This window comes from Micromonospora sp. NPDC004704 (genome assembly GCF_053601675.1).
The window spans coordinates 1-57,671 of record NZ_JBSGCD010000030.1 but is presented as its reverse complement, the minus strand read 5'-3'; the positions used below and the strand labels follow the sequence as shown (position 1 = coordinate 57,671).

35 protein-coding genes, 1 tRNA gene and 2 pseudogenes are annotated in these 57,671 nt (G+C 67.1%); 23 read left to right on the top strand and 15 right to left on the bottom strand.

Going from position 1 to position 57,671, the window contains the following annotated elements; genetic code table 11:
- Positions 1–211 precede the first annotated feature (211 nt).
- Positions 212–328 (top strand): annotated as a pseudogene (locus ACWEFB_RS29740) (IS5 family transposase); the annotation flags it as partial.
- A 109-nt stretch (positions 329–437) separates the two neighbouring features.
- Positions 438–524, top strand: a tRNA-His gene (locus tag ACWEFB_RS29735).
- 1 nt (position 525) lies between these two features.
- Here the strand turns inward: ACWEFB_RS29735 and ACWEFB_RS29730 are convergent.
- The 4 genes from ACWEFB_RS29730 to ACWEFB_RS29715 form a co-directional block, all read right to left on the bottom strand.
- The gene (locus tag ACWEFB_RS29730; RefSeq protein WP_452290724.1) at positions 526–1,590 is read right to left on the bottom strand and encodes a 5'-methylthioadenosine/S-adenosylhomocysteine nucleosidase family protein; all 1,065 of its coding nucleotides are present in this window, start codon (positions 1,588–1,590) and stop codon (positions 526–528) included.
- Positions 1,591–1,603: 13 nt separating this feature from the next.
- The gene (locus ACWEFB_RS29725; protein WP_452290722.1) at positions 1,604–4,717 is read right to left on the bottom strand and encodes a hypothetical protein; all 3,114 of its coding nucleotides are present in this window, start codon (positions 4,715–4,717) and stop codon (positions 1,604–1,606) included.
- Between the two features lie 482 nt (positions 4,718–5,199).
- Complete coding sequence (locus ACWEFB_RS29720; RefSeq protein WP_452290720.1) at positions 5,200–5,679, bottom strand: DUF2326 domain-containing protein; 480 nt, start codon at positions 5,677–5,679, stop codon at positions 5,200–5,202.
- Positions 5,680–5,748: 69 nt separating this feature from the next.
- Positions 5,749–6,579, bottom strand: coding sequence for an ABC-three component system protein (locus tag ACWEFB_RS29715; protein ID WP_452290718.1), 831 nt, complete (start codon positions 6,577–6,579; stop codon positions 5,749–5,751).
- Here ACWEFB_RS29715 and ACWEFB_RS29710 point away from each other — a divergent pair.
- Complete coding sequence (locus tag ACWEFB_RS29710) at positions 6,544–7,272, top strand: pentapeptide repeat-containing protein (protein ID WP_452290716.1); 729 nt, start codon at positions 6,544–6,546, stop codon at positions 7,270–7,272. The two genes, ACWEFB_RS29715 and ACWEFB_RS29710, sit on opposite strands and share 36 nt — an antisense overlap.
- Before the next feature lie 140 nt (positions 7,273–7,412).
- On the opposite strand, the gene ACWEFB_RS29705 is transcribed toward ACWEFB_RS29710, so the two are convergent.
- From ACWEFB_RS29705 to ACWEFB_RS29685, 5 genes are read right to left on the bottom strand one after another with little or no spacing between them, the layout of a single operon-like run.
- Positions 7,413–8,396, bottom strand: coding sequence for an S-4TM family putative pore-forming effector (locus ACWEFB_RS29705; RefSeq protein ID WP_452290714.1), 984 nt, complete (start codon positions 8,394–8,396; stop codon positions 7,413–7,415).
- On the bottom strand, positions 8,357–9,217 hold the full coding sequence (locus ACWEFB_RS29700) for a CBASS oligonucleotide cyclase (RefSeq protein ID WP_452290712.1): 861 nt from the start codon (positions 9,215–9,217) through the stop codon (positions 8,357–8,359). The genes ACWEFB_RS29705 and ACWEFB_RS29700 overlap by 40 nt, the downstream gene beginning before the upstream one ends.
- A gap of 12 nt (positions 9,218–9,229) precedes the next feature.
- Positions 9,230–9,730 (bottom strand): hypothetical protein, encoded by a 501-nt coding sequence (locus tag ACWEFB_RS29695; protein WP_452290710.1) that lies wholly within the window; start codon positions 9,728–9,730, stop codon positions 9,230–9,232.
- The gene (locus tag ACWEFB_RS29690) at positions 9,727–10,212 is read right to left on the bottom strand and encodes a hypothetical protein (protein ID WP_452290708.1); all 486 of its coding nucleotides are present in this window, start codon (positions 10,210–10,212) and stop codon (positions 9,727–9,729) included. The genes ACWEFB_RS29695 and ACWEFB_RS29690 overlap by 4 nt, the downstream gene beginning before the upstream one ends.
- The gene (locus ACWEFB_RS29685) at positions 10,199–11,089 is read right to left on the bottom strand and encodes an AAA family ATPase (protein WP_452290706.1); all 891 of its coding nucleotides are present in this window, start codon (positions 11,087–11,089) and stop codon (positions 10,199–10,201) included. The genes ACWEFB_RS29690 and ACWEFB_RS29685 overlap by 14 nt, the downstream gene beginning before the upstream one ends.
- A 225-nt stretch (positions 11,090–11,314) precedes the next feature.
- On the opposite strand from ACWEFB_RS29685, the gene ACWEFB_RS29680 reads away from it, so the two are divergent.
- Positions 11,315–12,436 (top strand): helix-turn-helix domain-containing protein, encoded by a 1,122-nt coding sequence (locus tag ACWEFB_RS29680; protein ID WP_452290704.1) that lies wholly within the window; start codon positions 11,315–11,317, stop codon positions 12,434–12,436.
- A gap of 178 nt (positions 12,437–12,614) precedes the next feature.
- Here ACWEFB_RS29680 and ACWEFB_RS29675 read toward each other — a convergent pair whose 3' ends face one another.
- The gene (locus ACWEFB_RS29675; RefSeq protein WP_452290702.1) at positions 12,615–15,191 is read right to left on the bottom strand and encodes a hypothetical protein; all 2,577 of its coding nucleotides are present in this window, start codon (positions 15,189–15,191) and stop codon (positions 12,615–12,617) included.
- 609 nt (positions 15,192–15,800) lie between these two features.
- Between ACWEFB_RS29675 and ACWEFB_RS29670 the strand changes: the two are divergent.
- From ACWEFB_RS29670 to ACWEFB_RS29630, 9 genes and pseudogenes are all read left to right on the top strand, one after another.
- A pseudogene (locus ACWEFB_RS29670) lies at positions 15,801–16,866 on the top strand (IS701 family transposase).
- 335 nt (positions 16,867–17,201) lie between these two features.
- Entirely contained in the window at positions 17,202–17,519 is a 318-nt protein-coding gene (locus ACWEFB_RS29665) for a hypothetical protein (protein WP_452290700.1), read from the top strand.
- 8 nt (positions 17,520–17,527) lie between these two features.
- The gene (locus ACWEFB_RS29660; RefSeq protein ID WP_452290698.1) at positions 17,528–18,316 is read left to right on the top strand and encodes a hypothetical protein; all 789 of its coding nucleotides are present in this window, start codon (positions 17,528–17,530) and stop codon (positions 18,314–18,316) included.
- Positions 18,313–22,410, top strand: a complete 4,098-nt coding sequence (locus ACWEFB_RS29655) for a hypothetical protein (RefSeq protein WP_452290696.1) — start codon at positions 18,313–18,315, stop codon at positions 22,408–22,410. The genes ACWEFB_RS29660 and ACWEFB_RS29655 overlap by 4 nt, the downstream gene beginning before the upstream one ends.
- The gene (locus ACWEFB_RS29650) at positions 22,407–22,961 is read left to right on the top strand and encodes a hypothetical protein (RefSeq protein ID WP_452290694.1); all 555 of its coding nucleotides are present in this window, start codon (positions 22,407–22,409) and stop codon (positions 22,959–22,961) included. Before ACWEFB_RS29655 ends, ACWEFB_RS29650 begins: the two co-directional genes overlap by 4 nt.
- The gene (locus ACWEFB_RS29645) at positions 22,958–23,440 is read left to right on the top strand and encodes a class I SAM-dependent methyltransferase (protein WP_452290692.1); all 483 of its coding nucleotides are present in this window, start codon (positions 22,958–22,960) and stop codon (positions 23,438–23,440) included. Before ACWEFB_RS29650 ends, ACWEFB_RS29645 begins: the two co-directional genes overlap by 4 nt.
- A 1,014-nt stretch (positions 23,441–24,454) precedes the next feature.
- Positions 24,455–25,849, top strand: coding sequence for a 3'-5' exonuclease (locus ACWEFB_RS29640; RefSeq protein WP_452290690.1), 1,395 nt, complete (start codon positions 24,455–24,457; stop codon positions 25,847–25,849).
- Complete coding sequence (locus ACWEFB_RS29635) at positions 25,846–26,559, top strand: DarT ssDNA thymidine ADP-ribosyltransferase family protein (RefSeq protein WP_452290688.1); 714 nt, start codon at positions 25,846–25,848, stop codon at positions 26,557–26,559. Before ACWEFB_RS29640 ends, ACWEFB_RS29635 begins: the two co-directional genes overlap by 4 nt.
- Positions 26,556–28,355 carry an ADP-ribosylglycohydrolase family protein gene (locus ACWEFB_RS29630; protein WP_452290686.1) on the top strand — a complete coding sequence of 600 codons (1,800 nt, stop codon included), beginning with the start codon at positions 26,556–26,558 and terminating at the stop codon, positions 28,353–28,355. Before ACWEFB_RS29635 ends, ACWEFB_RS29630 begins: the two co-directional genes overlap by 4 nt.
- Positions 28,356–29,898: 1,543 nt before the next feature.
- Here the strand turns inward: ACWEFB_RS29630 and ACWEFB_RS29625 are convergent.
- Complete coding sequence (locus ACWEFB_RS29625) at positions 29,899–30,183, bottom strand: hypothetical protein (protein ID WP_452290684.1); 285 nt, start codon at positions 30,181–30,183, stop codon at positions 29,899–29,901.
- A gap of 602 nt (positions 30,184–30,785) precedes the next feature.
- On the opposite strand from ACWEFB_RS29625, the gene ACWEFB_RS29620 reads away from it, so the two are divergent.
- Positions 30,786–31,652 carry a helix-turn-helix domain-containing protein gene (locus ACWEFB_RS29620; RefSeq protein ID WP_452290682.1) on the top strand — a complete coding sequence of 289 codons (867 nt, stop codon included), beginning with the start codon at positions 30,786–30,788 and terminating at the stop codon, positions 31,650–31,652.
- A 119-nt stretch (positions 31,653–31,771) separates the two neighbouring features.
- Here ACWEFB_RS29620 and ACWEFB_RS29615 read toward each other — a convergent pair whose 3' ends face one another.
- Positions 31,772–31,966 (bottom strand): DUF397 domain-containing protein, encoded by a 195-nt coding sequence (locus ACWEFB_RS29615; RefSeq protein ID WP_452290680.1) that lies wholly within the window; start codon positions 31,964–31,966, stop codon positions 31,772–31,774.
- Between the two features lie 864 nt (positions 31,967–32,830).
- Between ACWEFB_RS29615 and ACWEFB_RS29610 the strand changes: the two genes are divergently transcribed.
- Positions 32,831–33,151 carry a hypothetical protein gene (locus ACWEFB_RS29610; RefSeq protein ID WP_452290678.1) on the top strand — a complete coding sequence of 107 codons (321 nt, stop codon included), beginning with the start codon at positions 32,831–32,833 and terminating at the stop codon, positions 33,149–33,151.
- Positions 33,152–33,400: 249 nt separating this feature from the next.
- On the opposite strand, the gene ACWEFB_RS29605 is transcribed toward ACWEFB_RS29610, so the two are convergent.
- Positions 33,401–33,943, bottom strand: coding sequence for a hypothetical protein (locus ACWEFB_RS29605; RefSeq protein WP_452290676.1), 543 nt, complete (start codon positions 33,941–33,943; stop codon positions 33,401–33,403).
- Between the two features lie 523 nt (positions 33,944–34,466).
- Between ACWEFB_RS29605 and ACWEFB_RS29600 the strand changes: the two genes are divergently transcribed.
- The 4 genes from ACWEFB_RS29600 to ACWEFB_RS29585 all read left to right on the top strand — a co-directional run bounded on the left by ACWEFB_RS29600 (position 34,467) and on the right by ACWEFB_RS29585 (position 41,489).
- Positions 34,467–34,778, top strand: coding sequence for a hypothetical protein (locus tag ACWEFB_RS29600; protein ID WP_452290674.1), 312 nt, complete (start codon positions 34,467–34,469; stop codon positions 34,776–34,778).
- 1,323 nt (positions 34,779–36,101) lie between these two features.
- Positions 36,102–37,412 (top strand): tyrosine-type recombinase/integrase, encoded by a 1,311-nt coding sequence (locus tag ACWEFB_RS29595; RefSeq protein ID WP_452290672.1) that lies wholly within the window; start codon positions 36,102–36,104, stop codon positions 37,410–37,412.
- A gap of 225 nt (positions 37,413–37,637) precedes the next feature.
- Positions 37,638–40,847, top strand: coding sequence for an NACHT domain-containing protein (locus ACWEFB_RS29590; RefSeq protein WP_452290670.1), 3,210 nt, complete (start codon positions 37,638–37,640; stop codon positions 40,845–40,847).
- Positions 40,848–41,351: 504 nt separating this feature from the next.
- Complete coding sequence (locus ACWEFB_RS29585; protein ID WP_452290668.1) at positions 41,352–41,489, top strand: hypothetical protein; 138 nt, start codon at positions 41,352–41,354, stop codon at positions 41,487–41,489.
- 4 nt (positions 41,490–41,493) lie between these two features.
- Here ACWEFB_RS29585 and ACWEFB_RS29580 read toward each other — a convergent pair whose 3' ends face one another.
- Both ACWEFB_RS29580 and ACWEFB_RS29575 read right to left on the bottom strand, forming a co-directional pair.
- Positions 41,494–42,729 (bottom strand): DUF4240 domain-containing protein, encoded by a 1,236-nt coding sequence (locus tag ACWEFB_RS29580; RefSeq protein WP_452290666.1) that lies wholly within the window; start codon positions 42,727–42,729, stop codon positions 41,494–41,496.
- A gap of 92 nt (positions 42,730–42,821) precedes the next feature.
- Positions 42,822–50,831, bottom strand: a complete 8,010-nt coding sequence (locus ACWEFB_RS29575) for a LamG-like jellyroll fold domain-containing protein (protein WP_452290664.1) — start codon at positions 50,829–50,831, stop codon at positions 42,822–42,824.
- Between the two features lie 376 nt (positions 50,832–51,207).
- Between ACWEFB_RS29575 and ACWEFB_RS29570 the strand changes: the two genes are divergently transcribed.
- The 4 genes from ACWEFB_RS29570 to ACWEFB_RS29555 all read left to right on the top strand — a co-directional run bounded on the left by ACWEFB_RS29570 (position 51,208) and on the right by ACWEFB_RS29555 (position 57,555).
- Positions 51,208–52,593 (top strand): serine hydrolase domain-containing protein, encoded by a 1,386-nt coding sequence (locus ACWEFB_RS29570; protein WP_452290662.1) that lies wholly within the window; start codon positions 51,208–51,210, stop codon positions 52,591–52,593.
- Between the two features lie 1,107 nt (positions 52,594–53,700).
- Entirely contained in the window at positions 53,701–54,102 is a 402-nt protein-coding gene (locus tag ACWEFB_RS29565; RefSeq protein WP_452290660.1) for an effector-associated constant component EACC1, read from the top strand.
- Positions 54,089–57,160 carry a caspase, EACC1-associated type gene (locus tag ACWEFB_RS29560; protein WP_452290658.1) on the top strand — a complete coding sequence of 1,024 codons (3,072 nt, stop codon included), beginning with the start codon at positions 54,089–54,091 and terminating at the stop codon, positions 57,158–57,160. The genes ACWEFB_RS29565 and ACWEFB_RS29560 overlap by 14 nt, the downstream gene beginning before the upstream one ends.
- 188 nt (positions 57,161–57,348) lie before the next feature.
- Positions 57,349–57,555, top strand: coding sequence for a hypothetical protein (locus tag ACWEFB_RS29555; RefSeq protein ID WP_452290656.1), 207 nt, complete (start codon positions 57,349–57,351; stop codon positions 57,553–57,555).
- Positions 57,556–57,671: the final 116 nt, after the last annotated feature.

The window sequence follows — 57,671 nt, the reverse complement described above, 5'->3', positions numbered from 1 at the left end:
AGATTTGTCCGACGGCAACCACTTCAGTCCGGCCGCATCCCACCGCGTCCATACAGGTCCAGGGCCTGCGAGCGTCACGCATGGAGTTTGATCGATAGTCGGGATTTCCCCGAAATCCGACCGCGTCCCGGAGCGTTCGTGTCGGTTCCCCGACGTCCGAGCACCCACGGAGCACCCACGAGCCCCAACTGCCTCGCCTCAACCTGGCCGATCGCGCGACTACGAGGCCCGACCCGACAACTCCGCGAGCATGATCACCATCGCGATGATCGACAACCTCGCCGAACGCCTCACCGCCGAAACCACCCCAACCTGGCGATACGGCTAAACCCACATAACCGACGAACTACGTGAATCAGACGTCCTCTTAGATTCGGGGTTCGAGTCCACGGCGGCCCCACCGACTGGCCGTCCTCACGGGGACGGCCAGTCCTCATGCGGGTGCGCCGACGCGGGAGGGTCGGGAGCGGCTGTGAAACGCTTGCTCAGCGCCTATGAGGGTTCGAATCCCTCCACCCGCACCACTCAGCCGTTGAAGGTGTTGTGCTGGACGTTGTGGTCGCCGATCTGCAGACCCCGGACACTTTCCAGCCGTACGTCGCGTGCGGCCGGGTTCGGTGATCGGCCGGCCCGCCGGTCCAGCAGGGCGTAGAGGACCTCGGCCGAGGCACGGGCCGCGAACCGCTTGTAGCGGTCGTCCTTGGCCGGGTCGGCGTGATCCATGACGCCCTTGACCACCAGCCAGTCCGGTACACCCTGGGTCTCGGCCACGGTGGCGATGGTCGCGGCCTCCATGTCCAGGCCGGTGACGGTGCGTACGCCCATCGCCGACAGCCGCGCCCAGGCCTCGCCATCCTTGGCCACGTAGCTCCCACTGGCCATGGGCGCCACCGCCACCGCGAACGGCAGCTTCGCGGGCCCATGCACATCGTCGTAGCGGGCGCGCTCGATGAACGTGCGGCCCTCCTCGGTCAGCACCCACTCCACCCCGGGCCGGACGATGTGCCCCCGGGCCTCGATCGCCTCCGGCCGTTGCAGCCACGTGCCCGGTGGGAAGTAGCGTTCGAACGCCGGGTGCTTCACCGGGTCCTGATCGAGGAGCAGCCGTTCCAGCAGCCAGAGGGCGGCCTCCTCTTCGGTTGCGGGGCCGTAGCTGGGCAGCCCGCTCGGAGGATTCAGCTCCTGCGCGGCGCGGATCCACTTCTGGTCGAGCTGGAACTGCCGGTGGTCGCCGACGAAGCCGTCCCTGGTCTGCTTGCCCTCGTCGTACTCGTACGTCATCTCGGCCACCACCACATCGCCCAGCGCGACCTGGCCCGGATTGCCCGCGCACACACCGGGCATGGCCAGGCAGCCCGGACGCAGCCGGTCGACCAGCGCGGTGGCCGCGACCCCGGTCGGGCGGCCGCTCATCCGGACCGGCCGGGCGAGCGCCACCGACAACCGCCGGCCATCGGAGCATCGGTACTCGCCCCGCAGGTACGGATGCGGGTCGTCCTCATCGCAGAGTGTCCAGTCCTCGATGCCGGCCTTGGCGGCCTCGTGCTCCAGCGGGATCGCCGCGACGATCAGAACGTCCATCGGGTCCATGTCATCTCCATCGTCACCACTCGATCCTGCGTCGCCAGATCTCGGCGTCGTGGTCATGCTTGCGGCTCTCCCGCTCGTACGTGCCGGCCAACTGCCGGAGGATCCGCTGCGATCGAGGCCATCCCTCGGCCTGACGTTCGTACTCCCGAAAACGCTCGACCAGCGTCCGCTCCTGAGCGCCGCCGTCCCGGAGGCCACGCCACGTCACCCCGCGCCGGTTGTAGAGGCCGCCCCAGAGGCCACTGTCCATCGCGTCACTGTCGGCGTCCTCCAGCACCTCGCGTACGGCCAGAGGTGGCACCGAGCCGTCCCCGTCCGGCTCGGCGAAAGCGAGGACGGCGCCGATCTTCCCGTCGGCGAGGCGCAGCCGGCCGGAGGCCGACAACCGTCGTCTTGCCTCCTCGACCCAGACCGCGAGGGCCTTGGCGTCGATGGTCCCGTCCGGGCCGGTGCCCGGGCAGCGGCGCCACGAACGCAGGACCTGGAAGATGGCGCGGGTCCGGGCAATTTGGTCCGGGTCGTCGACGGTCTCGTCGGAGCCCTCGGCGCGGAAGGCGGTCTCGACGAGCTCGGCGAAGAAGGCCGGGGCCTCGGCGAGGCGGGCATGGATCGTCGGCGTACGGGCGTCGTAGCGCAGGAGCGGGACGAGGTTCAGCTCGATCTCGGTCACCCGATGCGGCCCGAGCGCGTCCCGGTGACGTTCGAGCAGTTCGACGACGATCTGCAGGTCGTATCCGGAAAGCCGGCGGTCCTCCTCCGCCGACCGGACGAATCCCTCGCAGGCGGTGGCCGCCTCGACGGCGACCTCGCGCGTGTCGGCCTGTTCGGCGTACATCGCGATCAGATCCAGGGCCGCCGCGAACCGGCCCACGCTGATCAGGCCGGCCGCCGCCTTCGCGACACCGGTGAACTCCGGGCCGAGGCCGTTGACGCCGAACTCGCGCCAGTAGACGGCGGCCGCCTCGGGACCGGGATCGGTGTTCTCCGGATCGCGCCGCGCCAGCAGCAGCCTCGCCCGCGCAGTCGGATCCGAGGTGCGGTCGAGGTAGTCGGCGCCGCGCCGGATCCGCAGCGCGAAGTACTCGAACGCGATGTCCGGCCGGCTCGTCGGGCGGTCCTCGGACAGCCAGGTCAGCAGCACGTCGTCGTGCTCGGTGGACGGCGACTGGGCGAGGGCGGCCCCGATCAGGTCGCCGTTCCCGGTCCGGTCGGCCAGCGCCACCAGCGCGTCGAGACCGCCGGAGGCCAGGATCCGCGCCACCGCCTCGGCCCGCAGCCGGGACAGCTCGGTGAAGTACTCCGCGCTGGACCGTCTCCTCGTGACGCCCTCCGGCTGAGGCCACCGGTCGCCGAACAGCCAGAACGTCTGGTCGGCCGGTTGGGAGGGCGCGAGCGCGTCGGCGGCCCGCCGGAACGGCGCGAGTTCGGCGGCCGACATCGCCCACGGCGCGTCGCCGACGTCGGTGTGCAGGGCGATCAGTTCGCGGAGCGCCTCGGACAGACGCCGCCGCATCTCCTCGTCGTCGACCGAACCGGACAGGGACATCAGCCGCTCCACGAAGCCGGAGCGCTGGTCGTCGGGCAGGTTGTCGGACAGCGGGATGAGGGCGAGGAAGCGTTCCGGATCGTCGTCGAGGTCGTCCAGGGCCAGGCCGGCGACGTCCCGGAAGGCGGCGTAGGTCTCGGCCGGCGGCAGCGTCCCCGGTATCGGCCAGTCCCGTAGGAGCGGCGTCGGGTGGAGCGTACCGATGGTTCCGTGCCGGGCCGACCGGAGCAGGTCGAGCAGCAGCGTCCGGGCGACCTCGGGCTGGTCGCGGAGCATCCGCTTCAGGGCGCGCAGCCGGACCGGCCGGGGTGCGTTGGTCTGGGGCAGTGTGACCTCGAAGATCTCGGCGAGCGAGGCGCCCGGCCGGTCCGGCTGATCGCTGCCCGGATCGGCCGCGGCCATCCGGGCCAGAGCCTCGACCGCACCGCCGAAATGCTCGGTTGACCAGGCGAGGAGTTCCAGGGCCGCTCGGGAAGAGGGGCGGCCGGTCCGCACGGCGTCGAGGAACGCGGTGGGGGATGCCTCGGCCAGATACGTCAGCACGTCCGCGAGGGAGACGTTCGCCTGGGTCATAACCTCGCGCACCACCCGGTGCACGAGGTCGGCCGAACCACCGCGGACCGCGAGGACGACCAGCGACTCCGCGATGCCGCGCCGGATCGCCACTGACCCGCCGTGCGTGGTGAGGACGCGGACCGCCAGGCCGGCGAATGCCGCCCGGTCCTCCTCGGTGAAGCTGGGCACCAGCAGGACGATGGTGTCCTCGGGCGCCTGCACGTACCACCGCTGACCCAGGTGCCCGAGCATCGCCGTGTCCGGGTCCGCGGCCGCCTGAGCGGAGATCTCGGCCATCTCGGCGTTATCCACCCCGGTGAACTCACTGACGATCGCCCGATCGCCGTCGTGATCGCCGTGCCAGCCGCCCAGCAGCGCCAGCCGCCGGAGGCGGACATCGGCAGACCGGGCCCAGGGCGGAATCGCGAGCGAGCGGTGTTTGGCCAGGGCCCGCCACAGCTGGCCCAGCCCACGCCGGGCCAGGACGCCGAGGGACCGGGCCCGGTCCGGCTCGATCGGGGCGGACAGGTGCCTCTCGACCTCCTCCTCGTCGAGCGCGGGCACCTCTACGGCCGGGTTCGGCACGAGCTTGCCGTACACCAGGATGGTGTGCGGGCGCCGGAGTGGGATCTCGTTCAGCGGCAGGCTGGTCGGCACGGCCAGGATCCGCGGCTCCTGCGCCGCCAGGTGGGCGCGGAGGGCCGCCTGATCGTCGATCAGCAGCGTGCGATCACCCAACGGCGTGCCGTTCAGGGCCGCCGCGATGAACGCCTTCAGCTCCAGCGCGCCCAGCTCGCCCCCGACCTCGACGACGGCCGGGCCGGTGTCGAGCGCGGCGCGCAGGGCGGCGGCCTGCTTTTGGCGCCCGGCCAGCACGATCTCTGCGCCGAGGGGAGGGTCGGTGAACGGCAACCATGTGTCGTTCCACCACTCCGTCAGCGACACACCGGGCGTGGCAAGCCCGTAGTAGTGGTTGTGCTGAATGTTGCCGTCGCCGACCTGTACGCCGGAGCTGTTGCTGATCATCGGATCCGATTGTCCCAGGCGCGGGTTGGCGTGGCCGCGGCGGAATTCCCCCAGGGTGATGATCGGGGGATGAAGGCCATCATCTACACCTCGGGTGGCCGGCATCCACGCCACGGCCGGCGTATAGCCGCAGCACCCCCACCGGAGATCCCAGAAAGGGATCAGTCGCAGCAGCGGCGGTCTCTGACAGAACGGTGCTGAGCTGGGCTGTCAGGCCCGGCGGTCCGTCCGGTTGGGGTCCTCATCAAGCAGGACCCCTGCCCGCACGCCGGGCGGGACAGCCAGCAGGAGACGGGAGACACCAGCAGACCGGCACCCAGTTGGGTGCCGGTGACAGGCATGACCTACACACATCGAAAAGACTCCACAGCGGCGCAGGGGCAACGGGGCGGGCAGCGGCCAGCAGCACACGGACGCCTACACCCCTGCCGAGGCGAGCTGGCTCCCACAGGCTGCTCCGCAACGGCAAGCCAATGCACTGGTCAGAACCGGAAGCCGAAGAGGCCGCCGTCGTCGTATCGGTCGGTGAGTCGCTGGGACAGTAGGAACTTGTCGGCGTCGAAGCCCCGGCGGCGGGCTTTGTCGAGATCGTCTGAGTTCAGGCTGACGATGTACTGGAGACCTTCGCGGCCTGTGACCTCTGCGGCCAGTGACAGGGCCGCAGCTAGTTGGCGGTCGTCGACGCCGTCGAAGAGGTGGCTGTTGTGGACGAGGATGCCGGGGGCGCGGTTTGCCCGGGTTGCGAGGACGTTGAGGGTGAGGTCGAAGCAGAAGATGACCATGCTGCTGATGCCGGCGCTGTTGTCGCTGTCGATGTGCGGGTCGATGCGCAGGCTCTGGTCGCCGGCCTCGAACTTGAGGTGGGCGGTGCGGCCGGGGCCGTAGAGGCGTCGGGCGAACTCGGAGAACATCACTGTTGCCTCATCGATGAAACCCCGCCGGTCCTCGATGTCGCGCTCCATCTCCTGCTGCAGCGTCAGGCGCGCCTGGGTGATCTCTCGTTTTGTCGCTTCGAGGGCCTGGGCGGCCTCCTAGCGGTGGCGCAGGGCGGACAGGAGCGCCTGCTGCTGCGCGAGGACCTGTTGGAGTGTGGTTAGCGCTTCTAGGGCGCCACCTTCTTGCAGGGTGCGTAGCGTGGCGGCGAGTTGGTCACCGAGGCGTTGACGGTCGGTTTCGCTCTGGGCGAGGCGTTGCCGAATGGTGGCGGCTTCCTCGTCGAGGTAGCGGCGCCGATTCCGTACGACGGATTCGTGGAAGGCTTGGACCTCGTCGAAGCGTCGCCGCACCTGGTCGTTGAGCAACACGCCGAGTTCGGCGTATACGGGCTCCAGGTAGCTGACGTCGGGGTCGGTCGTCTCCTGCAGCGCGTGTTCCAGGTCCTGGAGGTTGCGTCGATCCACGACGTCGCGTGCGCGTAGCTGTCGTACCTGCTGGTCAAGCGCGTCTGCCTGCTCACGCAGGTGCTCGTACTGCGGGACGACGCGAAACTCGGAGACCTGGCGTTCCAGATCCCGCACCCGCCGCTCGGCCAGGGCGATCTCGCTACGCAGGTCCGCGACCTTGCCGATGATCCGGCCGAGCAGCGGGTCCTGGGCGGCCTTCTGCATCTGGGTGCGCGCGGTGTCTCGCGCTTTGAGTAGCCGGTAGCGGTCGGCGAGATGCCAGTCGAGGCCAAAGAGGTAGGCGAGGTTCGTGGTCGCGTCGGCGTCGGATTGCCGTCCGTGACTACGCACCGCGGTCGTTTTTTTGATCGCGGCGACAGTGCTCTGCCGGCGGCGGTTGGCGGGACCACCGAGTCCGGCCCCGACCCGCGTGAGGAACGGGAAGTGAGGCTGACCGCGCAGCGAATCCTGAATCGCCACCTGGTGAATGATATTGGCCAGTGGGACGAGCAGGATCCGGCCTGGTGGGGACGGTTCAACGTCGATCTCGCTGGGGCCACGCTCATCGACTTCAACCTGTCGGGGTGCCATCTCGGTGCCGCGGACTTCAGCGATGCCAGGTTTGTCGGCCTTGCCAGCTTTCGCGGGACACACTTCGGCGGCACTGCCAGGTTTCAGAGAGCGTCGTTCGATCAGGCGGTGTTCATCAGCACAGTGTTCAACGGCGGCAGCAACTTCAACTTGGCCTTCTTCACCAGTTTTGCCCGGTTCGACTCGGCGCGTTTCGCGGGCGGTGTGCGGTTCCGTGGAACGAACTTCACGTTCAGTCGCGTGTCGTTCCACAGCGCCAGGTTCACCGGCCACATGGAGTTTGTCGCGACGAGGTGGCCCGACCGTAGCCGCATCGACTTCGGCATGGTCTCCCTTGACGAGGATGTCCGTGAGGACTGCGGCGATGTGTGGGTGCCCGGCTGGCGGTTCGACGAGGAAGAGAACACTTTCGTGCGGACGTCCACGGTCGAGGCGGACGGCGACGCCGAGCACATCCCGAACCTCGATGGGCGACTCCGGCAGCTACGGAAGCAGGCGCGTTCACGGCATCATCCGCGTCGGCAGCTCGTATCACCCAGGCCGCCGCGACCGCGTGACGCGCCGGAGCATCGGAACGACTAGCCTAGTGCTCCTGCTCCGGCCGTCGGTTGTCGTCGTTGGCTGCGAGCAGCTCCCTTTTCGGCCTTCAGGAGTACAGCGCAGCAGGGGCTAGAACGCCAGGCCCGCCGGCCGCGCGGTCTCCACATTGGCGGCGTCGTCAGTCAGTCGGCGAGTCTTCTGCGGTGGCCCTCGGCTGTGTCGCCGAAGTCGCGTTCGTCGGCGCTGCGATGAAGGCGGTACAGCCAGTCGGGTACCCGGGCGACGTCGAGGCGGGTTCGGAAGATCCCGTCCTGGATGTCTCGGGCTGTTGCGCGTAGCCGCTCTCGTTCGTCGTCGGGGATGGAGCCAGGCTGGGCGTCCCGTAGCTCCGCTTGAACAAGCTTGGCGAGTCGTTCCCGTTCATCGGCGACCCGGCGTTGACCCGACCAGATTTCGGCGGCGAGTTGGAGGGCCGCGAGTGATGGGATGTAGAAGCTCAGCAGCGTCCCGGTGATGGTCGCACCGGGCAACAGCCCGACGACGAGTCCGAGGATCACCCATCCGATACCCACGCCCGCGATCCAGTTGCTGTAGGTGCGTCGAAGGCGGGCGTCCCAGGCGAGGTTCTGCTCCTGGGAGATGAGTACGTCGTAGGGGTGGTGCACACCGCTGGTGGGGTCGTACCAGCCGTCAGTGATGCGCCGGTCGCGCTTCCCCCCGATGGTCAGCCTTCGGGCGAGCCGACCGATGTCGTGATCGGCGACCGGGTCACCGGCCACGGCCCGACGCCAGGGCAGCCGGAACAGCGCCGTATCGAACTGCTCCTGCAGCAGCGCGCCCTGCTTGGCGGTCGCGGACATCATGTTCCTGAGCAGGAAAAACGAGACGGCGAACCAACCGGCGCCGAAGATCGCCGAGGGGATTCGTCCGTGCCCGGTCGCGGTGACGACGAGCCCGACGGCGGCGAGCGTGAGCGCAGCGGTGTTACGTATGGCTTCGATGATTTGGCCGTGGCGGTGGCTAGATGATGCTGCGCGCTGCAGCCTGATCATCTCGTCGTCGAGCTGCCCCTCGTGGATGGGCCGCGCAGGAATCCCGCTGAGCCCGGGTTGGGTATTCTGGGTCGTCACGGCTGGGTCATCCGCTCGCCGAAGAGCTTCTTCCACTCGGCGTACGCGGCGCGGTCCTGGCCTTCGTCCTCGAGGTCGACGGCCCGCTCGGCGATGTGCTGCGCCCCGCGTAGGGCATTCGCGGCGGCGCGTTTCTGCGTTGGGGTCATGACGGTGTTGACGTCGCCGCCGAGGCGGGCCGGGTCAGACCAGGTTTCGTCGATCCGGTCGGCGGCGGTGGCCAGGAACAGAACGAGTTCGTCCTGGTAGCGGCCGACCGGGGTCTTCACGATGCTTTGCGCCATCACCTCGAGAAGGAAGGACGGCGAGACAGGCTCGCCAAGTTCACGGTTGACGCCCTTGATCATTTTTACGAGTGGGACGTATTTGCCGTCGCATGCCTTGTTTTTGTCGATGCTGAGCTCGTGGTGGCGCTTGGGGTTGGTCGCGATCCAGGTGCCAGCGGCGGGCTCAGGCATGAAGTAGCCGCCAGCGGAGCGCTTGAACGTGGGGACGGCCTCGATGGACATGACGTCGTCGCCGTAGGGGATGATGATCGCCATGCCGTCGCGGTACGCGTCGGGCCACCGTTCCTGCAGCACGGCCAGCAGCGCGTTGAGCACGTCGAGCGGTGGCTGGTTGCGGTAGCCGCCCTGCGGTCCGTCCGGGTCGATGACGAGGAAGATGTCGATGTCCTTGAGCTTCTTCGTTTTGGTGTCGCGCCGGTAGGAGCCGGTGAGGAAGTCGTCGGTGAGCTGCCACTTGCTGCGGACGTAGTCGCGGATTGTTTCGTGACGGGCGGCGGCCAGCTTCTGCTCGGTGGCGGTGATCTCCAGGTTGCTCTTCAGCTTGGTGAAGGCGTCGTCGATGTATCCCATGGTCGTCTTCCGTTAGCGGTAGTACCGCAGGCCGGCCGAGGCGTGCGGGGCGGAGCCGATCGTGCCGAAGGTGAGGCCCTGCATGCCGGCGGTGGACGCGCGGGTCGTCGCGCTCCAGCCGGGCTGCGGGGTCCGGGCGCCGTTGAAGGTGCAGATCAGGCGGAATGTCGTCCCGGCTGGTACCCGGTCGAGTTTGGCCAGGAACCGAGCCAACCGGGCGCGGGATGCGGTGAACTGCGCATCGCCGGTACCGGCGGTGGTGTAGGCGACAGGAAACTCAATGACCGGGTTCGCGGGCCCCGTCGGGGGCTGGCACTCGAGCACCACCGTGTCGAGGGAGCCTTCGGTGATCCACGCCTTGATGGCGTTCTCGTTAGTTTCCCACTGGCCGTCCAGCGGTCCGGTGTCGATACCAAGGTCGGCGAGAATGCCGCCTATCGACCCTAGGATGACCTCGGTCAGCTGGGTGGCCGTGTGGACCCGGGTGTAGGAATACGTCGCGGTGGACGTCACCGGCCGGTCACCGCCTTACGCAGCGCCTCGGTGTCGATCAGCTGGACACCTGTCGTGGCCGCGGCTCCCTGCTGCGGCGCGGGTGGCGCTCCAGCCGACAGTCGGGCGTGACCGGCGACCGCGTCGGCGACCACCTTCCCGAGTGGTTCGGGGGACGGTAGGTAAATCGTGAAACTCTTCGCGGTCGCGGCACCCGGGATGGCGTTGAGGTTCTCCTCGGCACCCAACGCCGGTGCGCCAGAGACCGTGGTGATCTCGCAGTGCACGGCTCCGGCGACGAGTACCACCGGTAGCCGGTCCAGGTAGCCGCCAGCGATGAGCATCCGGCCAGCCGGGCCGGCCGCACCCATCGCGGACTCCGCGTCGGCCCGGGTACAGGTGTCGGACACCGCGACGGTATCGGCCACCAGGTCCGTGATTACCTGCCAGGTGGCACTCGCGCTGCGAACGGGCGCGGCCACGATCGTCCTAGTACGCAGCATCACGACCTCCTGCAACCGTCATGTTCTGCTCGGCGGTCATGGCCTGCAGCGTGTCGGCGAGGCCTTCCAGGGTCAGCAGACCAGGATTCAGCACGGTCGCGCGGTCACGGGCGAGTGCCTGGAACACCGCCTTGCGGGCGCGCCGGCCGTCCAGGCCGACCGCGCGCAGCGCAACTTCGTGCAAGCCAGGGGCGTCCGCGAGCCGGGCTAGCGCCGGGTAGGTTGCACCGAGCGTCATCAGCGTCGAGCGCAGGATCGCGTGCAGCGCAGCGGCGTCGGGTAGCGGCACCAGGATCGCCGCGTCGGACCGGGACAGGAACGCCTCATCCAGCGCGTCGGTGAAGTTGCTCGTGGCGACTACAAACAGGTGCGGGTGCATCTGGGCGTTGCGATCCAGTGCGGTCAACACGGCGTCGGTCGCCCGGTGCACGTCAGCCGGGTTCGCCGCGAGCGAGGCCGCCGAACGGGCCACCGCCATCGATTCGACTTCGTCCAGAACCACCACCGTCGGCATCCCGTCCGCCGCCAACGACGGTAGGTAGTCCCCGAGGAGTTCGTCTACCCGCTGCTGGGACTGACCATGCTCGGCGCTCATCAACCCGTGCGGATTGATTTCGATCAGCCGCACCGCCCGGCCCGGCACGAATCCGGCCAGTTCCTGCGGCAGGCCGCGCGCCAGGGTTGTCTTGCCGGTGCCCGGGGGCCCGTACAGCGTGCACATCCCGTGAAGCGCGGTCGCCACGAACGGCACGGCTGGCCGCACCAACAGCGACAGCAGCGCCTGATTGCCGAGCTGCTCCTTCACCTCCGTCGGGACGACAATCTCGTCCCACAGCGCCACCCCCCGCGCGCCGTGATGGACGATCTCGTTCACCACGACGCACTCCTGAACCTTCACCACTGCAGCCCCCCGGCGTACCTCAGATTTGTACGCGATCTTCTTCCAGATCGCAGAGTACACGACACAACCCACCGGGCAGACCCACATTCTGCAGCAAGACCCACTTGCGGAACGCGCATCAACCTGATATAAGGTCTAAACCGCCCCGTAGGATCGTTCAAGGGGTTCTCGAATCCGAGCGACGAGGCGGTGTGCGCAGTCATGGCCAACAGCCAGAGTCTGGAGACTTCGGCCTCCGACGTGACGGTCCTGTTCGACCGTCACCGACTGCGGGTGGCCCGAGAGTTACGCGGCCTTAGCCAGGTAGAACTCGCTCGCGAAGTAGGGTCCGTCCGCGCCGCCTCACTGAGTCAGTTCGAGCAAGGCCACGCCAAGCCCTCCAGCGCGACCCTGCAGCGGCTAGGAGCGGTGCTTCGCGTTCCCTTGACGTTCTTCGCCGCGCCAGCGCGGCCCGATCGCTCCGGCGAGACCAACGGCTTCTTCCGTAGCCTCCGCTCGACACCACCGCGAGAGCGACAACGGGCACTCGCCTACTCGGAACTCACCCGGGAGATCGCGCGTCAACTGGAAACCTTCGTCCGACTACCTGAACTCGACGTTCCTCGCGCTCGAGAACGAGTAGCCGAGGACAGCACCCGTGAGGAAATCGAGACCATCGCCGCCGACGTGAGGGAACGATGGGGGCTATCGGCCGGTCCGATCGACGACATGGTGCTCCAGCTCGAAAGACACGGCATCGTCACGACTAGATTCAACGTCGGCAACGCAAAGATAGACGCATTCTCGGTGCCATTTGCAGACCGACCTGTCGTGGTACTCGGCGCCGACAAGAACCTCCGTGATCGTTCACGCTTCGACGCCGCACACGAACTCGGTCACCTCGTACTTCACGACCAAGATCAAATCGGAAACAAAACGATAGAGGGACAAGCGCACCAATTTGCGGCGGCATTCCTTATGCCTGCCGGCGAGATCATGGACCAACTACCCACAAAGGCCGACTGGCCAACTCTTCTACGACTCAAAGCGCACTGGCACGTCTCGATCGCTGCCCTCTTGAAAAGGGCAGTCACCCTTGAGGTCATGGACAAACGCACCTACATCCAGGCACTGAAGACCATGTCAGCGCGAGGCTGGAACAGAAACGAGCCGGGCGATCTTGGGCACCCGGAACAGCCGGTGCTGCTACGCCGAGCTGTCGACGTCGCAGCAAGTGTCGGCGTACCTCTTGCCCAGATAGCCCATGGCGCCGGCCTCCCGCAAGATGAGGTATATGCGATCGTCGGCGGGAATTCGGACGAGCGACCTCCGGTCGAACTGTAGCCGATTACAGCAGCCGGCTTACCAGGGTAATGGTGATTTTGTCGTTGGCGAGGGCGCACTGGCCGAGCGCCGCCCAGCTCCGCAAGCCGGTCCGGCTGGTGGCCGAGCGTGGCGGAGATACGATCGCCGATGGCCGGCCAGGCCGACCGAGCGCTGCTGGCCGCAGCCTGGTAGCTGGTCAATCCGACGTTTCCGATTCCGGCCAATCCTCATGCTGAAACCAGGCCCTGTTCGTCCGACCGGCGGTGTCGACGCCGTAACGACGCAGCCTGTCGGCCTCTTCGCGGCGACCAGTCCCACGCAAGACGGTGACGAGTCCGTCCAAAGCTGGCGCTCCTATCCCGGCGGCCAAGGCCAAACGCCAGTGTCGCTCCGCCTCCGCCGGTTCGCCCTGCTTCTCGAGAAGGGTGGCGATCCAGTAGTGGGGCATCGAATGGTCGTTTGGTATGGACTGGTAGAGGATTTTCAGCGCTTTCTCGGTCTGGCCGTGTTGATCGAGGAACTGAGCGTATGAAAGAACAACCGCATTCGGCTCCGCACTGTATGCCTTGGCGTATACCGCCATCGCCTCGTCGACGTGTTCTCCGGCCTCCAGCATCCAGACCAGGCCATACCAGGCGTTGCGGGCGCCGGCCTCGAACCGCTCGCGGCACAGCGCCAACCCGTCCTCGGCACGGCCGTGGTCACGCATGGCCCCCGCCAGCGCAAAAACTTCGGAAGACGAAGGATCGTCGCCAAGTGCCCCTACCCAAGTCCGGAGACCTTCGTCGGCTGCCCCGTTCTCAATGAGGAATCGGGCCAGTTCGAGACGCGCCCTCACCTCCCCCCCAGCGGCAGCCGCTCGCAGAACCTCCTCCGCCTGATTCAGACGCTTGAGCTCCTTGAGAAGTCGGATGAGCTCGTGCTTGGCCAAGGGCCAGCCTTCCGCCACGGCCTCGTACTGAATCTGAACCGCCTCTTCGACCCGTCCCAGCCGGAGAAGAAACGGAACCAGCTTGAAGTGAGGACCGGCCTCCGACTTGCCGGCAGTGTCACGAAGGAGCCGCACCGCGTCATCGGTCCTGCCCGCCTCGTGCAGAAGCTCTGCCATGACTTCCATCGCGATTGAGGAACCACTATCGACCGGCCCCTGGAGGATCTTGATGGCTTCCTGCAGCTGGCCCTGCCCGCGCAGCAGCTCCGCCAGAGCACAGCGGAAGACGTCGTCGCCGGCTGCGGCTCCCGAAAAGATTACCTCTAGGGCTTCCTGCGGCCGCCCTATATCACGGAGCGCCTTTTCAAGCTCACGCCATGAATCTGCCTCGCCGAGACGGGTGGCCTCCCGCCACGTCTGTTCGACCTCGCGGAGCCGGCCCTGGCTGCGCAGGAGCCCCGCCAGCTCACGGCGAGCACGCGGGTAGCCAGCCGTCACGGCCGCGCGCAAGAGAGACTCTGCGTGCTCAAACAGGCCTCGGGAGCGCGCGAGCTCGCCTGCCCGGCGGAGTTCATCTCCATTGGCGACGCAGGTCCGGTAGGCGACCCAGGCCGACTCGGGTGGGACGCTCGTGCCCCGGATGGGCCTGGCGTGAGCGAAAAGGAAGTCCTCGACGTGGTATCCCGTCACCACCCCCATTTGTGTGCTCGATGGCACCAGCGCCGAGGCAGCGCCGCGCACCTGCTCCACGGCGTACCGCAGCGCGGCATCGAACCAGTTGCCGGAGGCCCGTGCTCGCTCCCGGGCCGACAGGTAACCCGGTACGGCCGTGCGCAACAGGTCCGCCGACAGCGGTGACCAGATGCCCATAAGCCGGGCGTCGATCGCGGCCGTGAGCAGCGCACGCGCGTAGGGATCCGGCGCCCCCTCCCACCGGCCAACCAACTCCGGTCCGGCCGCAAGAGCCTGAGTCAGCCCGTATTTGGAGTCGATGGCAGCGGCCAGCCGCAGGTCGGAAGTCGACTGAGCCACTGCACGGTCCCGCTCCCCCGGTGAGAACTCCGGCGAGACCATGAACGTCTCCGCGAGGTCCAGGATCTGTTGACCGTCACCGGCATCACTCTTTAAAGAGTGAGACAGTTCCGGCCAGAGTGTCCCAATCACAAGCAGCGGCCCTTTGGCGGCGAGCAGCCGGCGCACCGTGTCCGGCGATAGGCCGCCCGCAAGATAACGCTGGATCTCATCCAACCAAACGACCGAGCGTGTAACGGGTTCAGCCGCGAACGCTCCGCACTCCGCCGCGTCAGCCGGGTGGAAGATCCACCAATCGGGAACCTCGTCGCGCAACGCCTCGAACGCGGAACGCGTCTTGCCCACGGACGAGGATCCAACGAGCAGTGCGAACCTGCCCGCACCCGTTGAGCTGGCACGGATCGAAACACGCAGACGGGCATCCAGGTCCCGCACGACATAGCCCGGTAAATCACCCTCGGCACCCGGCACCTCGATGGCCCTGTGCACGCCGAGCAGGTACGGCCGAGCGTCCCGCACCCGCGACATTCGCCATCTCCCGGGCTCGGCCGTCAGCGCACGATGCCGCGCACCGAGCCACTCCTCAATACCAGACGAGGGAACACCACACATCTGGAGGAACTGTGACAGCGAATTCTCTTCCGGGACGACCTTGCCCTGGCACATGTCGTGCACCGTGGACTTCGCCAAGCTCGGTGGTCCGTTGCGGGCCAGCCGATCGATCTTCGGGTACGTCAGTTCGGCTGCCTCCCGCAGTGCATCGAGACGTTCGGCAAGTTCGCGGCGGGTATGAATTCGCTCTGGTCCCATTCCATCCTCCCCGATCCGGCAGCGACCGCCGGATGCCTCGGACAGCGTAGGGGTTTCGCCTGCGGTTACCTCGTATTACCAGGTCACCGGCGTCCGGATCCCTCCGGGACTGCTGCCGGACCCCTTTGGTCCCCTGAATCCTGGCGGAGTTCCTGGTGCCCATCGGTACCGGGGCTACTCAACGATTCGATTGGGGTCACACGTGAAGAAGCCGGCTGGCTCGCGCAAGACTGATCGCGACCGCACCGCCGCAGTGATCAGCGGCCTCCTGTCCGGCGCTACCCGGGCCATCCTGGAGTGGGTGATCCGGACTCTGACAAGTTGAGCGGCGACCAGGCGCAGCCCGCCCGTCGATCGCTGCTCGATTCGTGTCGAGATCCTCGCCACGCTCACCGGCCTCGGCGACCACCACGCCACCACCGCTGCCCGCCAGTTCGCCGATCTCGGCAAGGACATCCGGATTCCGCCACCGGACCGGCTGCGGGCCGCCCGACTACTGCTCGGCCTCGGCGCCCGCCGGCCGGGGCCCCCTCGGTGACATGGGTCCGGGAGGCGATGACGTATTTCGGCCTAATACTGCAACGGCAGTGACCGAGTCGAGTCTTGTTCATGTTCGTTGGGTATCGCGTGACGGATGCCGATGTTGATCGGTGGCATGCGGAGTTGGACCAGCTTCATGGTCGGATAGGGGCCCGGTTGAGTCGGGCGGAGCCGCGTCGGCGGGCTCGTCAGTACCTGTGTGGGCTGGTGACGAGCCTGGACCGGAAGAACGGGTGGACCCTCGCGGAGCAGGCCGGGGATGTGTCTCCGGACGGGATGCAGCGGCTGTTGCGGTGGGCTGACTGGGACGTTGACGCGGTCCGCGACGACGTGCGGGACTACGTGATCGACCACCTCGGTGACCCGCGGGGTGTGTTGATCGTGGATGACACCGGGTTCCTGAAGAAGGGTGTGCGGTCGGCCGGGGTGCAACGTCAGTACTCCGGGACGGCGGGGCGGACCGAGAATTGCCAGGTCGGGGTGTTTCTGGCCTACCGCTCCAGCAAGGCCACGCATTGATCGACCGGCAGGTCTACCCACCGACGTCCTGGACCGATGACCAAGACCGGTGCCGAGCCGCTGGCATCCCGGACGAGGTCGAGTTTTCGCTACGAAGGTACAGATGGCGCGCCCATGCTCGCCCGCCCCCTGGACGCCGGGGTGCCGGTCGGGTGGGTGACGATGGACGAGGCCTACGGGCAGTCGAAGTCGTTGCGGGTCTGGCTGGAACAACGGGATGTGCCTTATGTGGTCGCGACGAACCGCATCGACGACATGGGCACCACCAGCATGGGCACCGCCCGCGCCGACGACCTCATCGCGGGCCTTCCGGAGCGGGCGTGGTGCCGCCTCTGTCCGCCGGCGCGGGGGCGCACGTCCCGAGGGAGTACTGGTGGGCTCGGGTGCCGGTCAGGGTGTTCTGGGCACCGGGCCGCGGACACTGGCTCTTCGCCCGCCGCAACATGACCACCGGGGAGATTGCCTACTACGTCTGCTGCACCGGGCTGGATCAGTACCAGGTCCGTGACTGGCGGGCCTGGTACGCCCACATCACCTTGCCGATGGCCGCTCACGCGTGCTCTCGGTGGCCAGATCCCTTGCGATAAAAGGGGACCAGGACATGGTGAACGCCTGATGATCGGCTACACCGTATCGGAGATCCGCAGGCTCCTCACGGCACTGGCCGTGCGACAAACCCACCCACCAAAACACACTTGGGCCTGGTCCCGCTGGCGTCGCAGACGCCAACACCAAGCCTGAATCTGCCACTACCGACGACACGGCTACCCCTAACCAACTGCCTTGCAGTATTGAGTCGAGGCGTTGCAGGGTCAGATCGACTGCCGGAGTCGTACCGCCGGACAGGCGGAGCGGGTCCGCTGAACGGCCACGATCGTGGCCGGGCGGCCGGAGACAGTGACAATGTGCCATACCCTGAGTTGTCCTTCGTCCCTCCCGGAAGGATCCGCAGTGGATCAGAATCTCATCCTCATCGCCGTTATCACGACCGCCGTCACCGCGCTGGTCGCGGTGGTCGCCTTGATCACGCTGCGCCGGCGCCTCACCTCCTTCAAGAGCGGAAAGCTTCAGGTCGGGGCCCAGCCGCGGGAGATGGAAGCGAACATGGTCAAGGTGACTGACGGTTCGCAGATCGACCTACTCAAGGGCACCTCGACTAGCGCGAAGGCGGTCACGGTGGACGGTCAGAGCGTCTACCGCACTCGGGACGCGAACGAGCAGCCCTTGCTCCGGCCAGCGCCGAAGGACGAGGGCTCGACCGGCGCATGACCGGGGGCATGCCGTTCCGCGTCCACGTCGACCGGGAGAAGGAGCTCGCGCACGTCGACGAGCAGGCCAGCGCGCCTACCCTGGCCAGCCGGGTCAGCCTGGTCTGCGGCGAGAAGCAGATCGGCAAGTCGGAGCTGCTCCTCGAGGCGTTCCTTCGTCATCAGCACGGGCACCCGGTGGCCCGGCTGGATCTGGCGCGGGTCAGCGAGGCGTACAACGTGCTCGACCGCCTGTCGAGGCAGCTGAGCCCGTGGGTGGAGTTCCGCCGGTACGAGAAGGCGCGGGACGCATTCTCCACCGCCGGCCCCTCGTTCACAGCGGGTGACATCGAGGTGCGCGAACAAAGCGAGCTGACCCTCGTGGTCGACGGCACCGCCGACCGGCAGCGCGGAGTCGGCAAGCTGACCAGGGCGTTCACCGCTGACCTGCGGAAGCCGGGGCGGCAGCGGCCGCTGCTGCTCTTCGACCACCACGACCGAGCGGTGCCGGGCGTCCAGAATTGGTTCGACGAGGACTTCCTCGACCCGCTGATCACGATCGCGGACGTGGCCACGTTCGTGGCGGCCGAGCAGCCGCCGTGGGTGGACCAGGTCCGGCACTCCTGGATGCTCCGTCGGCCGGCCGTGCTGGAACTCGGCCGCTTCACCGCCGGTGACGTCGCCTCCTGGGCTGCGGAGCTTGGCATCACGATCAGTGACGAAACAGCCGGGTACGCCGCGGTGACCGCCGACGGCATGCCCGGCCGGATCGGCACCAACCTCGCCGTCTACCTCGCAAGTCGTCAGGGCCAGCCGTGACCGCGCCGGACGAGCGGCTGGCCGCGCTGATCGACGCGATGGCGCCGGGCGAGCGGCTGGCCTGGGGCCGGATCGCCGCGGTCGACTGGTTCGACCTGTCGCTGCTGGACGAAATCCTCGACGAGGAGGAATTTCCGGCGCTGCCGTCCCCGCTACTCGAGCGCCTGGACGACGACGGCGACGGTGCGGATCCGGCCGCGAACACCGTGAGCGGCCCGGCCCACCGTTTCCGGTTACGCGCCGGGCTGCGCGCGCCGATCCTCGCGGCGCAGGAGATCGACGTCGCCTGGCTCGTCGCGCACACGGCCGACCTGGCGGCAGGCTTCTTCGCCGGGCGAAGCCGCGAGCGCCGTGGCGGCGAGACGCTGATCGAGGAAATCGGCTACCTCGCGCTCGCCACGCCGGACGAGGCGCGGGAGCGGCTCGCCGAGGTGACGTTCGCCGGGCTCCAGTCGGGCCAGCTCGGCGACGCGTCGGCCGCTGCGGCCGTGGTGGCCCGGCGGCTGGGCGCCGGGCTGCCATTCGAGGCGCGTTGGGGCCGGGCGCGCGAGTCGCTGGCGGCGATTGCAGACGTCGTCGTGCTCACCGCCCACCTGCACGCTGCCCGCACGGAAAGTCAGGCGGCGCTGGGTTACGCCCGGTTGCTCGCAGTGGCGCTTGCCCGGTGCGGGCAGGCCGCAACGGCCGCCGAGACCCGGTTTTTGCGGGCCGCGCGGACCATGTCGGACACCCGGCTGGCCACCGTGGACGCACCGGGGGCGGTCGACGGGATCGACGGCTGGCGGCTGGCGCTCGCGCTGATTGGCAACGGGCGGGCCGTCGCCAAGCAGTCCCACGAGATCACCTTCGTGTCGGACACGCTGGTCCGCTACCGGCAGGCCAGCACAGTGCACACCGGTGGAGAGCGCGAGCAGCACGCGGTGCTGCCGGTGCCGATCGGTGTCGTGCCCCGGCCGCTGGAGGCGCTGATCGACGGCGTCGAGCCGCGCGATCGGGCAGGCCGGATGCTGGCCACGCTCACCACCGCGCGCTCGCATCGGCTGCTCGCCGCATCGGCGGTCATCACCAGTGCGTTCCCGTCGCCGGGGAGCTTCGCGCGGGCGTCCGGCGGGGTCGCGGCGGCGTACGGCCGGCTGATCCGCCTGGAGGGCGAGGTGCTCCACTGGCTCGGTGACCGCGACGCGCCTGCGGACCCGGTGTCGATGGAAGCCCTGCCGCCGGAACACCGGGAGGCGCTCGCCGCAGTCCTGACCGGCCTGCGCACCGCGCGGCCGGTAATCGCCCTGCTCGAACCGCGGGACCCGGCCACCCAGGTCGTCCACTACGAGATCGACGTGCCGTCGGCCCCGCCGCAGGCGTCGCGCCTATCTGGGCGGGTGATCGCGCCGGCGCTGGTGTGCGGCTTCGCCCAGGCCGACCAGCACGTCACGGTCACCGTCCCGAAGGGCCTGATCCCGCTCGGCGCTGGCCCGGAGGTCATGGAGCCGCAGACGGTCTCGCCGGGAAGGGGCACGGTCGTGCAGCACTTCCGCCTCGGCCCGCGACCGCAAGGCACCGTACTGACAGGTCTGCAATTCAGCTACGGAATCGGGCCGGTGGAGCGGCTCAAGACGGTGACCGCCGGTGGGCTTGCGCTGCTCGCCGCGCTGCTGCTGCTCTTCCTGACGCCATTCGCAGCCGAGGAGATGAGCTACTCGTTGCTGTCGTTCAGCCTAGCGGCGGCCGGTTTCGGCGGGCTCGTGGACGCGGCGCTGCGGCTTCGCCAACGAGGGCCGGCGCCGCAGACGGGTCAGCCGCCGTTGCGCCGACCGTGGCGGGGGACGGCGCTCAGCGTGCTCGCGGCCTGGACCTTCACCGTGGCCGGGCTGGTTCTCACCGCCTTCACCGGGGAATCCGGGCTCGCGACCGTCGATCTGTTCCGGGTCGCCGTCGGCGTGGCCGGCTTCGCGGTAGCGGTGGAGTTCCTCCAACTGTTCCGCGACGCGGTAGCGAGCAGATCGTGGGTGACGGCAGGCCGTCCCGGCCAGGCCGTGTCCGCCGGCAATCCCAGCCGGGCTGTGGCCGCAGCCGCGCCGTTCCTCGATCGGCTCACCCTGCGGCGCAACCAACCGGAACCGCTCGCGGCGCTCGCCGCACAGATGCGTGATCACTGGCACCGGCGGGCCGCCGAGGTGCTGCTGCCGGTCCCAGTGCCGCTCACGATGAGTGTGAATTCAGCGGGCGACATCGCGGTGGACGCCTTCGCCGACGCCTTCCTCGCCGGGGGCCGGCCGCGGTGGGTGGTCACCGGACCGCCGGGCAGCGGCAAGACCGGCGCGGTCATCCGCGTGGCGAACGCGCTGCTGTCCGACAGATCCGACAGAAGCGAGCGCCGGACCGTCCCGGTGGAGATCGAAGCCGCCGGCTGGCGGCCGGGCCGCCGCCTGTTCGAGGAGTGGGCCGCAGCCCAGCTCGGGCGCCCAGATCTGCTGCCCCTGATCAGGGACGGATGGATCACCCTGGTCCTGGATGGCCTCGACGAGCTGCCGTCCGCCGCCCGGTCGGCCGTCCTGCGGGCTGTCGACGCCATCGGACCGGACGCCAGGGTGATCATGACGTGCCGGTCGGCCGAGTTCCACGGGGACACGTCGCCGGCTGCGCTGGTCCAGTCGTCGGCCACGGTCGCCGAGCTCAACCCGCTTCCCCCGGCCGACGCTGCGGCGGTACTCGCCGCCGTCGCGCCCGCCGAGCACGATGCGATCGCCGCCTTGGTGCGCAACGATGAGCAGCGTGCACGGCCGCTGTTCGGCTCCCCAGGGACGCTGCGGCTAGCCGGTATGGCGCTGGCCCGCCGCGGTACGCCGATCGGCCCGGGCAACCTCGAGGAGGCGCTCACCCAGGCCGCGCTTCGCAGCGCCTACGAGCAGATCGATCGGCCACTGCGCTGGCTGTCCTTCCTGGGCGCGCTGGCCGGCGCCACCCACAGTACGCAGATCGAGTGGTTCCACCTCTTCCACGCGCTGGGCCGGCCGGTCCGGCGGCTGATCGCGGCGCTGGTCGCCGGCCTCGTCGTCGCCGGTGCGACCGCCGCCGGCGCCGCCCTGCTCGGTGCCGCACCGTCCCGCTCCCGCCTCCTGCCGGTCGCGGCGCTGCTACTCATCCTGACCGGCGCGCTCGCGCTGCTGCGCGCGACGCCGCCGTCCGCTCCCGGCCGCCGCTTCGCCCGGCTCGGCGCCCGTGACTTCAACGCCTACCGGATAATCACCACGGCCGGTGTCGCGCTGCTCTGCGTCGGAAGCGCGATCAGCCTGGCCGGCCTCCCCCGGGACTCGATCGCCGAGGCGATCATGGCCGTGGCGATCGGCTACAGCGTGTGTGTTCCGCTCATCGCCGTGTTCCTCCGCCTCGGGTTCAACGGACGCCCGCCGGCCTCCGGCCGCCGGGCGCTCCTCCGCCTGCAAGACGAATCTCTGCTGGCGATCGGCCTGCCCGTCCTCCTGTCGGCGACTCTGGCGCTCCTGTTCGTAGACGAGTGGGAGGTGGCGACCGCGACGGTCGCCGTGGTCACCATCGTGGGCGTCGCACTGCCGGGCCTCCTCGGCGTCGTCGGCTGGTACCGTCTGAGCCAGCTTGTGGTGGCCGCCCGCGGCCTGCTCCCCTGGCGCCTGCTGGCTTTCCTAGAGGGCGCCGCCGACCGGGGGGTGCTGCGGCGATCCGGGGCCGCCTACGGTTTCCGCCAGCAGGTCTTCGAGGAAGTGCTCATCCCCGACACCGGTCCCGCTCGAGACCGCGTCCGGATGACCCTGGCGGCGTTCATCGTCGGCAGGTTCTTCAAAGCCAATAAGGGTGCGGATTTCGACGACTACGCGGTGTGCCAGCGGACCGGTCTGCTGCCCAGCAAGACCTTCCCGGCGCTCGAGGATTTCGTCGCGGCGGGCTGGCTGGAGACCAGGTGGAAGCCGGCCGAGCGTCCCGGTGACCCGCCCGTGCTGCTCTATCAGTACTCGGCCAACGGCAACAACGGTCTGCCCGGTGCCCTGGCCGAGTTCTCACTGCTGCACCCGGGAGCGGCGGCGACCGCGACCCGGAGGCTCGCCCTGGGGGTCAGCCGATGACCGACGCCGCCGGCACGATCCTACTGATCGTCAACGTTCTCCTCTTCGTGGTGGGCGCCACTGCGGTGACCATGCTCATCATCGGTAGCGTCCGATACGTCGTCTCGGGCGGCGATCAAGCCGCGATTACCAGTGCCAAGAACACGATTCTTTTTGCGATAGTCGGCATAGTGGTTGCGTTCATGGCATACGCCCTGATCAACTTTGTCCTGGGCTCGTTCACCGCCGACGAGACTCCATCGCAGGAGAAGGGTGACACCGCGGCCCTCTGGTCGGGTCTCGGCGCCAGCGTCGCGCTTTCCCTCGGCCTCGCCGCCTTGCGCCGCACGTCCCGTGTCTATCGCGGCATCGTCTACAGCACGGTCTGGTTCGTGGCCCGCTTCCACCCGGCCGGAGACCGACGGCAGTTCCTGGACCGGATCCGCGGGACAATCCTCCAGGCCGGCCCGTGGGAACGCTGGATCTATCTCCAGGACATCATTTTGCACGGCCCCGCCCTTGGCCTGCGCAAACGGGCCACCAACCCGCTCAAGATGGACTACCACCCATGAGCTGGTGGCTGCTAGCCGCCGTCCTGCCGACCGCGCCGTTCGCCGTAGCCGCCCTGACCGGCGCCCCCTACCTGCCCACCCTCACCAGCCACCACCGCCCCGTGCTGGCCTTGGCCGCCCTGAAGCCCGGCCAGACCCTTGTAGACCTGGGCTCCGGCGACGGTTACCTGCTACGCGCCGCCGCCGCGCAAGGCGTGCGTTGTATCGGCTACGAGATCAACCCGCTGCTGTGGCTGGTCTCCCGCCTGGTCACATGGCGCTACCGCCACCTGGTCACCGTTCATCTCGGCAACTACTGGCACGCCCGCCTACCCCCAGTCGACGTCATCTACGTCTTCCTGATCGCCCGCATGATGCCGCGTCTGGACGCCAAGCTACGTGCCGAGACGACAACACCGACCACGGTCGTCTCACTAGCCTTTGAGCTGCCCCGGACCCCTATCGCCCGCGTCGGCCCGGTCATGTCCTACAGGTACTAGGCTCGCGCACCAAAACGGATTGATGAGCAGACCCGCGACTGGACCTGCGTCATCGCCCGGTGCGCCCCCCGGTTCCTCGGCCGACGGTTCTCCTGCTGGTCTCTGGCGAAGCTGCGCAGCTACCTGATCGATGCCGGCCATGTCACGACATCAGCGTCGAGACCGTCCGGCGGGTCCTGCACGAGCGGAGGGTGTCCTGGCAGGCCACCAAGACCTAGAAGGCGGCACCGACCCGACTTCACGGCCAAGATGCGCCGGGTCCTGGACCCCTACGACCACCGACCCGCCGCTGGGCGGGTCCTGTGCGTGGACGAGTTCGGGCCGCTGAACCTCCAACCCCACCCCGGCCGCGCCTGGCGGCCCGTCGCACACCCGGTGCGACTCGGGCAGCTCGACCGGGGCCCACGAACGATCATACGTACTGTTCCTGATGGAGATCGCGACCCGGCGAGTCCACCTGCTGAGCGCCACCACGAACCCGACCGGTAAGTGGGTGGCGCAGCAGCCACGCAACCTGATGCTGGACTTGGGGGAAGCGGGCCAACCGGTTTCGGTTCCTGGTTCGAGACGCCAAGTACGCCGCCATGTTCGACACTGTGTTCCACGCGGAGGGTGTCGAGGTGCTCCGGACGCCACCCAGGTACCCGGGGCGAACGGGGTGCGTCTCCGACCAGGTCTGCCAGGCCCGCGGCCACTGGCTGACTGCGTCGTAGTCGCGGGCGACTACCTGCGCCAACGGTGCGGCGAGGGACAGGAGAAGATGGCTTCAGCAACTTCGGGCCAGAGCTAAAGACGTCATCAAACAGTTGCGGATGTCTCGACGGACCACCGACATGACCTCCCCGGTCACGATCAACTTCAGCCCATCGCGTCGACCCGGATCCGTCAAGCCATGCTCGCGCTTTGTGGGCCCAGATGAGCGAGAAACTAAGTGGAGGTCGACTGTGGATCCGCTGGTAGAGTCCCGGGCCTCGGCGGCATCTCCCGCCCGCCGGTGATCTACAGGGGGTGTGCATGAGCCTGCCGATACCGCAGGGCCGTCAGCACGACGTGGTTTACATGACCGGGCGAGGGCACCATGTGATCCTCGGCACCGCCGGAACGGGCAAGACCGTGATGGCCGTGCACCGTGCGGCGCATCTGGCCGACCCGCGGACCCAGAACAGCGGCCCCACGCTGTTGCTGACCTACACCAACTCGCTGGTGGCCTACTTGAGGCACTTCGCCGCCGACCTGCCTGGGGTCACGGTCGAGACGTACGGCAAGTTCGGCCGCGGCTATCTGGCCGCCCGTGGTCGGATGGGTTACCGCCAGATCGCGACCCCGGCTCAGCGGCGCCACTACGTCGAGCAGGCGGTCAAGGCCACGACCGCTACCCACCCTCCGAACCCGTTTTTCGACCGAGCGACCGACTTCTTCCTCGACGAGTTGGACTGGATCGACGGTAATGGCCTGGCAACGCTGCCGGACTACCTCGCGGTGCGACGGGTCGGCCGGATGGAACCGCTGCAGCCGTCGCAGCGGCAGGCGATCTGGGCGATCCGTACGAACTACCTCGCCGCCCGCACGGCGGCCGGATTGCCCTACGACTGGGCCGGCGTGCCGTCCGCGGTGCGGGCGGCGCTCGCCGACGACGCGCAGGCGCGCCGGTACAAGCACATCGTGGTCGACGAGGCGCAGGACCTGTCGCCGGAGGCAATCCGCTCCCTCGCCGCGGCTATCCCGGCCGACGGCAGCCTGACCTTGTTCGCTGATTACGCCCAGCAGATCTACGGGCAGCGGGTGTCCTGGCGGTCCTGCGGTCTGACGGTGGCCAAGACCGAGGAGTTCCTCGACAACTACCGCAATAGCCCGGAGATCGCCCGGCTGGCCATTGCCATGGGCGAGATGCCACATTTCCAGGACTCCGCCGACCTGGTCGAGCCGCGGGCGCCGCAGCGAGCGGCCGGCGCGAGACCGACGCTGGTCCGGTACTCGTCGGCCGAGGTGGAGGCGCAGTCGGTCGCGGCGAACGCGGCCAGCTTCGGCAAAGTGTCCCGGGTCGGCATCCTCACCCGGACCCGTGCCGAAGCCCGCCGCGCCTCGCGGGGCATCCCCGGGGTCCACGTGCTGCACGAGGACACCGACCAGTGGGAGATCACGGCAGGGGTACACGCGGGCACATATCACTCGGCGAAGGGTCTGGAGTTCGACGTGGTGTTCTTGCCGTTCTGCGGCGCCGACCGGTGCCCCGACCCCGAGACGGTCGCCGCGTTCGGCTATGACGAGGCCGCTGCCCGGGAGAGCAGGCTGCTCTACGTCGGCGTCACCCGCGCCCGCGACGAACTGGTCGTCACGCACACCGGTGAGCCGACCCCATTGCTCCCGTCGCCCGGCTCGGGCCTCTACCAGCTGACGGTGGCCGGATGACCGGGCCTTTCGACCTCGCGGTCGCCGCCGAGCTGGCGGAGATGAGACTCGCCCGGCTGGCCCACTTCACCCCGGCACGAAATCTGCCTCACATCATCCGCGACGGCCTACTGCGCAGTGTCACCGACCTGGCCCAAGACGTGCGGGCCTGCTACAGCACCACCGACCTGCAGCGGCTCGACGGCCGACCCGACCGAGTTTGCTGCAGCCTCCAATACCCGAACGGGTTCTACTTCACCATCGCCAAAGGCAAGGCGGCTTCAGTGAACTACCCTGACTGGGTCTGCCTACTCCTGGACAAATCAGTCGCCGCGGCCCCGGATACGCTGTTCTGCTCGCGCAACGCCGCAGCCTCGGCCGGCATAGCCCGGCCCGGCGTCGACGGTCTGCGCGCCTGCTATGCCGACACGGTGGTCGGGCAGAAGGTGTACACCCGGGGCCCGAATCACGACCCCGGGAGCCCGACCGACGTACAAGCCGAAGTGCTGGTCGTTGCGCCGGTGCCGTTGTCGGCGATCCGTGCGATCGTGTTCCCCAGCGAGGCAGCAGCAGAAGAGGAATACGGACGTTTGGACCGTTTTGGTTTGGCCCCGCCTGGCCACGTGAACTACGTGATCTCACCCGGCATGTTCGACAAGTGGATGATCACCAAAGCTGTCCAGAGCAGCCAATACTTCAGCGAGACCCCCTGGTCTCCCAAGGCGGCATGATGATTGGAAACACCCGTTTGGGCGCGCACGTCGCGACAGGCATCTTCCTGGGCGCCGCAGCCGGCGACGCGCTTGGCTGGCCACAGGAAGCCCGCAGCGGGCTGGTCGGCGGCCAGAAGGAGCGCGACCGCGCCAAGCCGCAGGTAATCTTCCACAGCTGGATCCGCCACGCCGGCCGCTATTCCAGCCGCTACCGCGACCCTGTCCATGCGGGCGAATACAGCGACGACACGCAACTACTGCTCGCCACCGCCCGCGCCTGTTTGGCCGGCGACCGATGGTGGCAGCGGCTCACCGAGGCCGAACTCCCGACCTGGCCGCTATACCAGCGCGGCGGCGGCGGAGCAGTGCTGCGCGCAGCCGCCGCATGGGCTTCCGGCCGCCCACCCTGGGACCCCGGAAACTCGGCCCGCGCCCAAGAGGCACTGGTCAAATACCGCAACGCCGGCGCCAACGGAATCGCTATGCGTATCGCCCCCCACGTGCTGTGGGCCGATACCCCCCACGCCCTAATCCAGCGTGTCGTGCGCGATGGCATCACCACTCACGGGCACCCGCGAGCCCTGGTCGGCGCGCTCATCTACGCCTTCGCCCTACGACACGCCGCCCAGGCACAAACCACCCACGGATTCGGCGACAGCATCGAAGCCGCCGCTGGCGGCCTGATCGACGCCGACCAGATCATGCCGGAACTGCCTACAGGCTGGGCCACCAGCAGCGAACTCGACCAGTTTGCCGAAGCCTGGCGCGACACCAACAAGGAAACCCAACAACTGCTGGAGATCATCTCCGACTCGCTGCGCCAAGGCGCCATGAGCAACCCCGAGACCACCCTCGAACGACTCGGCTGCACCGACCCCAAGGTCAACGGCTCCGGCACCATCACCGCGACAGCCGCCATCTACCTGGCAAGTCGATTCGCTGCCCGCCCCCACGGCGGCCTGCTAACCGCAGCATTTCTGCGCAAAGCCGACACCGACACACTGGCCTCAATGACCGCCGCGATACTCGGGGCCCTGCACGGCACCGACTGGCTCGGCAAACTCGCACTCACCGTCCAAGACGCCGCCTACCTCACCGAGATTGCCCAACACAGCCAGGCGCGGGCGGTGGACCCCAGTCACTGGCCGGACCTTCCGTCACGTCACCTACGCGAAGAGCTGAAGCAGACGCTGCTCACCGCGTCCATCAACGAAGGTTCCCCGAAACCGCACGACTTCCCCGACGGACGCCGGTTCCGCATCACCGATCTCAAGACTCTCGATGACCGCATCCTCCGCGCACGGCTGCAGCTCAGCGACGGTCAGACCGTCCTCGTCGACGCGCCGATATCCCATACCCGACCCCTCACCCACGAAGACCAACAGCCTGCCAGGCGTTACGACGGCTCAGGCGTGCACACGGCGACCAACCCCAAGACTGCCACCGCCTTGGCGAGCGAACACGCAACGCCGGAGGCAGTGGTCATCCTCGCCGCCCGAAGCGTCACCCGGTCAGCCGCGTTCTACGCCCAGCTCACCGGCCGCGACATCCCCGTACGCTCCGGCCTCGCCCGCGTCGGCCCAGGGCTCCTACTTCAGCAACGGGCCACCGATACTCCGATCGACACCGCATCGGTCAGCGTGCAGATCACGGTCGGCCGACTTGCCGACGTGGCACGACGGCTTGGATTGGACAACGAACGCAGTCCGAGCAGCGCTGGGGAAGTCCTTGAAGTCAAGGACCCGGATGGCCGCACCGTACGGGTCAGCCAAGGCCGCGGCGGTAACCAACGAGACATAAGCTCAGGACCTTGAGACGAGACCCCAGGTCAAATTCCGTACTGCCGATCATGAGCCTCGATCGTTAAGTCCGGTATGGCGCGAGGTGATCACACGAACCCGGCTGGGTCGGTGGCAGCGACGTGCGCGGCGACGGCTTCGGGGTGGGCGTAGCACTCGGGGAGCACACGGAGGCTTCCCGGGGGTTCCTATGAGCTTCGTCAACGGGCTCACCACTGTGCGTCTAAGCTCGGCAAGGCGTCGGCGGAGCTGGCGGGCGTCGCGCTGGGTCAGGGCATGGGTTATGAGGTGCAGGATGCGGCGGAGTTCTAACGGGTCGGGACAGCACGCGAACACGCCGCAGCCGTATGCGGGGTCGAAGAGCCGGTGAGCGGGATCGCGGAGAAACCGGTTCCAAGCGGTCAAGGCCTCGTGTGCGGCTCCGGGCCACACTCGCGTGCGTTCGAGCTGGGCGATGGTGGCTCTGCCGCGTGCTGTCAGGCCGGGCAAGGTAGGGACGGCGTGATCGAGTCGGCGCTGTGCTGCGGCGCGCACTCGCGCTGGCGATCTACGCGCCATGGTCCTTTCTGAGGATCGTCATGGCTGACATGGTGGCACACCGGGGTGCCGGTCGGATGTGGCGTGGCTCGTCATGCGGCGTCTGGTCGGGGTTGGTAGGAGATCTCCGGCACCCGACGTTTGCACAGATATACCTGCTGACCGTCGAGGCGACCGGCACTTCGTGGCCGCCCAATCTGTCGAGGAGCAAATCCCATTCCGGCCCTGCCATGCGCTGTGCGAGCCGTACCCCTGCCGCCGGAACGCCCTCCCCCGCGAGATAGAGCCATCCGATCTCCCGGACCCGCGGAAGCCCTTGCACCGCCCGATGCTATCGAGCACCCGTACGGGCACGGCCAGGCGCAGCGCCGTCCCCAGGTCCAGGACCTTCGGCGGATGCAGCAGCTGGCCGACCTCGTCCTCGATGATGATCCCGACCAAGGTGCGGCCGGGCGCCCCGGAACCGAGCGGGACCGGATCCGGCCCCGGCCGTTCAGATGTCACTCATTGATTCACGTAGGGAGATTTACCGAACACTCACCGTGATGGTTGACTCGCTCCAGCCCACCTGATGGGGTGGGTTTTAAAACCAGGGTGCGACTGACGTGATCAGTTTGATCTTTCGGCCCCAACTGGAAGGAGAGGTGACGCGTGTGGCGGGAGGGATGGCTGGTGCCGGTCCACTACGACGTGCCCTGTTAGCACTGGCAGCGGTGGACATCGGTGATTCGGAGAGGACTGGCGATGCTCGTAGCGTCACCCGCCGGTTAGTGTTCCGTCGGGTGCGGAGCGCCATCACCGTTCTGATGATCGGCACATTGGCAGGAGCGGGATCCCTGGTGGTAGTGCTCCTGCCGGTGTGGTTCTTGCTCCCCGATCTGAGTGTGTCCGCCCGACGCATGGTCGCACTGATCGCTGCGGTCGCAGGTGCGGTTGTGGGCGGATGGTGGATTCAGCGGACGATTTCCCGCCTAGTTGCCGAATCCACGTCCAGCGAAGGGTAGGCAGGGGTATCCGCCATTCACCGACGACGCCGACGTCTGCCGCCGGGCCTCCGTGCCTGACGTTTCTCTAGTACGGAGCCCGCCGACCCGGCGGCAACGAGCGCCCCGCCACCGAGAACCATGTCGATCAAGGTCACCTGTAACGTGACGCCTGCCAGCGAGTCGATCACCCCTTGAAGCAACATGGCGAGCGCGGCCAAGACGGCAATGCCGCACACCGCCCAGGTGACGGTCAGCAGGATCTCCTTGCCAAAGCTGCCGGCCTTGTCCAGACGGTGTGAGATGAAGCCGAGAAGAGTCATCGCATCTGGCTCCCCGCCCTCCACCGGCCGCGCTGAAGCGTGCGGGGAATCGTCACGGCGCGTCGACTGCTTCTGCGGCTGCTTGGGGGCCACCCGTCGTTTGGAAGCCCCGGTGGCGTCAACCGCCGCCAGTCCGGACTTCTGAGGTTGCCGCCGAGGGGCGGGTACGGGCGCGGATGTCGACGGGCCCACGTTGGGTCTCGGAGTGACGTCCTTACCCCGCTGTGCAGGTCGGTTTGTCTCCGCTGACTTCGGGCGCTTGTCCTTGCCCGTCGGACAGTTGGATCGCCTGTCGCGAGTGACGGGCGACGAGGCGGTTGGGTCGGGTGGCGGGGTATCTCCGTTTGAGGAGGTACGTGGCACCGTTGCTCCAGCGAGATCGGCGGGTGGTCATGACCGTGGCACGGCTCGATTGGTTCTGTATCGATCGTGTCGGCCACGGTCTCCCAGCGGCGGGGTCGGTTAGCGTAAGTCCAGGTAGGTATATGACCTCCTCACAGATGGTCACATACCCCGTGTGAGTTACTCGTATCGACGCGAGCCTGCCTCGAAGTGTTTTGCCACCAAGACATCTGCCGGACCGGATCTTTCAGGGGGAATTGGTGCATACCAGTCGTGACGTCGATCCGATAGTGCAACGTCAGCGGCTGCGCTCCACGCTCCGGCAAGCCCGGGAGGCCACGGGCATGACGCAGAAGGAGGTGGCGACTCGGTTCGATTGGAACTCCGCCAAGGTCATCAGGATCGAGGCTGGCCGGGTCGGCGTCTCCACCACCGACCTACGGGCGCTGCTCGACCTGTACGGAATCCAGGATCCGGCACAGGTAGACACGCTCATGGGCATGGCACGGCAGAGTCGCAAGCAGGCATGGGCCGCCTACCGTGATGCCCTGAACCCGGACTTCCTGGTGTATCTCGGCTGCGAGGGCTCTGCTGCGGTGCTGCGGCAGGTGGAGTCGCAGTTCCTACCCGGCCTACTACAGATCGCGGAGTACGCCAGCACGGTAATCGAGAGCCTACGTGGATCGGGCACCTCCGAATCCGTGATGCAGCAACAGCTAGAGGTGCGGTTGCGACGCCAGCAACTCCTAGACCGTCCGCATCCCCCGAAGATGTACTTCCTTCTCGACGAGGTCGTGATCCGTCGCGTCATCGGCGGGCCGAAGGTGATGCGACGCCAGCTGGCCCACTTGAACGCGCTCGGCGAGCGGCCAGACCTACACCTACGGGTGGTCCCCTTCGCCCGCGGAGCTCACATGGGGTTGAAGGGTTCGTTCGTCATCCTTGAGTTCCCCGAGCCGGAGGACGACGACCTACTCTTCATCGAAAGCGGTTACCAGAGCGTGGCATCGCGCGACGACGCGAGCGAGGTTTCATATTACAGGAAGGCATATTTCGATCTTGAGTCATCCGCGCTGAGTGAAGCCGAGACGCTTCAACTGATCGATCAGGCGCGCCGGGGGATGTAGCGCCTGCCACATCGCCCCCGCCGCACCGAATACATGCCGTCTAGGGGATTCCCAATGGCTCACTTCTACAACGGGTTTATAGCTTGACCGTGACCAGGCACGCCCAGCCGTCTGCCGGTCTACGCGTCGACGTCAGTTCCTGCCTTCACAGCATTGACGAGTGAGGCCCACGATGCGCGGCCGAAGCTGAGAACGCCACCCCCCCGATCCTTCGAATCGCGAACCTGGATAGCCCACTCGACGTCCCTCACCTCGACGCAGTTGGTTTCGCCCGCGCCGCTCTTCGAAGCCTTACGCCATTCACTGTCAAGCACGATCCAGCCTCCACATCACCCGTCACCGAGCTACGGACTGAACTACCGCTGCCGTGAATTACCAGCAAGGGCCCTCACCGCGAGTGTAGAGATTCCGAGCAACTTCTACCAGGCCCTTTCGTGTCCCCGCGCTCCGATCCCCCGGACCCGATGAAAATCCGAGGAACGATCGCATCGATTGCCGATCAGCTCCGCTGCTCGCGTGGAACTTTCACAATCGCGAAACCCCCGGCAATCGTAGAATTTCCACCATCCGACCTAGTGGCGTCGGCCAGCTGGAGTCCGAGGACTCGTCCTCCCGAACTCTAAATCGTCGCCAAGGCAATGTCATTACATGAGAAAAAATCGCATGTGCCTAATCCCCGCCAGGTCGCAAGCCGGACTTGCGACTTCTCGTCCGCCTAGCGCTGCAACGCCGCCGCCGCGTCGCGGTCGTAGCTCTCAGGACTCCCGCCGGGCAAGTTGTGGTGTCCTGCACAAGCACGCGCCCGTGCTCGTCGAACAGCCGGCCGGGTCTGGGTCGGAGAGTAGGTCGCGGAGATCCACGCCTAGCCGGCCGAGGCAGCGGACCCAGAGGGCTCGCGCTCCGGGGCCGCGTCGCAGCCAATCTCTGACGACGGCGGCGAGGTCCTCGCGCCGGTCTATCAGTGGCGCCATTCGGGCGATCGCCACGAGCTTTTCCGCATAGAACAAAGCGCGGTTAAGCACCGACGTTTCCAGCATTGCAAGCACCACCGGGTATGCCGCTGCCACGGCATCGGCGACGTCTGGGAGTTCCTCGGCGAAGTGAGGGTTCCCTGCTAAGGAGGTTACGATCGGGGCCGCGTCACCCAGAAACTCTACGAGCGAATCGACCGTGACCGGATGCGCCCGGCCTTCGGCGAGCAGCGCGGACACGGCCCGGACGGCCGGCGCAGTGGCGGTCTCGGGGAAACCCTGATGCAGCACCGCGACCTGGAGATGCTCCAGCGCCGCCTCGCGGGCCTCGGCATCGCCGAGCTCCGGCGCGCGCAGATGCTCCGGAGTGTCTATCGCCCGGCCGTACGCGTGCTGCAGCTTCAGCCGCCGCTGACAACCCTCGTCGCGCAGGTGCCGGTGAGCGGTCGAGGTGGGCGCGAAATAGGGGTGGCGAACCAGGCGATGCGGGCCCGGTTCGCCTCCTCCGTATGGGGCCGGTCCGGCTAGAGCGCGCAGACCGGCCTGCACGTGTAGGGGAAGAAATCTCCGGCACTGATACTTGCGGGTGCTCGGGCTGTCCAGAGGTCCGGACGCTTGGCGCCCTTGGTCAGCCCATCGGGTAGAGGTTCCTATAAGGAAGTTTGCTTTGGCGCATGCCCGCCCGCCGTCGAACCTTGGCGGTTTCGGATGGTCGCCGTTGTCAACCCTGCCCCGCTGGGGAGCGAGGCTATGCGGCCTGGGTCTCGGGGTGTGCCGTTAACGTGGTCCGCGCCTTTGCGCCAGTCGGGCGATGTTCCAGCACAGCCCGAGCACGGTGGCGTAGACAACGGTTCCTATTCCGACCACCAGCGTTCCGCCCGAGCTGGTCCCCGCAAACCAGTTCGCCCCCGCCATAGTGAACAGACTGGCGATGCTTCCACCTGTGAAGTACCGCAGTTGATCTGTCAATGCAGCCGACCACGAGCGGTCCGGGACCACGTCCTGGTTCGAGACGCGGAGTTCGAAGGCACCCGTGGTGAGGTTACCGTCGTTCTGCTTCAGCACCAGCGGCTCGGCGTAGGCGCCAATCAGAGACTCCGGCCCTTCCGTCAGGTTCAGCTCCGGCTGCGGGCCGCCACCACCACCGGCAGGCGCCTCGGCGGCAACCATTCCCCTGGACAGCCCGGGACGGGGACTGACCTCGGGCACACCCGCAAGGGTCAGCACCGCTCGCCCCCTCACCAATTGGTTGAACCGTCGCAGGAATGACCGCCGCGCGCGCATTCTCGCTGCCGGCGAGGCGTCGAAGCCATCAGACACCTCAGACATCATGCGCTCCTTTTACTCTGCCGGGGCCGAGGGCCCCGTGGTGAGCGAGAGCCTAGCAGGAGGCGAGTCATGTGTGAGTGCTGCTTCGCCTCGGACACGCATCAGATGTCGAGTTGGACTCACATCAGATTGGTAACGGCTACCAACAGGTAAGTGACCGGGATCACACCGAATGTGAAGGGGATTTAGAGATTCATGTAAAGGCTCACCCGATTGCCGGACCTCAATCTCGGCCGAGATCCGATTGCCTTTGCGTCCGCACTAGATCTGGGTGACGAAACTTGGCACATGACATGCCGTGATGACGCACATACTGTGCGTCTTAGTCGCGTAACCTCCATGGAGCGTGATCCCAGAGCCATGTCTACGAACCGCTAGATCTTTTGTGTACGGTATGACCAAGCGACCCGATGACTGATGCACTGGAGGCACATCGGGCTTGTCGTGCATCGGAGGCGCGTGGGACAAGAGCCGGCCAAGCCAGCAAATCCCAGGTCAGGCAAGGGAGAGTGAAGTGTCGAGGATCGCAACCACCTCAAGGTCGCCACAAGAGCTGAGCGCCAGCCCGATCTCCCCGGTGCCACCAGGTCAAGACGTCTCGGCCGGCACCGGCGGCGGAAACCAGCTGACCAGAGTGACGGTCAACTTGACCCCACGCGCTGTTGCAGCGCTGGAGAGGTTGAGCGCGAACGGCGGCACCAAGACCGAGCTGATCAACAGGGCGTTGCAGATCCTTGAGCTGGTAGAACAAATGATCGAGCAAGACGGCGGAAGCTTGACGGTTAAGCATCCTGATGGTACCGAGGACCGTCTGTACATCTTTTAACCGTATGACATCTGGCGGTGACCGCAGCCGAATGAAGTCTCCCCTTCAAGCAGGGGTACTGTCAGGGACACGACAGTCACTTTGCCGACTGCTGCGAGCTAGGAATCGTGCGCTTCTTATACGCCGGCTTTATTCCAGGAGCAGCGTTGGAAAGCCCGGTTCACGGAAGCACCTTAAGTAGACCGCTCCGGATGCGCCGCCTGATCCTGGAGTTGCTTCGGGCGGGAGCGAGTTCCAGTCCGCGCCCAGGCTGAGTCGCTCACAGACGCGTACCGCGGTGGCACCGCAGCGGGAGCTCACACAATCCTGCCCGTCGCGATTATTTGCCCATGATGGGCATGGGCATCTCCGTCGCGCGAACCACATTGTCAGCAGAGCCCCGACGGCAGATCTCGGGCTACCCGAACATATGGATCCCGATCGCAGATGTACGCGACGTGCAGGTGCTCACGAGGCGACAGACCACACCCGGTGCCGCCGGTCAGCGTTCCTCGTTGTCAGCGGAACGCCGATCGCGGTGTAGACAGATCGGCGCAGTGTTGTCAGCACGTATCGATGGCGCCGCCAGGCTGGTGCCGACCCAGACCTTCCCGAAGGCCGTCGCAGGAATCGCCGCCCTGTTGGGTCGCCCGCCGACAGGGAAGCCATGCTGTGCCCCCAGGGGATCCCGTTATCGGTGTAGATCAGGCGATCGGGATCTCGACCGCGCGGGGCCACGGCACCGGCGTCGGTACCCGGACGTCGGTGGGCAGATGCGGTGTGAGGGTCGGCTGTAGAGCGCCGCCGTGGAGCTGCTGAGCATCCGCACGACGAGTGGGACCGGTCGAACCGCGCGAGGCGTCCGTCATCCCGGCCGCCGTCGCGTCGATGTCGGCGCGCTCGCAACGACCAGGCCGACATCGTTGCCGTCCGTCGACCCTCGACGGCGGCCATCGGCACGGGACACAACTTCCAATCTCGACTCTTTCGACACTGCGGGACAGCGTGTCGATCTCGGGACTACTTCCCCCAGTCATCGGGACCTTCGTCGCCCACTGAACAGGGGGGTCTCCTCCTAAATTAGAACAATGGTCGTATATCGGCTGCCTTTATACCTAGCCGCAGAATTTGATCATCCCCTCTATTTTGGTGCGAACAAGGCGCATGCCCTGGGCTTCTCGGTGACGGTGTGAGTACACCGACCAGAAGGGAATTGCCATGACAAACCAGGGTGCGATTGTGAAGCGGTGCGGCTGCTTGGACCCCGGGACGCAGCGACGGCTGGGGAAATCCTGCCCGCGGCTCGGGCGGCGTGATCATGGAAGTTGGTACTTCCACTGCTCCATGAGGGACCTGCTCGGCCGGGCGGAACGGGTACGCCGCGGTGGTTACCCGTCCGAGGCGGCGGCGCGGCGGGCACGGGATGAGCTGCTGGCGCTGTCGCGGGAGGAGCAGGCGGGCCGGTCGTGGACGGTGTCCCGGTGGTTGCGGTACTGGTTGTCGACCAGGACCCGGATCCGGCCGACGACGAAGATGCACTACAGCCGGGATATCGAGCACTTCCTGATCCCGCACATCGGGCAACTAATCCTGGGTGACCTGAACTCCCGGCAGCTCAACGCCGCGTTCGCCGAGCTCGCCGTCACCCGAAACCGATCCGGGCAACCGCAGACGGCCTGCACCCTGCAGCACGTCCACACCACCCTGCGGGCAGCGCTCACCGGGGCGGTTCGGGACGGACTGATCAAGGACAACCCCGCCCAACGGGTGGAGCTACCGCCCCGGGAGCGGACGCAGGCGCAGGTGTGGACCGAGTCCCGCGTCGCCGAGTGGGAAGCCACCGGCGAGCGCCCGAGAGTGGCGGTCTGGACGGCGACCCAGCTCGCCGCGTTCCTCGACTACGTTCGTGACGACGGCATGTTCGCGATGTGGTGGTTGATGGGCCTGCGGGGCCTGCGCCGCGGGGAGGCCGCCGGGCTGCGGTGGGCCGAGGTCGACCTGCACGCAGGTCAGTTGTCGGTGGTGCGGCAGCGGACCACCGCCGGGTACGACGTGTTCGAGGGTCCGCCGAAGTCCGAGGCGAGCCGCCGGGTTGTCGCCCTGGACCGGTACACCGTGCAGGTGCTACGCCAGCATCGTGAACGGCAGCAAGAACAACGCGCGCGGCGGGCCGGTGTGGGGAAGGTGTGCCATGACAGCGGGTACGTGTTCACCAGTCCCGACGGGTTACCGGTTCACCCGGGTTACTTCACCCAGCGTCTGCGGTTGCTGGTCGACCGGGCCGGGTTGCCGCCGATCCGGCTGCACGACCTGCGGCACGGGGCGGCGACTCTCGCGCGTGCCGCCGGTGCGGACATGAAAACTGTCCAGGACCAGCTCGGGCATGCCAACATGCGGATGACCGCCGACACCTACACCGCCGTGCTACCGCACACCCAACACGAGGCAGCCGAAGCCACCGCCCGTCTCGTCCTCGACGCGCAGAGGCCGGGTGCCGAAGTTAGGCAACAGGTCGACCAAGGTCGTGACACGGCGCGTGAGCGGCCAGACGCGGCGCCGAGGCCGGAGCGGGCCGCTGCTCAGCGGTCTGGGTGCCGACCGTTCCGGGCCACGGAGCGGGTCAGGAAGCCACGACCGAAGCGCCGTACCCACTGAGGGGCCACACAGCCGGCCGGACGGCGGAGGTTCCCGCGATACGGCGGGAGGAAATCCACGGTGCCGACCAGGCGGCGACTCGCATGGACCATCGCGAGGGTGACCTTTGTCGACAAGGCCTACCAGGACGGCGGCGTCCGGACCCCGCCGCCGTCCTGGAGTCTTCGAGTCTGTGCGGCCGGGTCGTAGCATCGGGCCGGCGATGGAGAGGGTGGTGAGACGCGGTTGCACATCGATCCGGCGCTGACGTTCCGCGGTGCTTTGTCGGTCCTTGGGGTGCATGAGCGACCGGTCTTGGAGTCCGTCGACCGGCTGCTGGGGGGTCTGATCCTGGCAAGCCCGTCGGTCAACGGCACGATGTCGATGCTCGGGTTGGTCGACGCCAAAATGGAGGCCCGCGGCCTGATCCGCGACCTCCTGGACCGGTGCCACGACAGGTTGCTCGGCACGAGCGGCTACCAGCGACACCAATTGATCACCGCCGCGCACAGCATCATCGTCGTCTCGGCGTTCTTCGACGTGCTGCGGGAACGGGTCGGCCCGGCCAACTACCGGCGGCTGGCCCTGACCCGGCAGGAGAGGGCGGCGTTGACCGCCCAGCGCAGCCAGGCGGACGCGCACCTGCTGGATCGCATCGTCGATGCCGACGTGCCGATGCCGTACGCCTACTGCGGCTTCCACGAGAACAGTGCGAACGTGCGGCGGTTTCTTGAGGAGTTGTGCAGGTCGACGTTGCGTTTTCTGGACGGCCTACGCGTCTGGCACGAAATCGGGTGGGTCGGCGAGCTGCAAGAGGGCTTCGTCGCGGGACTCGTCGCGGGTGCCCTCGAACGCTATGAGGCCGACTACCGGAACCTGATGCGGGCTGCGCCGGAGTTCCGGATGTGGGTGCAGTTGGGTGAGCACCACGCGACCCGGGTGGTGGTCGGGGCGGCCGAGATGGAGGTGCTGGCCGCTCTGGGAGCCCAGGACCGGCAGTTGCGGGAGCTCCGGGAGCTCATCGCCGCCACCGGTACACGGCACGAGGAGACTGAGCGGACCCTGCTCGCCGGGCTGAACCAGGCCGTACTGCAGCGGCCGGTGATCTCCAACGGGGCCCTCGAGCACGTCGACCGTCTGGTGTTCCCGGACCTGCGCGACTGCTACGTCGTGCCCAGTTTCCAGGTGGCGCTGGCCGGCCCGTCCGCCACACCTGCCAAGGAGGACTGGTGGACGCGCCAGCCGGTTCGCCGTGACCTGTTCGACCTCTTCACCGCGCACCTGTGTTCACCGCACAGCACCAGGCTGCCGATGCTGGTGCTGGGTCATCCGGGCGCTGGCAAGTCGCTGCTGATGAAGTTTCTGGCCGGCTGGCTGCCGGACAGCACGTTCACCGTGGTCCGGGTCCCGCTGCGGCGGGTCGACGCGGGCGCGCCGATTCATCGGCAGATCGAGCAGGCGCTGGCCGCCGACACGCACGACCGCGTCTCCTGGACGGAACTGACCCGACAGAGTCGCGATGTGGTCCGGGTGGTGCTGCTCGACGGCCTGGACGAACTGATGCAGGCGACCAATGTCTCCCAGTCGAACTATCTGGAGTTGGTGGCGGCGTTCCAGCAGCGGGAGGCCGAGCTGGGCACTCCGGTCGCGGTCATCGTCACCACTCGGACCATCGTCGCCGATCGGGCGCACATCCCGGACGGCTGTCTCATGGTCAAACTCGCCGACTTCGACAAGGGCCAGATTGGGAGCTGGCTTGCCGCGTGGCGGCGGGCGAACGCGGCCGGCGAGGCCGGCGGGACGTTTCGGGCGTTGACGCTCGGCTCGGCGCTCCGCCATTTCGACCTGGCGGCGCATCCGCTGCTGCTCCTGATGCTCGCCCTCTACGCCGCCGATCCGGAGGTGCCGGATCCGAGCGACGAGATCCTCTCGACCGCCATGCTGTATCAGCGCCTGCTCGACAACTTCATCCGCCGCGAACTCGCCAAGACCGACGATCCCCGGGCGATCGACGACCACGCCATAGCCGAACGGCTCTGGTATCTCGGGGTCGCCGCGTTCGGGATGTTCAACCGGGGTCGTCAGCACGTCACCGGCCGCGAACTCGACCGTGATTTCGACGCGCTGGCCGTCGATGGCCGGCCGGATCCGGAGGGCAGCATCGAGGCGCCGCTGAGCCACTCGCAGCGTGTGATCGGGCAGTTCTTCTTCATCCACAGCGCCGAGGCGCGCAACCACAACCAGGAGTCCCAGCGGAGCAGCTACGAGTTCCTGCACGCCACGTTCGGCGAGTATCTGGTGGCGGCCACCTCTCTCGAACTTCTCGGCGATGTCGCCCGGCGCCGCCAGGCGTCCCGACGCGACACCCTCGACGAGGCGAGCACTCTGTTACGTACCCTGCTGTCGCACCAGCCCTTCGTGAAGCGCCGGTCCATTCTCACCTTCGCCGAGCAGCTGCACGCCGCCATGCCGCGACAGGACGCCGCGCCCATGGTCGACACCCTGCACGCGCTCATCGAACACAGCACCCGTATGCAGGCGGTTCGTTCCGAGCGCTACCACCCCTCGGTGGCAGACGCCGTCACGCACCTCGCCGTCTACAACGCCAACCTGGTGATGCTGCGGGCCGGCCTCACGGGCGCCGTCGACATCGGTGCCGTCGTCGGCCCGGAAGCTTCGGCGCACGAGTGGCGCAGGCGTACGTTGCGGCTGTGGCGGGCCGGGCTCGACGACGAGAGCTGGCAGATCATCGTGCGTGTCCTCACCACGACTCCCGACGGTGCCACCCTGCTGCTCCGGCAGTCTCCCAGCAACGGCGACGTCGGGCTCAGCCACGACCCCGAGCTGCTCGCCGAGATGGCGGAGGCCCGCCTGCTCGGTGATCCCGCGCGGGGCATCCGGCTGCGTCTGGGCCAGTACGCCCTCGACTCGCTGGGCTCCGGACCAGAGGTCGAAGCGCTCATGATGCTCGCCATCACCCCGACCACCAATGACGAGATGACCAACGAGGTCAGGGAATGGTTCACCGAACTCTTCACCCTCTCCCAAATCTCCGGCGTCGCGCTCACCGCTCCGGCGCTGGCGCTGCTGGCCAACGTCCTCGCCCGATTCACCCGGCAACTTCCGGTCGCCATGGTCAGCTCGCTGGTACGCATGGTGCTCGACCAGCGGCATCGCCACCTGGTCGACCTCAGCCAGGACCTGGTTCGGATCGCCGCCGCCCATCCCGAGCTGCTGATGCAGTATCCGGCGCTCCGGGGCGCCATCGGCGACGGCCCGCAGCGGAGCATGCTCCTCGCCGCTGCCTCGCTGCTCGCGTCCGACACCGCGCCTACTCACGAGGACGCCGTCCTGAACTACCTCAGCTATGCCGTCAACCGCTGGCGCACGGCCGACGCTCTCCTCGAGCAGGGGACCGGTCCGCCCGGAGCGGGGCCGAACGGAACGGGGTCCTGACCGCTCGGTTCGCCTCGCGCAGCTTGCCCGTCTCACCGGTGGTGGCGGGGCGGCCGGCAGGTCGAACGCGGCGAGCGCGTCACCGTGCCGGCTGACCAGCGGGTGGTGCTGGCAGTTGAGCGGTCTCTGGCCCGGCTAACCGCCCACCGTCGACTCATGTGGACTACGAATGGCACCCGCTTCCTCCGAAGCCGTGACTCGCTGGGTGATGATCAGCCTGATGCTCCGCCGACTCGCCCGAGGACGACCAGCGCCGCCGCGGTGCGACTGCGGCCGCTGACCGCTGGCCCAGGCGTCCGACAACGCCGACGTGATCCCATCAACCGTGGCAACCACGACGACCACGAGTCGGAGCGCACGAAGGAGTCGATCTGATCGCGGCCGTGTTCACCGTGGACCGGCTCACGCCGGCGCCGCCTGTGACCCTCGGCGATGTCCGTTCGACAACAACGCCAGCGAGCACAGATCCGGATGGTGGAGCTCCGACAGAAGATCTCCGGCTGTATGCCTACCCTCACCAGCGCGGAACAGCTCTGCGCTATCCGCTCCTACCTCGCCACCACCACCAAACATGGCATCAACCAACTCGATGCCCTGATCCGCCTCGCCGCCGGACGCCCATGGACGCCCGAAGTCAGCTAACAACCTAATTAGTTACCCTTTCGGGCCATCCCGAGTGATTCGATCCGGTCGCGACCTCGTGCAGGGGGTTATGGAGATATGATTGACCCGAAAAGCTTCTGTATGCCCGATCAGCGACATCGAGCAAATTTTCAGCGGCGGGCCTGGCCATTAATTCGGTCGCTGCAAGCGAATCTCTCTTCACTCTCCCATATATCGTCTCCCCATTCGCCACAATATCGTAGCGAAAGTCCATGAAACCGTCGTCCGTCAGCACAAACGGACCACCTCCCTCTTGCGAGTACACTGGTTGTTCAAAAAGGTCAGCAGTATCGAGTTCATAAACTGCTTCCGCTAGGCGATCCGCGAATCCCAAAATGCGACGGACTGGCCCTAAGGAGAGATCAGCTATCAAATTACCAACGGTCTCTTCGCTCAAATACGTCAAGTGAGCGCCAATCAGACGCCAGAATTCCCGCAAGGAGAGTGGGCTATGGAATGGCCACTCTCCTTGCGGGTCTCTGAGCACCCCGCCCCGCCTGACCACCTTCATATCGGCAGTCCAGGTCTCACCGATCATATGAACCACCGACGCGGTAGATCTTCCGATTTCTGCAGCCGATAGGTTTATGTAGCCACAGTTTTCAAGGACTATACGATCAATTCCACCTTGCACAAATAGCGGACGCCAATCGACCACGCCATTACAGTCAGAAAACGTCACGCTCGCCAGTTTACCCGCACCCACTCCGGCCAGATCCAGGTCTGACCCTGCACCATGGACTTCCAAGTCAGTCAAGCGAGCAGCATTAGCCAGAAACATCAGGCTATCTAGCTGCCTGGCATCAAGTAACGACAGTCGACGCAGCTTTCGAAGGTAGGCCCCCCCGACATCTAACAGCGCCGCAGGAGTTATCAAATCCTCCAATGACGCAAGTCGCTCAAGTCCTACTACCTGATTTACCCCATCCACAGAAAGGGAACGAAGGCCAGTAAGGCCTGCGAGGTCAATCTTCGTCTTTTTGGCGAGCACCAGTTGCAGCGATTGCAGTGATTGCTTACGAAGGATCGGGCCCAGATCGACAGGATCCTTTATCAAGGCGCGAATCCTACTAACCGGCCCGACTTCATCCAAGAAGGCGAGGGACCCTTTACTTCGACTAAACCCGGAGGCATGGCTCATAACCAGTCCAGCGTCTGGTTGCCGCGCCAGTTCGCGCTCGTGCTCCTCATGCCAACGACCTCGAACGACAATCTCCATACTTCTCACTTTCTCACAAGTCTACCAGTTTCACCACTCCGCACCCAGCGGGATCGCTTCAAACACGAGCCCACCATGCTGCCTCGATAGAATCAGAAGAGGCGAAGCTGCCTGTAGGTCCTTGCGAGAAACTTAGCCTTGCCCGTCGAAGCGATCTGGTTGCTGAGTTTTCCACCACGACGACGGATTCTTTGCATCCAAATATGTTCGGCGATCTCCACGTCATCTGATTTGCCGCAAACATGGATGCACGTTGCCTTACCCTTGATCCGACCCTTTCGCTTCCAGTATCCCAAGCGAACGTTGAAGTTCCCGGCCTTACCCACGTAAATTTTGCCTTTATTCCATGCGTCAGCAAACATATAGACGCCTTGCTTTTTGTTGCAATTATGCACAAGGACGTCATGATCACCCGCCAAGACGAAGAAGGTATGCAACCCACCGACCGTGAGGTTGTAGACCATCTCACCTGTGATCCAACCACGGTCAGCAACCGATCGAACTTCGACAAGCTCGCCATCCACCGAAACCAGATTGTCTTCTTGGTCGATATCTACGGCGTTTGTCCAACCCTGTCCAACAACCCAAAAGGGGTGTTGGGCAGTAGCACGAAGCAGGCGATCGCCATCGTCGCCGGTATCGATCTCGACAATGTGTTTCGTACCCTGGCCAACGATTACATCTAGCACGGGCATCGCAACCACAGTGCCCGTCTCGGGCACGCTGGCGGCCACTACATCGCCGACCCGAATAGCGGAGATTGGTAGGTAAGACCCGTCAGCCATCAGTACCGGCGTCTCGGGTCCGAAGGAATTTGGCCGCCGCGCACAGGACGCTCCGGCCCGCGCCAGCTTCCGTGCCGCAGAGGCTTTGCGCGCCTTGGCTGCAGCTCGGGCTGCGCTGGCGGCTACTCTCGCACCTTTAACTGCCGCTCCGGCGCCGACGACTGCGGCGGCTGCTCCGCCGATGGCCCAAGCGGCTTCTTTCCAGTTGCCGGTGGCGGCGTAGGAGACGGCGGAGACGACGCCGGCGATGGTTCCGATGGGTCCGGGGATCATGGAGGCGTAGGAGGCGACCTTGGCGACCTTGGAGAGGCCCTTCTTGATGCTGCCCCAGCCGAATTTGCCGTCGAGGTCGGTGCAGTTGACGGGGTCGCCGGCGCAGTAGTCGTAGGCGGTGGCATTGCCGCCGTCGACGGGGTCGACCTGGAGGAAGCGTCCGAGGGCGGGGCTGTAGAGGCGTACGCCCATGAGGATGACGTCGCCCATGGCTTCGCCGGAGCGTTGTTTGCCGCCGAGCCAGCCGTAGCGTTGGTCCGATTGGCCGGCCATAGGGATGCCGAACTCGTCGTAGTCGAACAGTTCTGGTTCGGTGAACGCTGGGTCGATGGTGGCGGCGACGTCGCCGTGGAGGTTGGTTAGTTGCAGACGCACATCGCCCGTGACGCTGGTAGTGGCGGCGAGGTCTCCATCCGGGCCGGAGACGTTACGCGTGATTTCGCCGAGAGTGGTGTCCTCGATGATCCAACGGACCTCGTCGGAGTCATCGCCGTAGTGGTTGAGTTTGGAGGAGGCGTTGACCCATGCGCCGTCGACGAGGGTTTCGGTGGTGAAGGCGCGGAATCGGTGTGCTGGGTCGAGGGTCCAGGTCTGGCGGGAGTCGCCGAGCTGCTGGCGTTGGATGAGATCGTTGGCGTAGTAGGTGTTGGTCAGTCCGCCCGGCAACGCTGTGGTGCGGCCGAAGGCGTCGTAGACGTACCCGGTGTCGGTGAGCCGGTCGGCGGTGTCGTAGGTGTGGTTCGCCGACGCATCGGCGGCGTCCTCGTCGCAATTGCCGTCGGTGGCGGGGTCGAAGGTGGAGCTGTTGGTGCGGTTGGTGCGGTTGTCGTAGGTGTAGGTGCGGGTGACGCAGCCGGCGGTGATCGCACTGTCGTGGCGGGTCTTGGTCAGCCGGCCGATCCGGTCGTAGTTGTAGGTCTTGCTGCCGCCGGTGTAGGTGTGGTTCACCGTCTGCCCGGCGGTGTTTTCCACGCCGGACTCGGAGTAGATGACTACGCCGTCGGAGTCGCGGGTGTAGGTGCGTTCGACGGGTTGCAGGTTCGCGTCGAGCCGGTCCTTGCGGGTCAATCCGCCTGGGTAGCCGAGTTCGGTGAGTTGCCCGTCGGGTGAGTACTTGGCGGTGAAGGTGCCGGCGATGTTGTCGGTGACGGAGGTGAGCAGACCCCGTGGTTCGGCGACCCGGTCGTAGGTGAAGGTGGACTGGCCGGTGGGGTCGGTGACCTTCGACGCCTTGCCGTAACGGTCGAACTCGTTGACGGTGGTGCCGCCGTCGGCGTCGGTGTAGGAGGCGAGTCGGCCGAGGAGGTCGTACTCGCGGGTGATGGTCGACCCGCCCATGGTGGTCTGGGTGACGTCACCGGAGGTCGAGCTGTAGGCGGTGGTCACCGCACCAACGGCCGCGCCCTCGTCGGAGGTGATGACGGCGCTGGTCACCCGCGTCGCGGCGTCGTACAGGGTGGTGGTGGTCCGGGTCTTGCCGGCGGCGGTTTCGGTGACGACGGCCTCGTCGCCGTACCGGGTGTACTCCGTGACGCGGCGTACGGGCAGGTTGGTGGTCATGCGGGCGGGGTCGTGGTCGGTGACGGCGCCGGCGGCGCGGGTCACACAGGGTTCGCCGGACCATTCGGGTTTGTTGCCGCACGCGGTGTCCTGGGTGTTGGTGCCTGCGGTGTAGTAGATGATCTCGCGGGCCATCGCGTCGGAGCCCGTGGAGCCGATGCCCCAGGATTTGAGGACCCGGCCGGCGGCGTTGTGCACCGCGTACGCGGTGAGGTTTTGCCCGCCGGGTCCGGCGTCGGCGATCACCTTTGTCGCTGTTTTCAGCGTCCACCCGGAGACACCGCCGTGTTCGGCGTTGTAGCCGTTCTTGCTGACCCGTACGTCGGCGTCGGGGTAGCCGACGATCTGGGCGCCTTCGCTTTCCGTGGTGACGAGGTGGTAGGTGGCGCCGTCGGGTTTGCCCTCGTCGTAGACGTTGACCGCGTGGTTGCGACCGATCACGGTCATACCGGCGGTGAGCGCGGTCAGCGGTCCCGTGCCGTCGGGGTCGGCGACGGGGTTTTCCAGGACCATGGTGACGGTCGGGCCGACCGTATCGATCAGGTCGATGCCGTCCGTGGAGTACTTGTTGACGGTCGACAGGGCCAGGGCCCGGTTAACGCTGTCGGTGGTCGCCAGGCCGAGTTCGGCCAGGTAAGTGGATGCGTTGGGGAGTGTGCCGAGGGCGAGTTCCCGGTCGGTGGCTTGCAGGGTGCGGATGACGTTGCCGAACCGGTCGTACTCCTGGGTGTCGATGTGGCCGCCGGGGGTGGCGGTGTTGACCTCTCTTCCACTGGCGCCGAGGTAGTGGATGGTGGCGTAGGTGTAGCCGCCGGTGCCGGGTGAGGTGGGGACGGCGCTGTTGCGGCCGGGGTTGTCCTCGGGCCCGAACACCGCGGTGGCGTCGGTGGGCAGGTCGAGCTGTCCCCAGGTCGCGGCCGTGGTGGCGTTGAGGTTGTGCGGGCCGCCGTTGGCCTGGGTGAGCGGGACGTTGTAGACGATGTTCGTGGCGAGTTCACCGTCGGTGGCGGTCTTGGAGCCCTGTTGCAGAGCGGCGCGGCGGACCTTGAGGAGCCGGCCGGGGTTCTCGTCGGTGGCGAGGTCGGCGACCTGGTCGGCGTTGAGGGCCTTGCCGTAGACCCGGACGTCGTCGATGTCACCGTCCCAGACGTTCGCGGCGGCGCCGGCCCACTTCGCCCGGCCGATGACGTAGTTACCGGAGGCGTTCCAGCCGCCGGTCGCGGCGGTCGAGGACTGTTGTACGCCGTTGACGTACAACTTCATCTGCCCGGCGGCGGTGTCGTAGACGCCGGTGAGATGGGTCCACTGTCCGGCGACGGTTCCGTTGTCGGAGCTGGCTCGGACCGGGGTGGCGCTGGTGTTGTCCGCGCTGACCCGGGAAAACGCCCACCGGTCGGTGTCCTTGACGTAGTTAAGGAAGAAACCGCTGGTACTGGCCCCGTCCTTGGACACGGCGGTGCGGTTGCCGTCCTTGTTGTTCAGCCGGACCCAGGCCGAAACAGTGTACGACGAGGTGTTGGACAGGGCGGTGCCCGCGACGCTGATCTGCTGGCTGGCGCCGGCGGTGAAGGTCGCGGCCCGATCGGCGGGGTCGTCGGGGTCGTTGCCCTGGCCCCAGCCGACACCGCTGGCGACGGCGCCGGTACGGCCACTGCCGGAGGCGTCGGCGATGCTGGTGCCGGAGCCCTCGTCAAGGTTCCACCGCAGGGCGGCGGTGTCGACGTCGGGGTTGCCGTAGTCGAACATCCACGGCAGCTCACCGGCCGGGTTGACCTTCGTGACCCGCCCGTTGCCGTACTCGTAGGTCGTCTTCAACGCCGGGGTGACCCGCGGGTCCCACACCTCGCGCAACTGGCCGAGGTTGTCGTAGGTGTAGCGGGCCACGACGGTGGAGGCCGTCGTGGAGGTGCCGGGGTCCCAGGCCCAGAGCTTCACCTGCGACACCCGGTCGACATATTCACCGAACACGGTCTGGGACAGCCCGGAAGTGGTGGCGGTGGCGTAGACGTACTCAAGTACCTCGCAGCCCCGGGCAGGGGTCGCGGTCGTGCAGTGGTTCGCGTCGTCGACGCCCGGCTCGGCCGGGTTGATCACCTTCTGCAGGAGCAGCCGGCTGCCGGCGGTGTCGTAGACGTACCGGGTCGTCGTGTTCGACTCCGGGGTCCACGATGAGGTTGCCGCCCACGTCGCACCCTGCGAGGTGAACTCGGTGGTGGTGCCGTCGATCTCCGACAGCCGGTACGAGGTGGTGCCGACCTTGCTCAGGACGAGGCCCTCGGAGCCCGGCTCGGGGGTGAAGGTGACCCCGTCGGGGTTCTTCGCGAAGGTGATCCACCCGCCGCCGATCGTGTTGACCTGGGCCAGGGACGGTTCCGGGAAGGTAACAGTGGTGTAGTCGACGTCCGCCGCGCCACCGGTGGCGCCACCGGTCCAGGCCGGTCCGAACGGGGCCACGATCTCCGTGAAGGAGAGGTTGTCCCAGTAGACCTTGCGGCCGGAGCCGCCCTGCATGCCGTTGTAGAGGCGGAAGAACGCCTCCGTCGCGCCGACCGGGACGGTCATGTCGACGGACAGTTCCTGCCATCCGTCGAGGTAGGCGGCCATCTTCGAGGACGTGGTGGTGTAGGAGCCGTTCGCGTTGTAGTAGCCCACGATCCGCAGCCCGCGCTGGGTGTCCGTCGGGACCAGTCCGGTCGCGGCCGGGACGTAGATCCAACCCGTCATCCGGTACGTCTTGCCGGCGGTCATGTTCAGCCGCAGCCCGCCACCGTAGTCACCGCCGACCGTGACGTACGTGTCACCGGCGGCGGAGTTCACCGGCGTGATCTCGATCGAGTCGACCGGGGTCGTCTCCCCCTGCCCCAACGCGGTGGAGCGCACCGCCGAGGACGTTCCCGGGACGGTGAACCCGGTCAGGTCGGTGGAGACTTGCTGCTGGTTCGCCGTCAAGCGCTGCGCCATCGGCTGGAACCCGTCCCGGTAGCTGCGGGACGACGCCGCCCGGGACACACTGAGCCCAAGGTCGTCGGCGTCGCTGGAGGACAGCGAGTAGTCACCGGTGAGCAGGTTCACCGACCCCGGACCCGCCTCGTCATCCGCAGCTCCATCGCCGCTGGAGTCGACGGTGACCCGGACCCACGGCACCGTGTACGCCGGGGTCGTACCGGTCGCGGTGTAGAGCTGGGCACGGACCTCGACCACCCCGCCGACCAGGCCAAGGGTGTCGGTGGCGTTCCACACCGCGTAACCGCCCAGCGCGGAGAGGCTGACCGGGCTGGCGGTGGTCGCGAGGATCTGCGCGCCGGTGGCCGAGGTCAGGTTCGCCGACGGCACCGGCAACGTCGCCGCACCGGGACCCCGCCGGTACTCGAAGTAACCCCGGGTGTAACCGGCGACCGGGGTGGTGATCTGAAGTTTGGTCCGCTTGACGATCGTCGCCCCGGGCAACGGTTGCGCCAGGGCGGCGCTTCCGGCCTCGAAGACGTACAAATTCGGGTTGGACAGGTTCCCGGCCGAGTCCTTGGCCTGCACCGTCAACGTCCGATGCCCGTCACGCGGGCTCAACGACACCGACAGAGGACCGGTCGCCGCGGTTGTCGTGGCCGCCGTGTCGTAGTCGAACCGGTACACGTACGCGGCGAGATCGTTGGTGCCGGACGCGGGGGTGAAGGTAAACGTGTCCGGGGCGGACGCCCCACCGTGCGGCTGCCCGTCATTGAGGTACACGGCGGCGGAGACGAACGGCACCAATGGTCTGTCCGTGTCCACGGTCAGCGGTACCCACACCGTGTACGGGCCGTAGTTCCACGAGTCCTTGGCCCGCACCTGCCACTCGTACTCGCCGCTGGCCAGGTCGACCGGGACCTGCCACGAAGCGGTTGACCCGTTCGTCCACGCCGGGTTACCCGACAGCATGGTCGAGGACGCGACGACCGCCTGGGTGTTCTTGTTCCGGACCACGAACTCGGCCTGCAGCGTCTGGCCCGCGTTCGCGTCGGCCAGCTTCGCCGACAAGGTCGGACGGGGTGAGGACGTACGCCCGGCCCAGCCACACGCGGTGTAACACGGCGCCACCGCGACCGACCCCGGCGCGACCGGAGCGGCGTTGTACGTGATCGACACCGACGGCGGGTGCGCGCCCTCGGAAGAGTCGAACCTCTTCCAGGAACCGTTCCACGTCTCGGTGGTCGCCCGCAACATCACATTCGCGGTGTGCCATCCACCATCCGCGCTGAACTGCAGAGCCTTACCAACCTCGATGTACACCCACGCGTCACCACACGACGAGCTGTAACCCCGGGTCTCCGACGAGACGCCCACCCGCTCCTGCGCCACCGGCTGGTTCGTCCACCGCACCGACGAGTCGACGAAGGTGGTCCGCCACGCCTCCCACTGCGCCGGCTCACACGAATACGAGTGGAAGTTCCACAATTTCAACTTCGCGCTGATGACCCGGCTACCGATCAGGTCCGTCGTGGCGAACCGCAGGTACGACCGGGCCGTGAACGACCCGCCATCGTTGACGTGGCCGAGCTTCAACTCGCTCGCACCCGACTGGTCACTGCTGAAGCTGTTCTGCACGAACGCGTCGAACGCCACCGGCAGCGACGCGGGCGGGTCGATCGTGACCGGGAACGTCAGGTCCTCACGGGCCAGGAACTTCGCGTCCGGCGTCAGCTCCATCACCGTACGACCGGCGCCCTGTGCCACCGTCCGCAGCCCGACCGGGGCCCGGTTGAGATGCTCCCCCGAGATGGTTCCGACCTTCGCGTCCCACATGATCGGCGTTTGCGCCTGGCTGACCTGCCGGCCCGACTTGTCCTTGAACAGCAGACCACCCATGCCGTCACCGGCCGCGGTGAGTTTGCCCGTCCGCATCGGCAGGGTCAGCTTCTTGACCTGCGCCAGGCCGGCCCGTTCCTTGACCACGAAGTGCTGCTCGTAGCCGGTGGAGTGGGCGTGGAAGACCAGGTCGACGCTGGGCAGCACGTCCGGGTAGGTGATCGTCCGGCCGGACAGGACCGGCTGTGGCAGGGTGCCCGTCCAGGCCAGTCCGACCTTCTCGTCCCCCGTGCCGAGCGAGGCGACCTCGTGCTCACCAGTGGTCGGGGCGGCGCCGGAGAAGACCAGGCCCCGGGGGTGGGCGATCGGGGCGATCGTGCCGTCACCCCGGCCCTGCAGGGTCAGGTCGACCGGCACCCACTGCTCACCGTTACGCACCCGCACCGGGGCGAGCGACTGCTCCTCGGTCAGCGTGCCGTCGACGTTCGCGAAGACCTGCGTCGACTCCGTACGCCGACCCGCGATCTCCACCCGCGAACCGCACAGCTTCGCCGCGACCGCCGCCGAAACCTCATCCGGACGGTCATCGGGACACGTCGGCTTGGGGGCCGGGGCGGCGGTCGCCGGTGCGGCCTGCGCCGGCGGGACCGGCCGGGCCGGCACATCCGACAACGTCGCGACCAACACCAGGATCAGCACCATCGCCAACCGGTGTGCCCACGCCACCACGCGACCCCGCGTCAACCTGGTGAACACACTCGAAGGCCAAGCCTGAGTCGCCACAATGTCCTCCCCGCCGGAACATGCCAAACAGCCAGCGGAGAGTACGGAGATCATCACAACGGATTCAAGATCTTGACTAGCTCAATACAAACTGATAGTTCCCTGTGAGCCATACACTCCGTCACACCATCGTCAGAGAGTCATCACACGCTTACCCTCCAAAACGGACGATGCGCTCGCGCCCTGATCACCGTACGTTCGTAATGTGGCACCCGTCACAGGCTTAACTCAGCCTCCGGTCAGGGAATGCCACCTGGTTAGCGTCGATCCCTGGCCGGCTGCCATCATCACCGCCATGTATGTCGCTCGTCGTACGCTGCTCGGCGCCGGACTCGCCGCAGCCATCACCACCCTGACCGGCTGCGGTCGCGGCGACGGCACCGGTAACGCCCCGGCCTGGACCGGATCGACCGATCCGGCCGGTGCCGTCAGCGCTACCGACGCGGCCGGCAACACCGCGAAGCTGGGCTCCGCACCGAGCGGCTCACCCGGCGCCACCGCCACCCCGGGCGCCACCGCCAGTACGGCGAACCAGGCCCCGTACGCCGCCGAGGTCACCAAGGTCCTCCAGCGCTACCTCCCCGCGACCCCACAGACCCTGCAACACGCAGGCTTCCCCGGCGCGGTCGCCCTCGTCCTGGTCAACGGCAAGACCACCGTCCACACCGCCGTCGGCGAAGCACTGCGCTACAACGCCGGCCCGAAACTCCTCCCCGCCGCCCAACGGGTACCGATGCGCCCCGACTCCATCTTCGACCTCGCCTCGGTCACCAAGGTCTACACCGCGATCCTGCTCCTCCAACAGGTCGACAAAGGCAAGGTCAACCTCGACGCCCCGGTCGCCGAATACCTCCCCGAATTCACCGGCACCGGCAAGAACGCCGTCACCGTCGCCATGCTCCTCACCCACACCGCCGGACTCCCCGTCGGCGCCAAAGTCACCGGCCTGCCCGACAACACCGCCCGCTGGAACGCCGTCCTGACCACCCCACTCGTCTCCGGCGCCACCCCCGGCGACACCTTCCGCTACTCCAGCGTCGGCCTCATGCTCGCCGGAAAAATCGTGGAAAAGGTCACCGGACAGCGCCTCGACCAGGCACTCAAAACCAACCTCACCGGCCCACTCGGCCTCAGGGACACCGGCTTCACCCCCAACACCTGGCTCTCCACCGACGCGAAGAAGACCCGCCTCGTCGCCACCGACGCCCGCTCCTCCCGCGGCCTCCTGCGCGGCACCGTCCACGACGACGTCGCCAACCACCTCGGCGGCATCGCCGGCCACGCCGGCATCTTCGCCACCGCCGCCGACCTCGCCGCGATCGGACAGCTACTCCTGGGCGGCGGCACCTACCAGGGCAAACGCATCCTCGCCGAGGCCACCGTCCGCCGAATGCTGGAAAACGCCAACGGCGGCAAACCCGCCATCGACCCCGAACGCCCCAACCGCACCTCCGCACACGGCCTCGGCGTCGTACTCAACCAACCCTGGTTCATGGGCCGACTCTCCAGCGCCCGCACCTTCGGCCACACCGGATTCGCCGGACCATCCCTCGTCGTCGACCCCAACCGCAAACTCGTCCTCGCCCTCCTCACCAACCGCGCCCACCCCAACTGGTCCTGGGCCAACCCCGACCCCACCCGCGCCGCCGTGGCCGACACCCTCGCCAAAGCCGTCAACTAGGCCGGCAACCAAACCGGGTTGTCCTACCCCGGCCCGGGGCCGGCTCGTCCTCGAACGGACCGCCCAGCGCCGTTACAAGTCGCCCCCGCCCGGCGCTGGGCCCGCACATCCCGACTCCCTCCGCCACCGCAAACACGTCAACGACCACATTCGGAGCTCTTCCGTCCGCCCGTCAACGCCGGGCGGACGTTGGCTGCCGCGGATCGCGGGCAGGTGATTGGTCAGGGTCAGGGCGTGCTCGGCGAGGATGTCGGTTGCCTGGTCGACGGGTGCCCAACACGCCTCCGTCTCCCCGCTCAGTCGCGGGTTGGCATCGAGGCGTCAGCGTCCTCCGGTCAGGCAACCCGCGCCGCAGCGCCAAGGACTTCGTCGACAGCCCTGGGTCGCGCTGCTGATGGCATCGACAACGAGCGGCTGCACACTGGCGGCGGTGAACGCTACGGCGAGTTCGTCTGCGAGCAGGAGTATCGGCATCTGGTATCCGACCCATGTGTCACCCCCAAATCCCGCACTGCCGGGCTTCCGGGAAAGGGCCATCTACGACGACCACGTCTCCTGACGGGAACATTCCAGGGTCAGCCCCGCCTGGGTGGCGAACTCGCCCGCGTCCGGGGTCGAGTCCTCCTCGAACCCGTCCGAACTTCGGGGGGTCCACGAAGAGCGCGGCGAACCGGCCGATTTCCTCATCGTCTGACGATCTCGGAAGGTGACGGAGTTCTTCATCGTCAAGGTAGGCGCTGGGATCGGCACCACCCTCGTGCACGGGATTGATCGGTTGACCCGCTGCGGTGGGTTGTGCGGCGTGGGTTGCCAGGTCAGCTCACCAGGCGACGAGCTTCCGGCTTGACTGCCCTGGAAGACGGGCGTTGTCGATCGCGTGGGACAGGCGCAGCGACGTCAGTGTCCATGATCCGACCATGCGTGAGGAACAAGTAGACGTTCGTAGCAGTTCCGGTCCTGTCGATTTGTCGGTGAGACGGTCGGACCGTCTAGAGATACGCATCGGTCGGTTTGAGTCTGTGCGTGGAGGATGTGTGTCGCCACGCACCGTCACTATGCTCCGCCGTTGGGAGTGGCATCAGGCCCAAGCCGATGATGGGAGTGGCGGTGCGAATCACGCTCAGCGCAACGCAGGAGACGTCTGACGACGTGATTGGAGCGCTGCTCCACTGGTTGAACAGGGATCCGGACGTGAGGCGCGTCGCGAAGGTCACCCCGGGTACCTCCGCGGGTGACGGGAGCATGGGCGCCTTCGACACCATAAGCGTCCTGCTCACCCACGCCGAAGCCATCGCGGCCGTGCTCTTGGCCTACGACGCCTGGCGGATGTCCCGCCGTAAGGCACCTGGGTTGACAGTCTCGGGTGACACGGGATCCGTGACCATCACCGACGCGTCGCCTGAGACGATCGCGAAGGTTCTCGTCATCCTGTCGAGTCAGGCCGCCGGGTCGGGTGTCGCTGATGCGGCACCGGCGGCGGGGACGGGGCGCCTCGATGGGGCTGCCTGACCCGCATGGCTCCCGCGCAGTCCTTGTCGGCTGTGCCGATTACGCGAACCTTGATCCGCTTCCCGCGATCACCAACAACCTGGACCGGCTCTCGGCGCTGCTGGTCGAACCTGACCTCTGGGGGCTGCCTCCACAGAATTGTGTGGTGCTGAGTGATCCGGAAAGCCCGGACGTGGTGTTGGAAGCGGTGCACGAAGCAGCGAGAGACGCGACCGACACGCTGCTCGTCTACTTTTCGGGTCATGGTCTGCTGGATCCGCGTACGTCGGACCTCTATCTGGCACTGCGCAGGTCGGATGAGCAGCGCTTGTACAAGTCGGTTCGTTACGACGACGTGCGGCGGGAGGTGATAGACACCGCGAGTTGTCCCGGCAAGGTCGTCATCCTTGACTGCTGTTACAGCGGCCAGGCCCTGGTCGGTGGCATGGGCGGGTCGACGGACATGGCCGACCAGGCTCGGATCGAGGGGACTTACCTGCTGACGGCGTCGGCGGAGACGAAGCGTGCTCTGGCCCCGATCGGGGAGGAGTTCACGGCGTTCACCGGGGAGTTGCTCAACGCGTTCAGCCATGGGGTTCCGGACGGGTCGGACCTGATTGATCTGGACACCCTGTACTGGCACGTCCGCCGGGGGCTGGAGGCGAAGGGGAGGCCGGTGCCGCAGCAGCGGGCCCGCAACGACGGTCGCTCCCTCACCCTTGTGCGTAATCGACATGGCCGTGGCGCTGCCGGCGTCGGCGGCCTACCGCGGGCCTCCGGTGTGACCGACTCAATGCTCCGGCAGCCGCCGCCCCAACTCGCGAGGACCCTGACGGAGCTTCTCGCGACCGATCCGGGGACCGGGCTGGCGTTGATCGAGGCTGTCGCTGCCTCCCGCGACGGCCAGGAGATCGCCTCCCTCGTCGAGCGGTTGCGACGCGACGAGAACCACGAGCTTGCGGAACGGGTTATCGCCGCGGCCGCCAGGCGTGGGCCGGCGGAGGTAGCCGGCCTGGTTCAGGCACTCGTCGATGTGGGTCGCACCCCCGACGTCAGTGTCCTGTTGAGTTCGGTTGCCCGCGCGCCGAGTGGTGCCATCGCCGCCCTGGCGAAGCTCCTGGAGCAGCCGGCTCACCTGTCGACGCTTCTCGACGCGGCTGTCGCGGTTCACGCTGGTCCCGACGGGATCGTCCAGCTCGCCAGGGCGATGACCTCGGTGGGGCTGCCGTCCGTCCACCAAGATGTCATTGTCCGCGCCGCGTCCGCGACCTCGGGTGTCGCTGAATTCGTGGCGCTGACGGTGGCGCTCGCCGGCGCGCATCTCGTCGACGACGCCGAACGGGTCGTGGCCACGACCGTGGCTCGCCTGAGCGATGACCAGGTGATCCTGGCCGCCGACCAGCTCCGTGCCGCCGAACGACCGCAGCTGGCGCTCGGCCTGTTCGTCCACGCGTCGGCTGCGCGGCCGGTCGGGTCCGTCGCCGCGTTCGTGCGGGGTTTACAGGAGGTCGGTCGGCCGCTGGACGCGTACCGGCTGATCCGGGAAGCAGGGCTGACCCGCGGGGCGGTCTCCCTGGCGGATTTGATGATCGCGATGGCGGGCGACCCGGGAATGCAGCATCGGATTGTCGAGGCTGCGCTCGTCGACGATGCGCGTTGGCCGGAGTCCCTGGCCAACCGGCGGGTCGCCGACGTGAACCTCGAACGGCTGCAGCCACTGTTCGCCGCGCTGGCGGGTCTGGCTCGGGAACAGCCGGCCGCGGCGGTCTTCGCCCTGATCCGGGCTGGTGCATGGAGTCACGCCGCGGTGCTGATCAACGAAATCGCGCGGGTAAATCCTGGTCAGGCGGCAGCCGTCGTCAGCGCCGTTAACCGGGAACATCCGGGCGACTGGCGCACTGAGATGCTCAGCCCAACACTGTCTACGCCGGAGGCGATGAGCGAAATCGTAGGCCGGCTCGAACTGCAGTTGGAACGGCCGCTGGATCTCGCGCGGGACCTGTGGAACCAGGGCCGGCTCGACGACGCGCACAACCTCCTGCGCGCCCTGGCGAGCCATGGACCTGTCGAGTCCCGCGCAGCCGCCGGGGTAACGCTCGGAGTCTTTCTTCGGGACGAGCGTCAGGACAACGCCGCCGCCGCTGCCGCGCTCGACGCGGCGATCGACCTTGACAACACCGGGGTCGGACCGCTGGCTCACCTGCACCGCGCGATCATCAACGACGTCGAGGGCAGGGCCGAGGCAGCCCGGTCCGATTACGGAACCGCCCTGCGCAGCGCCGACCGGGCACTGGCCGCGGTCGCGGCACTGCACCTGGGCTGGATGCACGCCGACCACGGCGACCCCGACTCCGCCCGACATGCCTTCGAAGCCGGGCTGATCGACGCCGACGCGCAGACCCGTGACTGGCTACACCTCGCACTCGGCTCGGTCGCATCGCCGGACCCACGAGACGGGACCGCGCGCGCACACTGGGAACAGGCCATCAACTCCGACAACAAGCTCGCCGCCGGGTACGCGGCGGCACTGCTGTCGGAACGTGCCCGGTTAGCGGGCCGGCCGGCAGAAGAAACCGAGTTCACACAGGCCCTGCTGGACAACATCGACGCGGCCGAGCTGTGGCCACCCGTCCTCGACCGGACCCAGGCGGCCACACCGGAGGCCCGCATCTGGCTGATGTACCAATGGATCATCTGGCTCCAGGAAAACCCGGGCGCCTCGGTACGCTTCAGCGACCCCTACCGCCCAACGACCTTCCTCCTCATCACCTCGGATGAAGGACTCACCGTCGAAACAACGCCGCCAGGCCGGGGACGACGCGCGGAGCAAGTCACCAACTTGCTCGCCGAAATCGGATTCGAGCCGCTAGACCAGCTCGACCCCCCAGAATCCGGAAGCCCGTGGCTGCGCTGGTCGCCCGGCGAACTCGACGAGGAAGCATTGGCGATCACCTGCGAAAGTGTGTTCACCGACATCTTCGAGGCAAAACAACGGTTCTCGCTCTCGACCACATGGGAGGGGCTCAGCCCTCTGGAACGGCTTCCCCGCCCGCCGGTTCCCGACCTTCTGCCCGGGTAGGCACTGACCTCAAAGCAGAAGGCCGGGCTCGGTCACTGTAGGTCCGATCGCCGGACTGACGCCCGGTCGAACATGCGAAGTGCCGATGGCACTGCCAGGTTGACGGACACGACGTCCGTCCTTTGTCCGTGATAAATGCAAACATCCCGGATATGCCTAAGGTCTTGGGTCAGGTCGACAATTTGCCCTTGACTGCACGCATCAGCGGTTGCCCGCCATGGTGCGTGAAGGACCACACTGGAGAGGAGTTGGGTAGCCTCGGCTACCGGGCCCGGGGGCACTCCCGGATGGTGATGGAGACTCACAAGGGTGAGGACCGCGGGATAGCGGTGGAGATCTTCTCACTGGAGAACCTTGATCAGCCCGAGGAGAGCACTCTAAAGGACGTCTCGTAACTCGGTGAAGGCGTGGCCGGGAAGGCTGCTGGTGTCACCCCGTCAGGATGATGTTGTGGATGTGGGCGATACCGGATGCGGTGTCGGCCAATGTGCGGGCGGCGCGGCGGTAGTCA

Excerpts from the sequence above, each read along its gene's own strand:
- ACWEFB_RS29730 (WP_452290724.1), bottom strand. The coding sequence starts at position 1,590 with ATGGACCCGATGGACGTTCTGATCGTCGCGGCGATCCCGCTGGAGCAC.
- ACWEFB_RS29725 (WP_452290722.1), bottom strand. The coding sequence starts at position 4,717 with ATGATCAGCAACAGCTCCGGCGTACAGGTCGGCGACGGCAACATTCAG.
- ACWEFB_RS29720 (WP_452290720.1), bottom strand. The coding sequence starts at position 5,679 with ATGGAGCGCGACATCGAGGACCGGCGGGGTTTCATCGATGAGGCAACA.
- ACWEFB_RS29700 (WP_452290712.1), bottom strand. The coding sequence starts at position 9,217 with ATGGGATACATCGACGACGCCTTCACCAAGCTGAAGAGCAACCTGGAG.
- ACWEFB_RS29690 (WP_452290708.1), bottom strand. The coding sequence starts at position 10,212 with ATGCTGCGTACTAGGACGATCGTGGCCGCGCCCGTTCGCAGCGCGAGT.
- ACWEFB_RS29680 (WP_452290704.1), top strand. The coding sequence starts at position 11,315 with ATGGCCAACAGCCAGAGTCTGGAGACTTCGGCCTCCGACGTGACGGTC.
- ACWEFB_RS29675 (WP_452290702.1), bottom strand. The coding sequence starts at position 15,191 with ATGGGACCAGAGCGAATTCATACCCGCCGCGAACTTGCCGAACGTCTC.
- ACWEFB_RS29660 (WP_452290698.1), top strand. The coding sequence starts at position 17,528 with ATGCCGTTCCGCGTCCACGTCGACCGGGAGAAGGAGCTCGCGCACGTC.
- ACWEFB_RS29650 (WP_452290694.1), top strand. The coding sequence starts at position 22,407 with ATGACCGACGCCGCCGGCACGATCCTACTGATCGTCAACGTTCTCCTC.
- ACWEFB_RS29645 (WP_452290692.1), top strand. The coding sequence starts at position 22,958 with ATGAGCTGGTGGCTGCTAGCCGCCGTCCTGCCGACCGCGCCGTTCGCC.
- ACWEFB_RS29640 (WP_452290690.1), top strand. The coding sequence starts at position 24,455 with ATGAGCCTGCCGATACCGCAGGGCCGTCAGCACGACGTGGTTTACATG.
- ACWEFB_RS29635 (WP_452290688.1), top strand. The coding sequence starts at position 25,846 with ATGACCGGGCCTTTCGACCTCGCGGTCGCCGCCGAGCTGGCGGAGATG.
- ACWEFB_RS29630 (WP_452290686.1), top strand. The coding sequence starts at position 26,556 with ATGATGATTGGAAACACCCGTTTGGGCGCGCACGTCGCGACAGGCATC.
- ACWEFB_RS29625 (WP_452290684.1), bottom strand. The coding sequence starts at position 30,183 with ATGACTCTTCTCGGCTTCATCTCACACCGTCTGGACAAGGCCGGCAGC.
- ACWEFB_RS29610 (WP_452290678.1), top strand. The coding sequence starts at position 32,831 with ATGCGCCCGGCCTTCGGCGAGCAGCGCGGACACGGCCCGGACGGCCGG.
- ACWEFB_RS29595 (WP_452290672.1), top strand. The coding sequence starts at position 36,102 with ATGAGGGACCTGCTCGGCCGGGCGGAACGGGTACGCCGCGGTGGTTAC.
- ACWEFB_RS29585 (WP_452290668.1), top strand. The coding sequence starts at position 41,352 with ATGCCTACCCTCACCAGCGCGGAACAGCTCTGCGCTATCCGCTCCTAC.
- ACWEFB_RS29580 (WP_452290666.1), bottom strand. The coding sequence starts at position 42,729 with ATGGAGATTGTCGTTCGAGGTCGTTGGCATGAGGAGCACGAGCGCGAA.
- ACWEFB_RS29575 (WP_452290664.1), bottom strand. The coding sequence starts at position 50,831 with ATGGTGCTGATCCTGGTGTTGGTCGCGACGTTGTCGGATGTGCCGGCC.
- ACWEFB_RS29570 (WP_452290662.1), top strand. The coding sequence starts at position 51,208 with ATGTATGTCGCTCGTCGTACGCTGCTCGGCGCCGGACTCGCCGCAGCC.
- ACWEFB_RS29560 (WP_452290658.1), top strand. The coding sequence starts at position 54,089 with ATGGGGCTGCCTGACCCGCATGGCTCCCGCGCAGTCCTTGTCGGCTGT.